Source organism: Winogradskyella luteola (genome assembly GCF_019203985.1).
GTDB lineage: Bacteria > Bacteroidota > Bacteroidia > Flavobacteriales > Flavobacteriaceae > Winogradskyella > Winogradskyella luteola.
Genome location: NZ_JAGSPD010000004.1, coordinates 1 through 57,671 on the forward strand (window position 1 = coordinate 1; position 57,671 = coordinate 57,671).

General features: G+C 33.5%; 54 protein-coding genes and 1 pseudogene. 23 read left to right on the forward strand and 32 right to left on the reverse strand.

The features are described from left to right. Positions 1 to 53: 53 nt before the first annotated feature. The gene (locus KCG49_RS05700; RefSeq protein ID WP_218545243.1) at positions 54 to 503 is read right to left on the reverse strand and encodes a hypothetical protein; all 450 of its coding nucleotides are present in this window, start codon (positions 501 to 503) and stop codon (positions 54 to 56) included. 355 nt (positions 504 to 858) lie between these two features. Between KCG49_RS05700 and KCG49_RS05705 the strand changes: the two genes are divergently transcribed. Both KCG49_RS05705 and KCG49_RS05710 read left to right on the forward strand, forming a co-directional pair. Continuing rightward, a complete protein-coding gene (locus KCG49_RS05705; RefSeq protein WP_218545244.1) occupies positions 859 to 1,680 on the forward strand; it encodes a DUF3800 domain-containing protein in 822 nt (273 codons plus the stop codon). 101 nt (positions 1,681 to 1,781) lie between these two features. Next, on the forward strand, positions 1,782 to 2,843 hold the full coding sequence (locus tag KCG49_RS05710; protein ID WP_218545245.1) for a beta family protein: 1,062 nt from the start codon (positions 1,782 to 1,784) through the stop codon (positions 2,841 to 2,843). On the opposite strand, the gene KCG49_RS05715 is transcribed toward KCG49_RS05710, so the two are convergent. Further along, positions 2,824 to 3,399: a sce7726 family protein gene (locus KCG49_RS05715; protein WP_218545246.1), complete on the reverse strand. Its 576-nt coding sequence runs from the start codon at positions 3,397 to 3,399 to the stop codon at positions 2,824 to 2,826. The two genes, KCG49_RS05710 and KCG49_RS05715, sit on opposite strands and share 20 nt — an antisense overlap. A 157-nt stretch (positions 3,400 to 3,556) precedes the next feature. Next, positions 3,557 to 3,763: a hypothetical protein gene (locus KCG49_RS05720; RefSeq protein ID WP_218545247.1), complete on the reverse strand. Its 207-nt coding sequence runs from the start codon at positions 3,761 to 3,763 to the stop codon at positions 3,557 to 3,559. A 95-nt stretch (positions 3,764 to 3,858) separates the two neighbouring features. Here KCG49_RS05720 and KCG49_RS05725 point away from each other — a divergent pair, with 95 nt between their 5' ends. From KCG49_RS05725 to KCG49_RS05755, 7 genes and pseudogenes are all read left to right on the forward strand, one after another. After that, entirely contained in the window at positions 3,859 to 4,791 is a 933-nt protein-coding gene (locus KCG49_RS05725; RefSeq protein WP_218545248.1) for an IS1595 family transposase, read from the forward strand. A gap of 762 nt (positions 4,792 to 5,553) precedes the next feature. After that, a complete protein-coding gene (locus KCG49_RS05730; protein ID WP_218545249.1) occupies positions 5,554 to 5,886 on the forward strand; it encodes a single-stranded DNA-binding protein in 333 nt (110 codons plus the stop codon). Between the two features lie 449 nt (positions 5,887 to 6,335). Next, a complete protein-coding gene (locus KCG49_RS05735; RefSeq protein ID WP_218545250.1) occupies positions 6,336 to 7,727 on the forward strand; it encodes a pyridoxal phosphate-dependent decarboxylase family protein in 1,392 nt (463 codons plus the stop codon). A 150-nt stretch (positions 7,728 to 7,877) separates the two neighbouring features. Further along, the gene (locus KCG49_RS05740) at positions 7,878 to 8,279 is read left to right on the forward strand and encodes a winged helix-turn-helix domain-containing protein (RefSeq protein WP_218545251.1); all 402 of its coding nucleotides are present in this window, start codon (positions 7,878 to 7,880) and stop codon (positions 8,277 to 8,279) included. A 29-nt stretch (positions 8,280 to 8,308) separates the two neighbouring features. After that, complete coding sequence (locus tag KCG49_RS05745) at positions 8,309 to 9,613, forward strand: alpha/beta hydrolase family protein (RefSeq protein ID WP_218545252.1); 1,305 nt, start codon at positions 8,309 to 8,311, stop codon at positions 9,611 to 9,613. 40 nt (positions 9,614 to 9,653) lie between these two features. After that, entirely contained in the window at positions 9,654 to 11,528 is a 1,875-nt protein-coding gene (locus KCG49_RS05750) for a serine hydrolase domain-containing protein (RefSeq protein WP_218545253.1), read from the forward strand. A gap of 13 nt (positions 11,529 to 11,541) precedes the next feature. Beyond that, positions 11,542 to 11,736, forward strand: a pseudogene (locus tag KCG49_RS05755) (single-stranded DNA-binding protein); the annotation flags it as partial. A gap of 75 nt (positions 11,737 to 11,811) precedes the next feature. Here the strand turns inward: KCG49_RS05755 and KCG49_RS05760 are convergent. The 6 genes from KCG49_RS05760 to KCG49_RS05785 form a co-directional block, all read right to left on the reverse strand. Further along, positions 11,812 to 12,204, reverse strand: coding sequence for a cupredoxin domain-containing protein (locus KCG49_RS05760; protein WP_218545254.1), 393 nt, complete (start codon positions 12,202 to 12,204; stop codon positions 11,812 to 11,814). 31 nt (positions 12,205 to 12,235) lie between these two features. After that, a complete protein-coding gene (locus KCG49_RS05765) occupies positions 12,236 to 12,784 on the reverse strand; it encodes a carboxymuconolactone decarboxylase family protein (protein WP_218545255.1) in 549 nt (182 codons plus the stop codon). Between the two features lie 158 nt (positions 12,785 to 12,942). Further along, positions 12,943 to 13,095 carry a hypothetical protein gene (locus KCG49_RS05770; RefSeq protein WP_218545256.1) on the reverse strand — a complete coding sequence of 51 codons (153 nt, stop codon included), beginning with the start codon at positions 13,093 to 13,095 and terminating at the stop codon, positions 12,943 to 12,945. 89 nt (positions 13,096 to 13,184) lie between these two features. Next, positions 13,185 to 14,027, reverse strand: a complete 843-nt coding sequence (locus KCG49_RS05775; protein WP_218545257.1) for a helix-turn-helix domain-containing protein — start codon at positions 14,025 to 14,027, stop codon at positions 13,185 to 13,187. A 51-nt stretch (positions 14,028 to 14,078) separates the two neighbouring features. Further along, positions 14,079 to 14,255 (reverse strand): hypothetical protein, encoded by a 177-nt coding sequence (locus tag KCG49_RS05780; protein WP_218545258.1) that lies wholly within the window; start codon positions 14,253 to 14,255, stop codon positions 14,079 to 14,081. A gap of 142 nt (positions 14,256 to 14,397) precedes the next feature. After that, positions 14,398 to 14,916: a ferritin gene (locus KCG49_RS05785; protein WP_218545259.1), complete on the reverse strand. Its 519-nt coding sequence runs from the start codon at positions 14,914 to 14,916 to the stop codon at positions 14,398 to 14,400. A 137-nt stretch (positions 14,917 to 15,053) separates the two neighbouring features. Between KCG49_RS05785 and KCG49_RS05790 the strand changes: the two genes are divergently transcribed. From KCG49_RS05790 to KCG49_RS05805, 4 genes are all read left to right on the forward strand, one after another. Next, the gene (locus KCG49_RS05790; RefSeq protein ID WP_218545260.1) at positions 15,054 to 17,633 is read left to right on the forward strand and encodes a phosphoenolpyruvate carboxylase; all 2,580 of its coding nucleotides are present in this window, start codon (positions 15,054 to 15,056) and stop codon (positions 17,631 to 17,633) included. Between the two features lie 18 nt (positions 17,634 to 17,651). Next, a complete protein-coding gene (locus tag KCG49_RS05795; protein WP_218545261.1) occupies positions 17,652 to 18,560 on the forward strand; it encodes a helix-turn-helix domain-containing protein in 909 nt (302 codons plus the stop codon). Positions 18,561 to 18,707: 147 nt separating this feature from the next. Next, entirely contained in the window at positions 18,708 to 19,685 is a 978-nt protein-coding gene (locus KCG49_RS05800; RefSeq protein WP_218545262.1) for an alpha/beta hydrolase, read from the forward strand. 59 nt (positions 19,686 to 19,744) lie between these two features. Next, positions 19,745 to 20,584 carry an oxidoreductase gene (locus tag KCG49_RS05805; protein WP_218545263.1) on the forward strand — a complete coding sequence of 280 codons (840 nt, stop codon included), beginning with the start codon at positions 19,745 to 19,747 and terminating at the stop codon, positions 20,582 to 20,584. 22 nt (positions 20,585 to 20,606) lie between these two features. On the opposite strand, the gene KCG49_RS05810 is transcribed toward KCG49_RS05805, so the two are convergent. Genes KCG49_RS05810 through metG form a run of 3 tightly spaced genes read right to left on the reverse strand, consistent with a single transcriptional unit; the run spans position 20,607 to position 26,048 of the window. Next, positions 20,607 to 21,509, reverse strand: a complete 903-nt coding sequence (locus tag KCG49_RS05810) for a histone deacetylase family protein (RefSeq protein ID WP_218545264.1) — start codon at positions 21,507 to 21,509, stop codon at positions 20,607 to 20,609. Continuing rightward, on the reverse strand, positions 21,510 to 23,900 hold the full coding sequence (locus tag KCG49_RS05815) for a hypothetical protein (RefSeq protein ID WP_218545265.1): 2,391 nt from the start codon (positions 23,898 to 23,900) through the stop codon (positions 21,510 to 21,512). A 57-nt stretch (positions 23,901 to 23,957) separates the two neighbouring features. After that, positions 23,958 to 26,048: a methionine--tRNA ligase gene (metG, locus tag KCG49_RS05820; RefSeq protein ID WP_218545266.1), complete on the reverse strand. Its 2,091-nt coding sequence runs from the start codon at positions 26,046 to 26,048 to the stop codon at positions 23,958 to 23,960. 84 nt (positions 26,049 to 26,132) lie between these two features. Between metG and KCG49_RS05825 the strand changes: the two genes are divergently transcribed. Continuing rightward, positions 26,133 to 27,158, forward strand: a complete 1,026-nt coding sequence (locus KCG49_RS05825; RefSeq protein WP_218545496.1) for a S66 peptidase family protein — start codon at positions 26,133 to 26,135, stop codon at positions 27,156 to 27,158. A gap of 193 nt (positions 27,159 to 27,351) precedes the next feature. Here the strand turns inward: KCG49_RS05825 and KCG49_RS05830 are convergent, their stop codons facing one another. Beyond that, positions 27,352 to 29,472: a serine hydrolase domain-containing protein gene (locus tag KCG49_RS05830; protein ID WP_218545267.1), complete on the reverse strand. Its 2,121-nt coding sequence runs from the start codon at positions 29,470 to 29,472 to the stop codon at positions 27,352 to 27,354. A gap of 73 nt (positions 29,473 to 29,545) precedes the next feature. Then, positions 29,546 to 30,490, reverse strand: coding sequence for a helix-turn-helix domain-containing protein (locus KCG49_RS05835; RefSeq protein WP_256259891.1), 945 nt, complete (start codon positions 30,488 to 30,490; stop codon positions 29,546 to 29,548). Positions 30,491 to 30,797: 307 nt separating this feature from the next. Here KCG49_RS05835 and KCG49_RS05840 point away from each other — a divergent pair, with 307 nt between their 5' ends. Continuing rightward, on the forward strand, positions 30,798 to 31,157 hold the full coding sequence (locus KCG49_RS05840; protein WP_218545268.1) for a YraN family protein: 360 nt from the start codon (positions 30,798 to 30,800) through the stop codon (positions 31,155 to 31,157). On the opposite strand, the gene KCG49_RS05845 is transcribed toward KCG49_RS05840, so the two are convergent. From KCG49_RS05845 to KCG49_RS05860, 4 genes are all read right to left on the reverse strand, one after another. Then, complete coding sequence (locus KCG49_RS05845; protein ID WP_218545269.1) at positions 31,154 to 31,492, reverse strand: hypothetical protein; 339 nt, start codon at positions 31,490 to 31,492, stop codon at positions 31,154 to 31,156. The two genes, KCG49_RS05840 and KCG49_RS05845, sit on opposite strands and share 4 nt — an antisense overlap. A gap of 81 nt (positions 31,493 to 31,573) precedes the next feature. Then, entirely contained in the window at positions 31,574 to 32,152 is a 579-nt protein-coding gene (gene nadD / locus KCG49_RS05850) for a nicotinate (nicotinamide) nucleotide adenylyltransferase (protein ID WP_218545270.1), read from the reverse strand. Positions 32,153 to 32,154: 2 nt separating this feature from the next. Further along, on the reverse strand, positions 32,155 to 32,727 hold the full coding sequence (gene gmk / locus KCG49_RS05855) for a guanylate kinase (protein ID WP_218545271.1): 573 nt from the start codon (positions 32,725 to 32,727) through the stop codon (positions 32,155 to 32,157). Between the two features lie 84 nt (positions 32,728 to 32,811). Next, the gene (locus tag KCG49_RS05860; protein WP_218545272.1) at positions 32,812 to 33,669 is read right to left on the reverse strand and encodes a YicC/YloC family endoribonuclease; all 858 of its coding nucleotides are present in this window, start codon (positions 33,667 to 33,669) and stop codon (positions 32,812 to 32,814) included. Positions 33,670 to 33,800: 131 nt separating this feature from the next. Between KCG49_RS05860 and KCG49_RS05865 the strand changes: the two genes are divergently transcribed. After that, complete coding sequence (locus tag KCG49_RS05865; RefSeq protein ID WP_218545273.1) at positions 33,801 to 34,280, forward strand: acyl-CoA thioesterase; 480 nt, start codon at positions 33,801 to 33,803, stop codon at positions 34,278 to 34,280. A gap of 3 nt (positions 34,281 to 34,283) precedes the next feature. Here KCG49_RS05865 and KCG49_RS05870 read toward each other — a convergent pair whose 3' ends face one another. The 3 genes from KCG49_RS05870 to KCG49_RS05880 are packed head-to-tail and all read right to left on the reverse strand — an operon-like array spanning position 34,284 to position 36,658. Continuing rightward, positions 34,284 to 35,414, reverse strand: a complete 1,131-nt coding sequence (locus tag KCG49_RS05870) for a peptidogalycan biosysnthesis protein (protein ID WP_218545274.1) — start codon at positions 35,412 to 35,414, stop codon at positions 34,284 to 34,286. 1 nt (position 35,415) lies between these two features. Next, the gene (locus tag KCG49_RS05875; RefSeq protein WP_218545275.1) at positions 35,416 to 36,312 is read right to left on the reverse strand and encodes a DMT family transporter; all 897 of its coding nucleotides are present in this window, start codon (positions 36,310 to 36,312) and stop codon (positions 35,416 to 35,418) included. Continuing rightward, positions 36,305 to 36,658 (reverse strand): arsenate reductase family protein, encoded by a 354-nt coding sequence (locus KCG49_RS05880; protein WP_218545276.1) that lies wholly within the window; start codon positions 36,656 to 36,658, stop codon positions 36,305 to 36,307. Before KCG49_RS05880 ends, KCG49_RS05875 begins: the two co-directional genes overlap by 8 nt. An 83-nt stretch (positions 36,659 to 36,741) precedes the next feature. On the opposite strand from KCG49_RS05880, the gene KCG49_RS05885 reads away from it, so the two are divergent. Further along, the gene (locus KCG49_RS05885; protein ID WP_218545277.1) at positions 36,742 to 37,989 is read left to right on the forward strand and encodes a cation:proton antiporter; all 1,248 of its coding nucleotides are present in this window, start codon (positions 36,742 to 36,744) and stop codon (positions 37,987 to 37,989) included. Here the strand turns inward: KCG49_RS05885 and KCG49_RS05890 are convergent. Then, positions 37,986 to 38,666 (reverse strand): DUF3298 and DUF4163 domain-containing protein, encoded by a 681-nt coding sequence (locus KCG49_RS05890; RefSeq protein ID WP_218545278.1) that lies wholly within the window; start codon positions 38,664 to 38,666, stop codon positions 37,986 to 37,988. The two genes, KCG49_RS05885 and KCG49_RS05890, sit on opposite strands and share 4 nt — an antisense overlap. Before the next feature lie 167 nt (positions 38,667 to 38,833). On the opposite strand from KCG49_RS05890, the gene KCG49_RS05895 reads away from it, so the two are divergent. Next, positions 38,834 to 39,973 carry a cystathionine gamma-synthase gene (locus KCG49_RS05895; protein ID WP_218545279.1) on the forward strand — a complete coding sequence of 380 codons (1,140 nt, stop codon included), beginning with the start codon at positions 38,834 to 38,836 and terminating at the stop codon, positions 39,971 to 39,973. Positions 39,974 to 40,260: 287 nt separating this feature from the next. On the opposite strand, the gene KCG49_RS05900 is transcribed toward KCG49_RS05895, so the two are convergent. The 3 genes from KCG49_RS05900 to KCG49_RS05910 all read right to left on the reverse strand — a co-directional run bounded on the left by KCG49_RS05900 (position 40,261) and on the right by KCG49_RS05910 (position 43,912). Then, the gene (locus tag KCG49_RS05900; RefSeq protein ID WP_218545280.1) at positions 40,261 to 42,534 is read right to left on the reverse strand and encodes an inorganic phosphate transporter; all 2,274 of its coding nucleotides are present in this window, start codon (positions 42,532 to 42,534) and stop codon (positions 40,261 to 40,263) included. A 123-nt stretch (positions 42,535 to 42,657) separates the two neighbouring features. Beyond that, positions 42,658 to 43,338: a DUF2490 domain-containing protein gene (locus KCG49_RS05905; RefSeq protein ID WP_256259892.1), complete on the reverse strand. Its 681-nt coding sequence runs from the start codon at positions 43,336 to 43,338 to the stop codon at positions 42,658 to 42,660. Continuing rightward, positions 43,325 to 43,912, reverse strand: coding sequence for a hypothetical protein (locus KCG49_RS05910; RefSeq protein ID WP_218545282.1), 588 nt, complete (start codon positions 43,910 to 43,912; stop codon positions 43,325 to 43,327). Before KCG49_RS05910 ends, KCG49_RS05905 begins: the two co-directional genes overlap by 14 nt. Before the next feature lie 271 nt (positions 43,913 to 44,183). Here KCG49_RS05910 and KCG49_RS05915 point away from each other — a divergent pair, with 271 nt between their 5' ends. Further along, positions 44,184 to 44,543, forward strand: coding sequence for a toxin-antitoxin system YwqK family antitoxin (locus KCG49_RS05915; protein ID WP_218545283.1), 360 nt, complete (start codon positions 44,184 to 44,186; stop codon positions 44,541 to 44,543). 102 nt (positions 44,544 to 44,645) lie between these two features. On the opposite strand, the gene KCG49_RS05920 is transcribed toward KCG49_RS05915, so the two are convergent. Both KCG49_RS05920 and KCG49_RS05925 read right to left on the reverse strand, forming a co-directional pair. Further along, on the reverse strand, positions 44,646 to 45,818 hold the full coding sequence (locus tag KCG49_RS05920; RefSeq protein WP_218545284.1) for a beta-helix domain-containing protein: 1,173 nt from the start codon (positions 45,816 to 45,818) through the stop codon (positions 44,646 to 44,648). A gap of 36 nt (positions 45,819 to 45,854) precedes the next feature. Continuing rightward, the gene (locus KCG49_RS05925; protein WP_218545285.1) at positions 45,855 to 48,677 is read right to left on the reverse strand and encodes a TonB-dependent receptor; all 2,823 of its coding nucleotides are present in this window, start codon (positions 48,675 to 48,677) and stop codon (positions 45,855 to 45,857) included. A gap of 310 nt (positions 48,678 to 48,987) precedes the next feature. Here KCG49_RS05925 and KCG49_RS05930 point away from each other — a divergent pair, with 310 nt between their 5' ends. Continuing rightward, a complete protein-coding gene (locus tag KCG49_RS05930; protein ID WP_218545286.1) occupies positions 48,988 to 50,328 on the forward strand; it encodes a deoxyguanosinetriphosphate triphosphohydrolase in 1,341 nt (446 codons plus the stop codon). Between the two features lie 87 nt (positions 50,329 to 50,415). Next, on the forward strand, positions 50,416 to 50,586 hold the full coding sequence (locus KCG49_RS05935) for a hypothetical protein (protein ID WP_218545287.1): 171 nt from the start codon (positions 50,416 to 50,418) through the stop codon (positions 50,584 to 50,586). On the opposite strand, the gene dxs is transcribed toward KCG49_RS05935, so the two are convergent. Next, positions 50,560 to 52,344: a 1-deoxy-D-xylulose-5-phosphate synthase gene (dxs, locus tag KCG49_RS05940; protein WP_218545288.1), complete on the reverse strand. Its 1,785-nt coding sequence runs from the start codon at positions 52,342 to 52,344 to the stop codon at positions 50,560 to 50,562. The two genes, KCG49_RS05935 and dxs, sit on opposite strands and share 27 nt — an antisense overlap. 65 nt (positions 52,345 to 52,409) lie before the next feature. On the opposite strand from dxs, the gene KCG49_RS05945 reads away from it, so the two are divergent. Together KCG49_RS05945 and KCG49_RS05950 are read left to right on the forward strand one after the other, a co-directional pair. Then, a complete protein-coding gene (locus tag KCG49_RS05945) occupies positions 52,410 to 52,859 on the forward strand; it encodes a nucleoside deaminase (RefSeq protein ID WP_218545289.1) in 450 nt (149 codons plus the stop codon). 11 nt (positions 52,860 to 52,870) lie between these two features. Beyond that, positions 52,871 to 53,323: a hypothetical protein gene (locus KCG49_RS05950; protein WP_218545290.1), complete on the forward strand. Its 453-nt coding sequence runs from the start codon at positions 52,871 to 52,873 to the stop codon at positions 53,321 to 53,323. Between the two features lie 75 nt (positions 53,324 to 53,398). Here KCG49_RS05950 and KCG49_RS05955 read toward each other — a convergent pair whose 3' ends face one another. From KCG49_RS05955 to aspS, 4 genes are all read right to left on the reverse strand, one after another. Further along, a complete protein-coding gene (locus tag KCG49_RS05955; protein WP_008269621.1) occupies positions 53,399 to 53,590 on the reverse strand; it encodes a cold-shock protein in 192 nt (63 codons plus the stop codon). A gap of 176 nt (positions 53,591 to 53,766) precedes the next feature. Continuing rightward, the gene (locus KCG49_RS05960) at positions 53,767 to 54,012 is read right to left on the reverse strand and encodes a hypothetical protein (protein ID WP_218545291.1); all 246 of its coding nucleotides are present in this window, start codon (positions 54,010 to 54,012) and stop codon (positions 53,767 to 53,769) included. 43 nt (positions 54,013 to 54,055) lie between these two features. Further along, positions 54,056 to 55,837, reverse strand: coding sequence for a chloride channel protein (locus KCG49_RS05965; RefSeq protein ID WP_218545292.1), 1,782 nt, complete (start codon positions 55,835 to 55,837; stop codon positions 54,056 to 54,058). A 42-nt stretch (positions 55,838 to 55,879) separates the two neighbouring features. Beyond that, positions 55,880 to 57,634 carry an aspartate--tRNA ligase gene (gene aspS / locus KCG49_RS05970; RefSeq protein ID WP_218545293.1) on the reverse strand — a complete coding sequence of 585 codons (1,755 nt, stop codon included), beginning with the start codon at positions 57,632 to 57,634 and terminating at the stop codon, positions 55,880 to 55,882. Positions 57,635 to 57,671 lie beyond the last annotated feature (37 nt).

Below are 57,671 nucleotides of genomic sequence, written 5' to 3' on the forward strand. Positions count from 1 at the left end.
GATAAACTAAAATTCTCTTGCATTTTAGCTTAGTTCATTGTTGTAGCACGTTTTTATTTATATTTTTCGAATGTTTTTTCAAGACCTTCAATCAAAACTTTCATTGATTTAGGGTGACAATTTCTTATCCCTTTCAATTCTATCTTAGTATTTTTATCATTCTCAGATATTAGTATTGTAATAGGTGCCATATAGTCACAATAATTGATTTCGTTAATCTCATTTTCATAAGCAAGTAATTCTTTAGTTGATTTACGATAAATTTTTCTGATAAACGTTTCGTCTAATAAATCAATTGTTTCAGTAGGATTGAATTTTTCACTATTTAAGTCGTAACATCTATCAATATTTATTTTACGATTAGACACTCGAAATGCCACATATTCACATTTTTCTCCGTGATACTTTGTACTAATCAAAAGCATACTTTTGTCATTTCCATCTTGACAAAATACTTGTATTGAAATTATAAATGAGAATAAAATTCCGAAAATTAGTTTCATATCGTTATTGGGTCAAATGTGCTACAACACGTATATATACGCATATTCATTAATTACCACTAAAATATAACAAACCTCAATGATAAGGCATCTATATACAATTTACCACAAGATAAACAAAAAAACAAAAAGCCTTTGCGTGAATTTATTATTTTTCCTACATTAGCACATGAAAGTAATTTAGGGTTTACTTTTAGTTAATACCTAAGTAACTGGCTCAATTTTTACCCTTACCGATAACTAACTAAAAGCACTTCCCTCAAGAGGTGCTTTTTTATTTAGTGGTCGTTTCTTATTAGGTATAAGGTAGAGTTTAGTTGTCACTTTGAACTGATAAAGGGTTAATTCATCAATTATGTATTATGGAATCACAATTAATTTAGGCACTCTTAACCCTTACTTTTTAACATGTGATAAATTTGAACTTCTAGTTCGTTACATGAGATACTACGTTTTTATTGATGAATCAGGAGAGGCTAATGTTATAAATGTTGACCCAAGATTCAACATTTTTGTTTTATGTGGTGTAATCTTTAGAGAAGATCATTATAAAGTATTTGATGAGAATTTAAAGAAGTTGAAAATAAAACATTTTGGAGATGAAAATATCATTTTACATTCTTACGAAATGAGAAAAAACATTGGTGCTTTTAAAATTTTTCAAGACAATAATGTATTATCTGCGTTTTATAAAGATATAGAATTAATATTTACTAAACATTCATATAAAGTAATAGCTAGTATAGTACACAAAGAAGAATATAAAAAGCGTTATCCAGATGAAAATTTTGCATATGAGCAGTCTTTAAAGTTTTTATGTGAACGTTCAATGTCTTTAATTGGAAAAGGTCATAAGAACAACACTTTACACTTTTGTTTAGAGAAGCGTGGTGAAAGAAAAGATAGAAGTTTAAAAAAATCTTATACTAGAATACATAGGTTCGGAACGGATTATAAATCTACAAGCGATTTTCAAGTATGTCACCCTACATTATTTTTTAGAGGAAAAACTCAAAACATTAATGGGCTACAATTAGCGGATCTTTGTGCCTATCCAATTGCTAGAAGAATATTATCACCTGAAAAAAACCAACCTACATATGAATTGTTTAAAAATAAACTATACCGAAATAGATTTGGAATAGTAAAAGGCTATGGATTAAAACATTTTCCATAAAAACGGTGAAGCTGTAAATCATTAAATAATTTACAGCCTCCCAGCGGCGGGACATACGTCCAACTCACTATAATATAAATGTACAAAAATAATGCCAAATTATGAAGAAATATTATCCAATTTTAGTTTCAAAAAAAGGGGAGATAGTAGCATTACAGCATCTCGAACAAAAGGTTAAAGATGAAGTGTCTCCAATCATAGAGGTTATCGAAAATTCTATAATAAAGCCTAAAAAAGAAGGAGGTGGTTTTATATATAAAGAAGATCTAGAGCGATTTTTTGTAACACATTGGAGTTTTTTCAATAATCAAATAATTATGGACTTTTCTTTATTCAAAAAATGGGATATACATAAAGATAAGATAAGAACTATGCTTATTTTCTTAATAAAATCAGGTGTAAACATCGTTCTTTCCGTTCAAAAAGGGAGTTCGAGTATTTATAAAGAAATTGTCAAAGACTTAGTTAAAAATTACAATTGTAAGATATGTTTAAGAGCATCAGTTACTATTGATGGATTTTACGATTACAATAATGAAATTAAAAAGATTAGTAATGAATACAACTTAACTTACCGAGATATTGTTTTGTTATTGGATTTAGAAGAAATAAGGTTTGACAATTATAAAAGTTCAACCGAAAAAGCTATATCAGCAATTAGGGGTTTAAGTCATTCTATTGAAAGTTGGGTTGATATAGTAGTTTCATCTAGTTCTTTTCCAGAGAATTTGAGTGATTTTGAGGTTTCTCCTCCTGAACGAAGAATAAAACGATACGAATTAGACTCTTGGAACTTAATTTTAAAAGATAAAGAATTGCAAAACGTTAAGTACGGTGATTATGGGTTGAAATCTGCTTTGTTTTTAGATGTGTCTTTTGCAGGTACAATAAGCCTAAAATATTCTTGTAATGATGAGTATATAATATATAGAGGGGTTTTAACTGGAAACCACGAGTTAGGGCATAGACAGTATATTAAGCATTGTCAAAATTTGGTTTCTAACCCTAGCTATTCAGGTAGGGATTTTAGCTGGGGGGATTTAAAATATTATGAAATAAGTTTGCAAGATTATGAGGACGAAAAGTCTAAATCAGGAAATACTACAAATTGGGTACAGTTCAGTCAAAATCATCATATAACACTTATGCATAGTATCCTTTAATTTTCCAATTTTCTCGTTTTTTTAGGGTTTCACTGATTATCTTGCTTAATTTGGTTATAGGTATATTATTTCCAAGGGTTTCACTTAATTTCCAAACATTATTTCTTTTACTATAAGATATGTTGTTGTTCTTGAGTATATTCTCTATTTCTTCTCTCCATAGTAATTTTGCAAGAAAAAAGCCGTCTTTATTACGGTTGTAATAGGATTTACGAACAGTCTTTATCTTGTAACCGCTTGATGTTTTTACACAAATATCTAATCCTACCCAATCAGGTAATATTTCTAATATTTTTTCGTAATGTTTATTTTCGGTTACAACAGTTAAATAATCAAATACTTTTGTGTAGCCTTCTATTTGATGAGGAAGTCTATTAAGCGTATCTCTTGAGCTTTTAATCTCATAACCATGTAAATGTCCATTTACAACGGCGATATCAATTCTAGATTGAGTTACAGGCAAATTAAGTTCATCAACTACTTTAGAATCTGAATCTAAAATAAATTTTTTAAGTGTAGTATCACGAAGTATTCTTCTTATATCTGAATCTCTCATTTGGTTTTTGGGTTAAGACAAAAAACGCTATATTTGCGTTATTGTTACATAAGCAAAAAAATTATCATATATAAGAAATTCTAGGGATGGGTGGTGCTATCCCTTTATTTTTGCAAATATAATAAAAATACCGCAAAAATATTCGATATTATTTGTATCAATAATGTTTTACCTTATGTATTTTGTAATCTTCAATTACTAAAGGATTTTCTTTTTTTCTAACAAGCGTCCAATAACTGGGAAAGTCTTTACCCTCCATAAAATCACAAACCTTTCTAAGGTTGCCGAAAGTACCCAAGACCTCACAATCTTTCAATAAGACGTAGGACATTTTGTTTTCTTGCTGTTCTTTATAAGTAGTCATATCACAAAACTACAAAAAAACTCGAAAATAATTGCATAATTGTTTGTATATACAAAAATAATCGAATATATTTGTATGTATCAAACTAACAACTGATGAATTTCAAATCACTACCACAGCTTTTGGATTATTTTAAAGAAGAGAGTACTTGTAAAGAATATTATGAGCAGATCCGTTGGGGAGATGATGTTGCGTGTCCTCATTGTGGATGTGTTAAAGCATATAGAACCAAAAGAGGTTTTAGATGTAGCGATAAGGACTGTAAAAAGGATTTTACGGTTACTACTGGAACTATCTTTCACAATTCTAATATTCCGCTTAGAATATGGTTTGCGGCTATCTTTTTGGCTACTACACACAAGAAAGGTATTAGTTCGGTACAATTGGCTTTAGATTTAGGTATTACGCAAAAATCTGCATGGCATGTGCTTCACAGAATTAGAGAAATGCTAAAGGACAAAGCACCGCAAATGTTGGGCAAGAATAAAATGGTAGAAACCGATGCAACATATATCGGTGGTAAAGAACGTAATAAGCATTTGCACAAAAGACGTTCTCAAACCGATAAAAACGTAACAAACGAGGGGAAACCATATAAGCCTAAGAAAGTTGTTATAGGTATTATCGAGAGAGACGGTAAAGTAGCTTTAAGACATGTTACAGGAGAAACTACTCAAAATATGGTGGATTTTGTGACGACGCATGTACCGCAAGATGCAACAATATATTCTGATGAAGCACCAGCATACAATCAACTAAAGCGATTCTATACGCATGACAATGTTAAGCACGCACTTAATATTTATGTTGAGGGTCAAGTACATACTAATACAATAGAGAACTTTTGGTCAGTTTTAAAGCGTGGTTTATACGGTATCTACCACCAAGTAAGTGATAAGCATTTAGAGCGTTATTTAGACGAATATAGCGCACGTTTTAATACTAGAAGACTATCTAGTCAAGAGCGATTTGAAAAGTTTTTAGTCGATAGCGAAAGTACACTAAGTTATAAAGCTCTTACTAAATAGTTTGAGCTTTTAGTCACTTTCCCACATTTGAATTATTAACCCAACCAACCCTACAACAACAGCAGATATAATTAAAATATTACCTATGTGTGCTATTCTCAACCCGACAATTGCAAGAAAGTAGCATATAATAGCAGATACAAGTAACGTACCCGCAATTTTGTAAGCGATAACAGAATCTTTCATATAACCTAATTAATAAATATTGCCAAAAAATTAGCTATTAGTCTTTATGATATTAATTAAGGGTAGAGCTAATATATATTTTTTTATCAAATACATTGACTATCTTTGTTTTATGACAAAAAAACAGGACAAAAAGCCAGTCCAAGAGGACAGCTTAAAAATAAAGGGCACATTAGATGACGTTCTAAAAGTGTCTGTTCCTAAACCTAAAGAGGACAAGGACAAAAAATAGTTCATTGACTGCAATAGTTTAATTATACCTTGGATGGTAGGCAGGATGCCCAATCTCGAATTGCCGAATCGGTGGCAAGGGAAAGACGGTTAAATGAATTGCGTACTTCATGTTAAAAAAAACGAGTTTTTTCGTTTATTAGATTTTCTTTAAATACTTGTGGTAAATTGTATATAGATGCCCATGATAACAAATATTTAGACGTTTTCAAACGTTTACAAATACTTACAAACGAATGTAAACGGGTAATTACCGATTAAAATTTGCCAAGCTTACAATATTTGCCATGTCGAAACATAAGAACTCGATAGTATTAACTGTTTAATCATTAAAATTTAAAACACATGAACACATTAAGAAACAAAGTACAGTTGATTGGTAACTTAGGAAATGACCCAGAAATTATCAATTTAGAAAGTGGCAAAACCTTGGCAAAATTTTCAATCGCCACTAACGAAAGTTATAAAAATGCCCAGGGTGAAAAAGTAACCGATACACAATGGCATAATCTAGTAGCCTGGAACAAGACGGCTGAGATAGTGGAGAAGTATGTTACTAAAGGAAAAGAGATTGCTATAGAAGGGAAGTTAACTACACGAATGTGGGAAGGTAAAGATGGCATGAAACGTTACACCACAGAAGTGGTTGTTAATGAGTTGTTAATGTTAGGTAAATAATGATATTTAAGGTGAAGAGTATTAAAATGATTATTTTTCAACCTTTTTAGTATTGCGTTTAACATGTTCGTATTGATTAGTGCAGAATGTTTAGAAACATTCTGCACTAATCATATTTTAGTAAAAGCAAGATTTTCTTTTGCCTTAATCGACTTGCACAACAATTAATTATAAGCGTTGTCATGTGCTATCATTTAATTTCTCTTTAGTTTGAAAGTCTAAATGAAATAATATAATATGTCGAATAGGTTCTATAGCATCTACACTAACTTAACTTTTGTAAATCGCCATTTCCGTAATGATTTTTGAAGTGTTACAGCAAATTTTAGTATCGAATCCTATTGTAAATGTTTTTTTATTCTATTGAGTAACTAAATGGACTTGATTGATATATCTAGCATACAAATTATGATTATATTTCGTTAACTATAAAGACATTATAAAATATAATGAAATCAATTAAGGATAAGCTCTTAAAGGCTATTGATATTTTAGATATAAAAAGCACTAATTGTGAAATTACCCATAGTAAAGATCTTAATAAATTAATAAACCAGATAAATAAACAACTACCAAAAAGACCTTTGGATTATGATAGTTTGATAAATGACTTTAAGCATCAAATAATACCTTTACTAAACCAAAATACTAGCCCAAACTATGCAGCATATATAACAGGAAGTAGCACTGAGATCGGAGCTATAGCAGAATTCATTAAAGGTTACTATAATCAAAACGGCCTTAAATGGATAAATTCGCCAATTACATCAGAGTTAGAAAAATTGGTGGTTAAATGGATATCTGAGTTTATACTTCTACCGAATTTTAATCACGGTATGTTAACCACAGGTGGATCAATGTCTAATTTATTAGCAATACATTTTTCCTTAGCCAACGCATATCCCAATAGAGAATACAATGGCATTCCAAGCGATAAAATAAAAGTTTATTCCTCAGACCAGACACACTCGAGTGTTGAGAGAGCTATGGTCTTCTTAGGTTTGGGAAGAAACAGTTTAGTAAAAATAAGTACAGACAAAAGCTATAAAGTAAATACTGAAGAATTAGAAAAAAGAATTAAAAGTGATAAAGCATCTGGCTATACTCCACTGATCATTATTGGTAATGCTGGGACAACAAATACTGGTGCCATTGATAATTTATTAGAATTATCGAAGATTTCAAATAAATATAATACCTGGTTTCATATAGATGGAGCCTATGGTCTACCAGCAATACGACTTAAGAAGCTTAGGGCACGTTTTCATGGAGCCTCTTTTGCAGATTCAATTACAGTTAATCCACATAAATGGATGTATGTACCTTTTGAGGCAAGCTGTCTACTATTAAAAAAAATACCTATAGCAATAAATTTCACTCCTGATTATTTAGATGACTTTTCTAGCGAGCAAAGAATGATATCAGATCAAACCATTGAGCTCACAAAAGAATTCAGAGCTTTAAAAATATGGCTTACTTTAAAATACTATGGTGCAGATCAAATTTCTCAATTCATTGAAAATGATATTTTTTTAATTAATTATTTGTCAAAAAAACTAAAGATTTTAGATTTTGTAGAAATCCATCCAGAATCCGAGTTATCTATATTATGCTTTAGGTTTATCTCAGAAAATTTAAACGAAACTCAAACTGAGAGATTAAACATTTTATCCTTAAAACTTATAAAAGAGAATAGGTCTATATTTTTTACAGGAACTAGATTAAATAACAAAGTTTATATGAGAATATTCTTTGGCAATCCTAATCGCAAAAAAAAGGATGTAAAATTTATGCTTAAAAAAATAATAGAGGTTTACAACCATTCTATTAAGCAAATTTAGTGTCTTGAACAACCTTTATAATTTCTACGTTTTTTCTAGTAGCAATAAAAAACATAAAATAAAAAATACTTTTACATAGTGAATAACAAGATGCAATATATAATTAACAATAAATTCATTATTGATTTTTCAACTAATGAACTAAAAGATATGGCCAATAAAAAATCTGACATTATAAAGATTGAAGACAGGGTGGCCAAGGTTTTGGAAATTTTAATTAAGAAAAGTCCAAATCTAGTCACAAGGAAAGAGCTAATTGAAAAAGTCTGGCAGAATTATGGAGGTGCAGATGATGCATTAAACCAAGCAATTTCTAACTTAAGAAAGTTGTTAAATGATGATGATAAAAATAATCGCGAAATAGAAACAGTTGTAAAAAAAGGTTATAGATATAAAGCTACTATAGAACAATACGATTTGAAGCAAAATAATAAAGGAAAAAGCAAAGGGCTAACGACAATAATCCTACTAATTATTTTGTCAATAATAATATTGTTTACAATTATTGTGCTCTCTGAAAATACTTCAATTGCACCTGTGGCACCAAAATAAACATTAAGTAAATTAAATTTCTAATTAAAATGAGAGTATTTTATTTCTTACTATTCACTATCACAATATCGTATTCCCAGGGTATTGAAGGAAGATACGATGGAGCAGTAAATAGAGAAGGTTCCATACAAGTTGTAAGTTTTAATTTTTTTCTAGATAGCGGCAATCAAAAAGCTACTTATGAAATTCCTGAATGCGGACTATACGATGTACCTGTTGAAAATATTTCTATTGACAATGAAGATATCTCTTTCAAATTTTATTATGGGGATTTTGATGCCAAACTAAAAGACAATAATAAATCCATATTGGGATTAAGTGTCAAATGGAATCCGAAAATTAAAATTCATTTAAAAAAAGCCACACCAATCAAAAAAACCTATTTATCAGAATCCATAAAATTCAAGAATGAGGATATTGAGCTTTGTGGCACATTATATATACCTGATAGTAAAAAACATCCAAACCCAAAATATGTCGTTTTAGTTCATGGATCTGGTAATCAAGATAGAAATACATACTATTATATTTCTTTTGCTCACAAATTGGCAGACAATGGTATAGGTGTCCTTTTTTACGACAAACGTGGCACAGGTAAGTCTAAAGGAGTACTTGCGGGTGCTTCACTTAGCATTTTAGCTAAAGATGCCAATTCTGCTTTAAGTTATCTAAAAACGAGAAAAGATTTAAACATAGAGCGAATAGGATTATTAGGAACATCTCAAGGTGGCTGGATATCTACCATTGCGCAATCTGAGAAAGAGCTAGCAGATTTTTTAATCTTAAATGTAGGGCCAGCCGTTTCTGTTTACGAACAAGATTTGCATAGAATTAAATATAGTATGAAAATTGATGAATGGAAGCAAAAATCAATAGATTCTGCTTTAGCATACGCAAGGACTTATTTTAATTATGCAGAAAAACCAACTAAAAAAAATTGGAAAATCTTAACAAGACAAATTACAAATGTTCAAAATAAAAATTGGAAAGGCTATATTAAAATCCCTAAATCTCCTGAGAGCATGAATTGGTTTATATCTAATAATTATAATCCAAAAAATGACTTAGAGAATTTACAGATTCCTGTCTTAAGTATATTAGGTGAAATTGACCCATTAGTACCACCAAAAGAAAATGAGGCTAATATGAAAAGCTATTTAAAAAAGGCAAATGTAAATTACAAAGTAGTCGTTATCCCAGATTCTCCTCATGATATGATAACATATGCTAAATTCATAGGGGAAGACTGGCAATGGCCAAACAGCTATTGGAAATGGAAAAAACAAGATTCAAAATTTATGGATGTAATAGTAGATTTTTTGAAGCATATTTAATTAAAATGACTTTTTTGATTTTCTACTCAAATAAATGCATATGAAATTTATCTTAACGTCTTTTTTGTTGGTTTTGATAACTTGCAACCTGTTTTGTCAGCAAACAAAAAATTCTTCGAGAAGCAAAACCTCATTGTACCACACCATAGATTCCTTGTTGGCAAACGGTTATCAAAGTGATATGTATCCTGGTGCAAGTGCAGTGGTTTTTCAAAATGATTCATTGTTGTATTTCAATTATGGTAGAGCTAACATAGAAAAAGATATCTCTGTTTCTGAGAATACTTTGTTTCAACTGGGGTCTATAGGTAAGATTTTAACAGTAATAGCTGTATTACAACAAGTAGATTTAGGAGTTCTAGATCTCGATGCTGATATTTCAGAATATATAGATTTTAAAACGTTAACTAATAAAAAGGGAATTATCTCATTGCGCTGCTTGTTAACTCATACTTGTAGCTTCAATGATGTTAATATTGGGTATATGTCAAAAAACTCTAAAGATGTATTAAGTCTTCAGAAATTCGTCATAGACTATTATCCAGATATTTTTCAGCCTGTTGGTACAGAAATCATTTATTCAAATTATTCATATGCGCTTGCGGGCTTTATTATTGAAAAAACCACAGGGATAAACTTTAAAAGGTATATCAAAGATTCTATATTTAAGCCACTTGGTATGTCAAATTCATCTTTAGATTTTCCAGATAACTATAGTGAAATATCTAATTATGCTATTCCCTACAATAAGTTAGACGATAAGTTTAAGCCAACCACAATATTTCCAAGGCATGCGATACCAGCAGGAAGTTTAGTGTCTAATTCTCTAGATATGGGGAAATTTATTAGAGCTTTATTTAAGCAAGACGTTACTTTATTGAATTCAAGTTCATGGGATTTGTTGTACAGTCAGCAATTTACAAATCATAAGATACTTAATGGATATTCTTTGGGCATGGAACAGCAAAACATCAATGGAAATGAGTCTTGGGCTAAAGGTGGTATGTTACCAGGTATGTTATCTGGTATATTAATTAAATCCAATGATTTTGCAGTATTCCTTGTTGAGAATACGAATAGCGATGAGTTTGGTGAGTATTTTTTTAAATCTTTATTTGATATTCATTATCAAAATAACTCTCAGGTTAAATCGAGTATAAAAAAAACAAACGCAAAAATTTTTTCCGGTAGTTATAGAGATAAACGCTATAATCGTAAAACTATTGAAAAGGCCGCTACACTTTTTACAGGTGAAATACAGTTATACGTAAATGCAACGAAGGACTCGCTAAGTTTATTTCACAATGACAATTGGCATGATTATGCTCAAGTCCACGATGGTATTTTTCAATGTGCTGATATACCGGAATCGTATTTAGTGTTTAAGAAAGATAACTCTGGAAACTTATCTATGTACAGAAGTGTTAATATTAATGGACTTTCTGTACCAACAAGTTATGAGAAATTGGGGCCATTTAACAATTCAAGTTTTTTTAATGAGCAATACCCAATTAATGTAATGGTAATCATCTCCGGATTTTTATTTTCATTACTGGCATTTGTATTTAAGTTATTAAGACTGAAGAAAAAGAACTTTTTATTAAAATATAAACTTCCAAATTATATATACATTATAATTATTGTAATTTCTTCGAGTATCATTTTCCATTCTATTAAAGGTGTCTACTATCTTTTTCAGTATAGATCAGAGTTTTTATTTGGTGTACCAAAAACATTTGCTGTAGCTACAACATTTGCTTATTTACTCATACCTCTAATGCTATTATATTTTGGTGTTTTAATGAAAATATATAAAAATAAAACAGGAACATTCTGTACTAGAATTTTCCTTGCGGTTTATGGAACATCAATTATTTGTCACCTCGCATTTTTAAAGTATTGGAATTTTGTATAATAAACTCATATAACGTGTAACCCAAACCCACTGGCATAATCTAGTAGCCTGGAACAAGACGGCTGAGATAGTAGAGAAGTATGTTACTAAAGGAAAAGAGATTGCTATAGAGGGTAAACTGGTCACACGCTCTTGGGAAGATAAGGATGGTATTAAGCGTTACACAACCGAAGTGGTTTGCTGCGAACTTTTAATATTGGGCAAATAAACCAACATAGATATAATTGGCTCTAAAATACAGAATCGTATTTTAGAGCCAATTATATAGAATTTTATTTTGGGTCTACTCAACAATCAAGGTATATTGAGGTGTCGGATTCATAGGGCAGAAGTAGACATATTCGCCTTTAGCCAATGTCGTTACATTAGATTTTTCCTTTGAGTTATTATCTACAGCTTTTGTTACATATGCTGTTTTAATATGTGCATCTGGGTTAGATTTTGGTGCCAGGACAAATCCTACCTGATGCCCTACATTGTTGTTAGCAATTTCAAAGATGTAATTGCCTTCTTTTAAAGTGATTTCCTTTTGAGTGAACTCGCCTTTAGTCTGCTCTAAAGAAACAATGGTTGTTTTTGTGTCTTTCATCATAGCATCCTTTTTCATGCTATCTTGGGCATTACCGGTTAACGTGAAGGATAATGCGATCACCAATATTGAAATGATTCTTTTCATGATTTTAAAATTTATGGTTTGTTAATTATTATTATACAGTTTCTAATTCTAAGGGTTGCGCTATTGGGAAATCAACAGGAACTCGTGTTGTACTATGTATATAGTTAGATATGGTTTTGTCTCCTACTAAAGAAATAGTATCAATTAAATTGCCTTTGGTATAACCAGCGTTGAAGAAATTGTCTAAAACAGCTTGGTCGGTCTTTCCTCTATTTTCAGTAATGTTTTTAGCCAATTTTGCTAAAGCATCTAATTTGGTGTTCACTGAAGAGTACCCAGCTCTTAACTCCAAGATTTGTTCATCTGTAAAGCCATTGATTTTTCCTATTGCAGTATGTGCTGACAAACAATAGATACAGTGGTTTACTTCACTCACGGCTAGGTTCACCACCTCTTTTTCCTTAGCGGATAATGATGTTTTGGCATTGGCAAAGTTTAAGTAGTTTTCTAATGCGGTATCACTATGTGCATATGTTGCATATAAGTTTGGCACAAAACCTAAACCTTTGTTTAGATTATCGAAAATGGCTTGGTTGTTAGCACTTACTTTTTCTCTTGTTGGTACATTAAATGTGTTCATAATTTTTAGTTTTTATTCTGAATTTGATTTCAGAGTTTTGTTATTGTTTATTTGAATTACCGAAATGGATTCAGCATGAATTTTGTTGGTACAAAGTTGCGACCGATTGGAGTTCTATAAAATGATTATAATTCCCTAAGACTTGTCATTTTTTCCTTTTAACCGATATGAGGTTTTTCAGCATCGCAATAATAATCGTGAATATGCTTATGCTCACAATGCGTTTTCGGAATAATCGTATTTATGATACGTTTTGGACTACTTCTAAATATTTCAATAAGATTGAATATCGATTTGTTTTTTAATGTCATCTTTAATTGTTTTAGTATTACAGTGCAAAGATGGCGCGGAAGTAGATGCCGTAAAATGAAGAAATTACCCTAAGGCTTGTCAATTTTTCCTAACCGAGTGATTTTATTCCTTTTTTAAACTCAGAAGGTGACTGCGACGTATATTTTTTGAATAATCGGCTGAGGTGAGAAGCATCATCAAAACCGACTTCGTATGCAATCTCCTTAGCAGTTTTGTCTGTATAGGTTAAAAGCCGCTTAGCTTCTAGTACAATACGCTGATGGATGATTTGTAGTGGACTTCTGTTAAGCTTAGCAAAATTATTGGATAGGGTTTTAGGCGATTTAAACAATTGATCTGCGTAAAAGGAAACGCTATGTTCTTTTTTAAAATGTTGTTCCACCAAAAAATTGAAAGACCTCAATAAATCTACTTTAGAGCTTTTAGGTGTTTCAGCAACACCTTCTTTGGCTTTTAAAAGTCGTGTGCTTTTAATGATAAACCTAGCCATTAACATACGAAGCATTTCTGCTTGGATATTGTCTTGGGTTTCTAGTTCATCTATAAATACTTCGTGAAGGGTTTTAAACTTTTGTTGTTCTTTAGTATCGAGGTGTATTATGGGAATATTGGTATTTCCAAACAATAAAATACCAACACAACTTACTTCTTGATCATGGTCTTTAATACAGTAAAACTCTCTGTTAAATTGATAAACGATTGCATCTTCACCCTTTATATATTGCAAATATTGAATGGGAGTTAAAGCCAAGATACTATTAGGCTGTAGCGTTAAAGGAACACTGTCAATTATAAGTTCTATGGGTTCGGAACTCGACCAGATAAATGTGTAAAACTCGACCTGTTGAGGTTTTAAAAAAGATTTTAAATCCGTATCGTAACCAATTTTAAAAAGGGCATCAGTAGAAAATTCCTTGAAAGTGCGTGTCATGTTCAACTTAGTCTAGTTACTAAGGTAAACATTACAAATAACCTGAAAATATTAAGCTACTTTTTTTAGAAGATCAAAACATGGGCATTTCTTGCAGCGTTTATGTTCGGCCTTTTTATACTTCTTACAGCATTTAGACTTTACCTTACCTAAAGCATCAAAGCCAGAAGTTTTGAGAACTTTTATACGTTCTTTTTTAAGCTTTTTATCTTTCTTTTTTTTGCCCATCGTTTTTTAAACAATGTCGCAAAAATAATTATTTTTATTTATTCTAAATAAAATTTAACATTTAGATAAGTCCAGAAAATGAAAAAACCGGTAAATCTATTTTGAAAATACCGGTTTTTAGTTGTCTAGCTTTTAAGGATTTTTATTCGGCAGGTGTATCTGCTGCAGAACTTACCGTGAGTTGTTGTATATCGCGATCAAATAAATACAATCCGCCTTTATCGTCACCAATCATATTTACCTTGTCTAAGATGGTTCTTGCAACGGCTTCTTCTTCGATTTGCTCAGCAACATACCATTGTAAGAAATTGTGCGATGCGTAATCTTTTTCTTGTAGCGAAATGTGTACCAATTCATTAATGCTTTCGGAAACAAAAATTTCGTGCGCTAAAAGTTTTTCAAACATTTCCTTGAAAGAATTAAAGGTTACGTTTGGTGCATTAAGTTCAGATATATGTGCATGTCCACCACGTTCGTTTACAAACTTTACCAACTTTAACATATGTTCGCGCTCCTCATCAGATTGGTCGTACATAAAGTTAGAAATACCTTCTAAGCCTTTTACTTCTGCCCAGACGGCCATTGCTAAATAGGCCTGAGAAGATTCAGCTTCTATTCGTATTTGTTTGTTTAATGCAGCTTCAATTGTTTTTGATAACATAATATATCTAAATTTTTATCAAAGATAATAAGTAATTACTTCATTTTTAGGACGCTTTAACATGGTATTAAAATTTAACCATTAATTCATATTTAATCTAAGTTAGCTTTAGTATTTTTAAGCTTAAATTTTATGAAATGTCCACAAAGCCTAAATTAAAAAGATTCAACACTGAAGTTCTTCAAAAATACCAAATCTATAATGGGATTTTTATGAACCTACCTTTCGATACTATATCCAAGACCGTAGCACTATTGCCACTATTTTTTGAAACCTGTAAATATGGGTTCCAAGCTGGTAATAATCCTACTGAAATAGTAGATACATTCTTTAAGAAATACCAAGCAAGGCGCTCGCCCCAAAGTCAAATTAATTTGTTATTTCGTTTCATTCAGTATATAGAACGTCAAGTAGTTTTATTCGATGCTGTTGAAGATGCTTCCTTTTCTACGGTTAATAATATGGACGGAATAGGCTCTTTGAGAAGCTTAAAGGAAAATGCCCAAGCCGAAAATAAAAAAGAGTTACTTCAAGAATATCTCGAGCATTTTAAAGTTAGAATAGTACTCACTGCGCACCCAACGCAGTTTTATCCTGGCGCAGTACTCGGTATAATTACAGATTTGGCTGAAGCGGTAAAAGTCGATAATCTACAAGAAATCAACAGTTTACTTGCCCAGTTGGGGAAGACACCATTTTTTAAGGACAGAAAGCCTACACCTTATGACGAAGCAATAAACTTGGTATGGTATCTAAAGAATGTGTTCTATCATTCGTTTGGTAACATTTACGATTACGCTCAGCAAAATATTTTCGATGATCGCGAAATAGAAAACCCAATACTTAATATCGGATTTTGGCCTGGTGGTGACCGTGATGGTAATCCCTTTGTAACACCAGAAATTACAAGTAGTGTAGCAAAAAAGCTCAAGGAATCCATTGTAAAAAAGTACATTAAGGATGTTAAATATCTTCGTAGACGTTTAACATTTAAAGGGATTAGAGAACGCATTATAGATCTAAACCATAGATTACACAACATTTTATTAAAAGTGGACAACCAACTACCATTAGAAGAATTTATTCAAGAATTAAAAACTATTAGGACGCTTCTTATTGCAAATCATCAATCGCTTTACGTGGATAAGGTAACGAGCTTAATTAATAAAACGACTTTGTTTGGCTATCATTTTGCGAGTTTAGATATAAGACAAGACAGTCGTGTACACGATGCTATGTTTAGAGCTTTGGTAGGAGAACTGATAGCAAATGGTAGCGACCTATTTCCAGAAAATTTCTTTGATCTAAACTTAGAGGCACAACTTCAGTATTTATCCGAAGTTAAAGGGCCGATAAGTGATATTGAACTTAAAGATGAATTGGCTATAGATATTGTAAACACTATAAAGGTGATGAAATCCATACAAGACGAAAATGGTGAAATTGCTTGTAACCGCTACATTATAAGCAATAACCAAACGACATTAAACGTGCTACAGTTGTTTGCTATGCTTAGGGTTGTAGCATTTCATGATGGTCTTACGGCCGATGTCGTACCCTTATTTGAAACGGTTCCAGACTTGGAGAATGCTCCACAAGTGATGGAAGACTTATACACCAACTCAAATTATCGAGACCATCTTAAAGCGCGAGGTAATAGACAAACCATTATGTTAGGCTTTAGTGACGGTACAAAAGATGGCGGTTACCTTATGGCCAATTGGGCGATTTTTAAAGCAAAAGAGGCTCTAACAACATTATCAAGACAATATGATATTGATGTCATATTCTTTGATGGACGTGGTGGCCCACCAGCACGTGGTGGTGGAAAAACGCATCAATTTTACTCTTCTTTAGGGCCAACTATTGAAGACAAGGAAATTCAACTGACCATTCAAGGACAAACCATAAGCTCTAATTTTGGAACGTTGGATTCCTCACAATATAATATGGAACAACTTATAAGTTCTGGGATTTCTAACCGCTTAAATTACAAGAATAAAGAAATGTCTGCTGAAAACAAGGTGGTTATGAATCATTTGGCAGACTTGAGTTATCAAGCTTATGTAGATTTTAAAAAGCATCCTAAGTTTCTGAGCTATCTTCAAAATATGAGTACGCTTAAGTATTATGCCAAAACGAATATTGGCAGTCGTCCATCTAAAAGAGGAAAATCTACAGAGTTGGTGTTTTCAGATTTAAGAGCAATTCCGTTTGTTGGCAGTTGGACGCAACTGAAACAAAACGTACCTGGCTTTTTCGGTGTAGGTACGGCACTTAAAGTTTACGAAGATAACGGTGAGTTTGAAAAGGTTCAAAAGCTGTATAACGAATCGAAATTTTTTAACGCATTGATTAGCAATAGTATGATGTCCCTAACCAAATCGTTCTTTGATTTAACTAAGTATATGTCCGAAGATGAAGACTATGGTGATTTTTGGAATCTTATTTTTGAAGAGTATAAAACTTCCAAGCGCTTAATTTTAAAGCTATCGGGTTTTGAAACCTTAATGGAAAACGAACCCGTAGGAAAAGCATCTATAGAGGTAAGAGAATCTATTGTATTGCCACTGTTAACAATTCAGCAATATGCGTTGAGAAAAATACAAGAGCTAGAAAAAGCCGAAATTAAAGATGAAGCACAGCTCGAAATATTTTCAAAAATGGTAACACGTGCTATGTTTGGTAATATTAACGCAAGTCGTAATTCGGCATAACCCTCTGTTTAAAAAGGGATGCAACACTTTACTACATTAAAAGACTATTGCCTAGGTATTGGAATATCCGAACCTAAATGGCAACATTTTGATGTACGTATGTTTCAAGATAACATGAAAACGGTTAGGCACAAAATGCCAACTTTTAAGCACGAGTTCTATGCCATTGCATTAAAACTTGATGGTAGTGGTTATGCAAAAACAGGTAATTTCTCTACCAAAAACTTAAAGGCAACCGTATTCTTTAATTCGCCATATCAAATTTTACAGTGGGATATTGCACCAGATTGGGAGGGGTTTTACATCATTTTTTCTGAAGAGTTTTACCGTAGCGAAAATAAAAACAAAAAGATTAGTATAGATTTTCCATTTCTACTTATTGATAATACAATTCCATTGGAATTGGATAAACAGGATGTAGAAACCTTTGTAAAGACGTTTGAATCTATTATTGCAGAGCACAGAGCAAATCATTCGGATGCTCAACAGGTTGTTTACCACCACACACAGATTTTATTGCACAAAGTAGCACGCTTATTTCAGCAGAAGGTTACCAAGACTGAACAGACTTTTCAACAACGCGACAACGACGTTGCCTTAGTAAGTCGCTTTAAAAATTTAATAGAGATAAGTTTTTATCCAGATACGTTTTTTGATAATGCCGAACCTCATAAAGTTCAGTATTATGCTAGTAAATTGGCTATTCATCCTAACCATTTAAATGCTGTTGTAAAACGTATTACAGATTATTCTGCTTCAGAGTTAATCTATAAGCATTTGCTTTCTTTGGCAAAATCAAAACTAAAAAATACGTCAGCTTCAGTAAAAGAAATCGCTTTCCAGTTACATTACAATTACCCAAATCACTTCACTAATTTTTTCAAAAAGCAAACAGAATTAACACCTAACCAGTTTAGAAATCGTTAAGATTTTGATGTCTTACTGAGCACAGTCAAAGTGTTTTATAACTAAAATTTTAAACGGTCTTTGAATTCTGTAGGTCTTGCTTTGAAATCTGTAGTTATATGGCCTTAGTGTGTGTATACTTTTGTATCAAACAAAAACAAAACAGGTATGAAAACTTTAAAAACACTAATGAGTATCGCATTACTTTTCACATTTATAGCAGTGCAATCGCAGAATATTAACTTAAAAACAGAAACTATGAAAACCATAACTTTTAATTCAGGTGGGTTAAACCTTGCAGGCAATTTGTATTTACCCAAAAACTTTGATGAGTCACAAACTTATCCAGCAGTTGTTGTTGTTGGGGGTTCGTTAACTTCTGTAAAAGAGCAAATGGCCGGTAGTTATGCAAAGCAAATGGCAGAAAACGGTATTATCGCTTTAGCTTTTGATTATAGCCATTTTGGAGAAAGTGAAGGTCAACCCAGACAATATGAAGATCCGGAAAACAAACTCAGAGATTTAAAAAGTGCGGTAAGTTATTTGTTGACTCTACCCTACATAAGTAACGTTGGCGGATTTGGGATATGCACATCAGCAGGAAATATGATGTATTTGGCATCAGAAGACAAACGTCTTAAAGCTACAGCAACTGTTGCAGGATGGTTTCCAGATGAAAAGACATTACCATTATTATATGTAAGTCAAGAAAATATAGACCACTTAATAAATAGTGGGCAAGAGGCAAAAAAGCATTATGCAGAAACGGGTGAGAATACTATTGTTTTAGCCTATAGCAATACTGATAAAACGGCATCGCATTTTGGACCAATGGAATATTACATGGACAATAAGCGCGGTGGTGGAGTAGCCGAATGGAAAAATGAATTTTCATTAATGAGTTGGGAGCCCTGGTTAAGTTTCGATCCGATTGCAAAGGCAGAAAACATTACAACGCCTACCATTATTATACATTCAGATAACAGTGCACTACCAGATAATGCTAAAAAAGTACATGAACAATTGCAAGGTGAAAAAGAATTGGTTTGGTTAGAGGGCAATCACTTTGATTTTTACGATCAAGAAAACAAAGTTGCTGAAGCCAGTGCAAAAGCGATTAATTTCTTCAAAAAGCATTTAAAATAAAGTTTAAGATTAACTAGAATATCTGCCTAAAGGCGTAATCTCAATAAATACTAAAAAAGATGAAAACACAAAACAATAAAACGGTATGGTTTATTACAGGCGCATCCTCGGGATTTGGAAAAGCATTAACTGAATATGCTGTAAGCAAAGGTTATTATGTCGCTGCGACAGCAAGACGTAAAGAGAAATTAGAGGTATTGGCAAGTCAGGCACCAGAACAGATTTTGCCTATAAAAATGGATGTCACCAATCGTAATGAAGTAAAATTAGCTATTGAAAAAACCATTTCAGAATTAGGCCAAATAAATGTATTAATCAATAATGCGGGTTACGGTATCGTAGGTGCATTTGAAGAAACACCAGAGCAAGAACTTCGCAACCAAATGGAAACCAATTTTTTTGGTGCAGTAAATGTTACTCAAGAAGCTTTGCCACATTTACGTAAACAGGGTAAAGGTGCTATAGTAAATATGAGTAGTATGGGTGGAAATATGAGTTTTGGTGGCTTTGGTGCTTATTCAGCAAGTAAATTTGCATTGGAAGGAGCTTCGGAAGCACTGGCGCAAGAAGTTGCACCTTTTGGGATTAAAACCATGATTGTAGAACCTGGGGCGTTCCGCACCGAATTTGCTGGGACAGCATTAAAACATATGCCAAAAATCGAAGCTTATGATGCTATTGTTGGTGGCACAAGAGATTTTGCTAAAGAAATGGACGGTGCACAAGAAGGTAATCCTGCTAAAGCTGCTGAGGCTATTGATATAGCTATAAATGCAGAGCATACACCTTTACGTTTACAGTTGGGTGAAGATTCTATCGAGGCTGTTAAGGCCCATGCAGAAGATTTATTAAATGAGTTAGAAACGTGGAAAGCCATTGGTTTGGATACAAAGTTTTAAGGAATGTTTGACTGTGATACATTTAAAAGAAAATCTCTTGAGCCAAACGAAATGTATTGGCATGTGCATTAACTATGGCTTTTATATTTGGTGAATAACCACCTCCCATACTGCACATAACAGGTATGCTGTTTGTTTTGCATTGCTTTAGTACAAAGCGGTCACGTTCTTTACAACCTTCTAGGGTTAGGCCTAGTTTTCCTAATTTATCGGATGCAATGACATCAACACCACAGAGGTAATAAATAAAATCGGGCTGTTGCTCGTCAATGAGTTTTGGTAATGTATTTTTTAAAATAGAGATATAAATATCATCATTGGTATTGTCTTCCAAAGCAATATCTAAATCACTTTGCTCTTTTTTAAAAGGATAGTTGCTTTTGCCATGCATGGAAAATGTAAAGACGGAGTCGTCATTTTGAAAAATTTCTGCCGTTCCGTTTCCTTGATGAACATCTAAGTCTACAATTAGAATATGTTTTGCCAACCCTCTATTTTGAAGGTAACGTGCACCAATGGCTTGGTCATTTAGCAGGCAGAAAGCTTCACCACGATTGGTATAAGCATGGTGTGTCCCACCAGCAATATTCATGGCAATACCATTATTTAAAGCATATTCACTAGATTTTATTGTGCCATCGGCAATAATTACCTCACGTTCAACCAAGACTTCACTTAGAGGAAAACCTATTTTTCTGGCAGCACGTTGATCTAAAGTAATATTCACTAAATCGTAATAATACTCTGGCTCATGAACAGCCAAAATATGTTTATCGTTTGGTTTGGCAGGTTCAAAAAAATTATTGCCATTGCAGGTACCCTCATAGAGTAGTTGCTGTGGCAGTAATTCGTATTTCTCCATCGGGAAACGATGCCCTTTTGGTAATGGGTGTTTATAAATTTTGTGATAAGCTATTTTAAGCATTTAATTAAAATCCTCGAGATTTAGAGTCTTTTTAGTTGACAAAAAACGACCATCTCCAGTAACTCCTTCAATAAATAGGGTCACATCACTGGTTAAATCGCTTAATTTGAATGTTAGATATCCATTTTCATCAATTTTACAGTTTGGCAACCAATCTATTACACCGAAGCTATAATAAAAATCACTATTGTAACTGCTGTATTTTGGGGTGTAGAACTTTTTAGATTTAGAGAAACTTAATGGAAACTTATAGGCTTTGTAACGCTTTATGGGTTTAGTCGGTTGATCCCCTATTTTTGTGTAAATTCTAATCACGGGAGATATTCCATCTAATAAACCATTGCCCATTCCATAACGATTTATGGCTATGTAGTCTACGGTTCTCATATCAAAATTAATGAGATGATCTGTTTCAGTAAAGCGAACATCGTCTACATAGAAAACAACGCCAGATGAACTAGCACCAAATGATGTAGATTGCGGGATTTGGACAACAAGTTGGCCTAGCTGTTCGTATGCTCTAAATCCTCTACTGATTAGGTAATTAGCTAATGTCAGATTCTTGTAAGGGCTATTTTCATCAAAAACATCTGTTACGTTATAAAAGGCACTATTGGTAAATCCTTGTATTTTCCTTTCTCTATCGGTTTTGGCTTTAATGACCACTTCGTCGAGCACATTTTTGGATAAATTGGGCTTGTCTAGCGTTAGGTATGTGTTTAGGGTAAATTCTGTTATTAAAGGTTCTTTTGGATTTAAGACGTCATAATTATTTCTGAAATCAGGTATCTCGGAAGGTGCATATTGCACATAAACATTAGGCACTTTAAGCTTACCATTGTTACCCAAGGCAGAAATGGTTAAATTTTCGGTTTCAGTTGGGAAAAATCCTTGTTGTATAAAGCTGTTGTTGTCTTTGTCAACACTAGCGACAAAGCCATCATCTTCTCCCATTGAATGTATTAAGAAATTGGAATCTTTGGGATTGTTATTGTTTACTTGTACTACTATACCATCTTCAAATACATGATTTGTTTTCATTTCATTGTTGGTAATGGCATTCCAATCGTAGCTGCTCCAGCCTTGGGTTATAAGTAGATTATCTAATTCGAAGGCTTTTTTTTCATTTGTGTCACTAAAGTAATAGGTGGCATTTTCTATATACCCATTAACATAAGGTTGAAGATACGTTTGCGAAATTATATTATGGTGTCCATTATAGGATTTTGTGCCTTTTGGCAATGCAGAGATGCTAATATTTACATTTTCCAAATTTTTTATCTGTTTGTCAATTCTCATGCTGATATGAACAGAATCTTTAATCTTGCCAATGCTTGGAGTACCCAATCTAGATAATTCCATACCTTGGTAATTAAAAACCATACGTTCTAAAATAGGTTGGTTTTGATCATCAAAAAGTGTAAAAATATTTATACCTCTGTACAGGTTTTTAGGATCAAACTGCACTAATACATCATTGTCCTCGAAATTAACATCCGTTACCTTTATAGATTTACCGTTATGTATAGATAGTTTGTAGGTTTTATTTTTAATGAGATTTAGTGTTTTGTCATTAGTGGACAGCATTAAAAAAACTTCCTTATTTCTAAAGTTGTTCACGGTTATTGAAACGCCTTGGGGTTTAATGGGGCCTAAATTAAAAGTAAAATCCCTATTGGCGTAATTTAGCTTTGCCTTAAAACTGTTGGTCATATCTGGTTTAAGCTCTAGTCTACCTATACCCATGGCGTTGGTCTTAAAATGTGTAATTACATTGTCATTTTTATCGTACACTGTGCCGTTAACATTTGGAACTCCAAAGCCTAATTCATTTTTTATAATGATACCAACATTTGTTTTAATCTGATCTATAAGATGCCCTCCTTCGGGTAAAAACTGAACATCAAGTTCGTTATCAATTCTTCGAGTTTCGTCTCGTGTTTCTTTTTCAGGGTCTATAACCCTAAAACTCTGGATGTAAGCATTTTTCTCATCAAAATTTCGCATCCAGTTAGTGTAGGTCTTAAATGTGTAATAACCTGAGGAGAAAGAACTATCAATATCAAATACATTATTTGCAAATCCATTGGTCACCTTAACTAATTTACTCTTAATAATATTGTCATTACTATCCGTAATGACGCAATATAGATTCTTGGAAGATTTAGATAAACGATGTGTATCCTTTTCTAGTACGTAACTACTGAACCCAAGCATTTCACCTTTAATATAGATGGATTTATTGGCATGTGTATACACGACTTCTCTATATGGATTAGAATAGTCTTCGAAAGCGGTAGCTACATTCTCAAATTTAGCTTCTGTTTGAGCGCTAATAACTGAGCCAGTAAAGATTAAAGTAAGTGCAAGTAATACGTAGAGGTTTTTCATTGCTGGTAATGGTTTATCTTATGAAGATACAACAAAAATTACACCAAATTCACGTAATTAACTAATCTTTAACCCATTAGAAATCTTAGTCATTTCTGCGGTCAACATAGAAGAAGTATCCGGGCTCACAAATACCAGATTGCCACTCTCATTTTCGGTCATTAAAATCATACCTTGACTTTCTACACCACGCAATGCCCTTGATGCCAGATTAACTAAAACGGTAACACGTTTGCCGACCACTTCTTCCGGGGTAAAACTTTCTGCTATACCAGATACGATAGTGCGTGTGTCAATCCCCGTATCTACTTTTAAGACTAATAGTTTTTTGGTTTTTGGCATCTTTTCAGCCTTTAAAATTGTACCAACCCTCAAGTCCAGTTTTGTGAAATCATCAAAGGTAATTTCTTCTTTTTGAGGTTCTACAGTTTTTTTTGCAGCCGCATTGGCCTTTTTGCTGGCTTCGAGTTTATCTAGTTGTTTTTGTATTTCTATATCTTCAATTTTAGAGAATAGGAGCTCAGGTTTTCCCTTTTGGATTGAATGGTTAGCCGGTAGTAAAACTGCTTTGTTTGAAACATTGTCCCATTCTAATTCTGAGTCAAGTTCAGCATAACATAGAATTTGTTTTAACTTTTTTGACGTAAAAGGCAAAAAAGGTTCGCATAGAACGGCTAGGGCAGATGCTATTTGCAATGCAATAAACATTACGGTTTTAGTGCGCTCTTCGTCAGTTTTAATAGTTTTCCAAGGCTCTTCGTCTGCTAAGTATTTGTTGCCTAAACGCGCTAAATTCATCAATTCTTGGCTTCCTTCTCTAAAACGGTAACGCTCAATAGAACTTGCAATCACATCTGGATATGCTCTTAGTGCAGCTAGAGTATCTTCATCAATCTTTTTAAATACTGATGGTTGTGGGACTACTCCATCATAATACTTGTTGGTTAACACCGTAACACGATTTATAAAGTTTCCAAATATGGCAACTAACTCATTATTGTTTCTCGCTTGAAAATCTTTCCAAGTAAAATCATTATCCTTAGTTTCTGGGGCGTTGGCAGTTAAAGCATAACGCAACACATCTTGCTGATTAGGAAAGTCCTCTAAATAATCTGGTAGCCAAACTGCCCAATTTTTTGAGGTTGATAGTTTATTGCCCTCTAGATTTAAAAACTCATTAGCTGGTACATTTTCTGGTAAGATATAGGAGCCTTCAGCTTTTAGCATACAAGGAAAAATAATACAATGAAATACAATATTGTCCTTACCAATAAAGTGTACCAAAGTCGTATTATCGTCTTTCCAATAGTCTTCCCAATTTTTACCGTGGCGTTCTGCCCATTCCTTTGTTGCTGAAATATAACCTATTGGCGCATCAAACCATACGTAGAGCACTTTGCCCTCTCCACCTTCTACGGGAACGGGAATTCCCCAATCTAAATCACGCGTTACGGCTCTAGGTCGTAATCCGTCATCCACCCAAGACTTCACCTGCCCATACACATTAGGTTTCCAGTCTTTTTTATGGCCTTTAAGTATCCAATCCGTTAAAAAGGTTTCGTATTTATTTAAAGGTAAAAACCAATGTTTGGTTTCCTTTAACGAGGGCTTGTTTCCTGTAATGGCAGATTTTGGATTAATTAAATCTGTAGCATTGAGGCTACTTCCACAGTTTTCGCATTGGTCGCCATAAGCTTCTTCATAACCACATTTTGGGCAAGTGCCCACAACAAATCTGTCTGCTAAAAACTGGTTGGCTTCGGCATCGTAAAGTTGCTCAGAAGTTTCCTCTACAAATTCGTTTTTTTCATATAAGGTTTTAAAAAATTCTGAAGCCGTATCATGATGAATCTTCGCTGAGGTGCGCGAGTAATTATCAAAAGAAATACCAAAATCTTCAAATGAAGTTTTAATTATGGCGTGGTATTTATCTACAATATCTTGAGGTGTTACCCCTTCTTTTTTTGCTTTAATGGTAATTGGCACTCCATGCTCATCACTACCGCAAATAAAGGCAACATCATTACCAGTTAGTCTTAAGTATCTTGAATATATATCAGCAGGAACATACACACCAGCCAAGTGACCAATATGTATTGGTCCATTGGTGTAAGGTAATGCTGCTGTAATGGTATATCTTTTTGACATAATTTCAATATTGTGAAAGCCACAAAAGTACATAATATAAAGGCGAGTAAGAAAAAAAATGTACATTTACAAAAAGCAGTTTTTATGATTTTGAGACAAGTTATCATAGTATCTTTTTTTGCCATTGTTTTGGTTTTTAACGAAGCGATATATGCTCAAAATGAAACTGATAATTCCATAGAGATGACATCAGAATTAATAAGACCCCCATATCTAAAAGCGGGGGATACAGTTGCTATTGTAGCGCCTTCGGGAATTTTAAAAAATCGAGAACGCGAAGTGCAACAGGCTTTCGATTTATTAAAAAGTTGGGGATTGCATGTAGTTATAGGTAAGCATGTATTTAGTAAAGCCAATCATTTTGCCGGTACTGATGATGAACGCTGTGAGGATTTACAAAAAGCTATGGATGATTCAAAAATAAGTGCTATATGGTGTGCCAGAGGCGGTTACGGAACCGTGCGTATTTTAGATAAGTTAGATTATACCAAGTTTAAGAAAAACCCTAAGTGGATTATAGGCTATAGTGATATAACTGCATTGCATAATCAATTGCACAACAATGGCTTTATGTCTATACATGCATTAATGTGTGTAAGTCTTACTAAAGATTTGAGCGAGATTGCATATACTATTGAAACGTTTAAAATGGCTTTATTTGGTAACCCGACCAACTTTGATTTAGAGCCTACCCAATATAATAGAATAGGTGAGGCTTCTGGTGAATTAGTTGGTGGAAACCTTACGATGTTACATACTATGTTGGGCTCTAAAGAGAGTATAGATACGTCTGGAAAGATTTTGTTTATAGAGGAAATAGGTGAATACAAATATCACATAGACCGTATGTTGCAAAGTATGAAACGTGCTGGCTATTTTGACAATTTACAAGGACTTATTGTCGGCGATATGTCTAGGTTAAGGAAAAATACAACGCTTTGGGGAACTTCTGTAGAACAATTGATTTTAGATGCTCTAGCGGATTACGATTTTCCAATCGCATTTGGTATGCCAGCTGGGCACGAAAAGAAAAATTTGGCTATGACTTTAGGTATGACCGTTGAGCTGCAGGTTGAAAGCGATAAGACTTTGATTAGTTTTAAAAAATGATGAAAAATGGGTTTTTACGATCTTAAGTAAAGAAGAACGAAATTAAATTGTTGAGAGAATTAACCGAGAAATAGACCAAGACTTATCTGAAGCTAAAAAACAAGGGAAAGGCACTAGATAATTGTAGACATCCATGACCGTTACAAAAAGTTTGCAACCTTATCGCAAGATGAAGCTATTGCTTTTATCGATGTTAATCATAAGCTTCATTAATCTCCTCTAAAATTTCACTTGATAATTCATTTCCATTTCTGTCAATAGAAACAAACCAAACATTGGTTGTACATATTCTATTAAAAACATCCGAGTTTGAAGAGCATTTCTGAATAGTCCCTTTAATTAAATATCCTTTATCTGTTATCTCAGCAGTATAACCATATTCATTATAAAAATCTCCATAAGAGTTTTGCCAAATTTTATTTCCTTGCTTATCTGTTTTAATTACAAAGATATCATAGTTACCCTTGCCATAAGAACTTGTGGAACCAACGATAAGATATCCATCATTTGTTGCTAATATAGAACTTGCCTTATCGTAGCTTTTACCACCAAATTGTTTTGACCAAATTTCGTTACCATTAGGATAATTTTTTGTCAATAGGATTTGAGATGAATTTCCGTCTCCTGAACCAATTGTTGTTACGTTAATAGATCCGTTGTTCGTTTCAATTTTTGGTTGAAATTTTAAGTTCGTTTTTTTGATGAATTTATTGTTTAACACTCGGTTAGTAGTTAAAAGAATACCAGTAACTCTGTTAAATTGATCGCGCTCGATTTTTAATATATAGTCAAAAACTAAAAGCTCATTTCTGTTTAATACTTCTAGATCCTGAGCTTCATCCCAGCCATGTAAAGAAATAGATAACTTCTCGCTTTTATAATTTATAGAAAATTCAACATCTAATTCTCTACTATAATATTGACCAACATAACTCTCTAAATCCGCAAGTGTTACATCCTGCTTAGGGATTTTACTATAAACTCTTAGTTTACCAGATGGATAGAATAAGATTAATTCGTTTTTATAAAATCCTATCTTAATTTTAGAGTCATATGATATACTGTATAGGTTTTGTTCTTCTTTTTTAAGTTCTATTGGGTTATTATTACCATTTCTCCATGTTATTTTTTTGGCTTTCTCTTCAATACGAATCAAATAATTTCCGGGTGAAAGGTATTGCCCCAAAATTTCAGGTGTAGCAATGTCATTAGAGACTTCTTTCAAACGCTTATTGTAAGCAATAACTGCTTCTTTTTTTGGTAGAAAAAGCTTTGCAATTTCATCAGCAATACCTCCACTCCAAATCCTACTATTGTTACTCATCACAAAAACGGATAATTTCTCTTCTGGAAAGCGAATGGTTTGGGAATGGTAAGAGCCTGTTCCTCCAGAATGATGTACGGACCTAAAGTTTAATCTATCTCCTAATTCTAACCCAAATCCATAAGTTGTAATCTCGCTATTAGGTATTGGCTGCTGGCTTTCAATGAGCAGTCTATTATTATTAAATTTTGCATTTTGTACAGCCTGCTCAAAAATTAACTGATCTTTTAAAGTTGTAAACAAAAACCCATCTCCATAAAGATTTGTTATCATAGGATATTGTTGCCAAACACCATCTCCCCAATCAGAATATGGTAAAGCTTGATTTGTAATAACGGCCATATAGTTTTTGAGAAAAGTAGTGTTATCCATACCAAGATTTTTAAAGAATTTTTCAGAATAGTCATGAAACTTTTCACCTGAAGCAACTTCAATAATACTAGTTAATAACGTATAACCAGAATTACTATACATGTATCTTGAGCCTGGCTTAAATGCTAAATCTTCTTGTTTTTCTAGTAGTTCAATGGCATCATTATTATCTAGGCCTTCTCTTCTCCACCATGGTTCTTGCTGTATGCTCATTAAATCGTAAAAGTCGCGAACACCGCTTGTATGGTTTAGTAGATGTCTAACCTTAATTTTTTCTTTTACATTAGGGTATAGTTTTGGTAAATATTTTCTAATATCGTCTTCTAAGCTTAGCTTTTCTTTTAGTGCAAGGTCTAGCACCATTAATGCTGTAAACTGTTTTGCAGTTGAGGCAATGTTTGAACGCGATTCTTCATTAACTTTAGTACTATGTTGAAGACTCGCTAAACCCTTATAGTTTTCGTAAATAATTTTTCCATCTTTTACAACACCAACAAATAACCCAGGGTCTGTATCAGATAATTTTGAATTAACAATAGAATCAATTTGCTTTACTTGCTTTTGAGCAACTAGTGATACAGAAATAAAAAAAACGAATAAAGAGATTAATTTTTTCATGACTTAGAATTTTAATATGATACAAAAGTCATGGTAAATACAATGCTAAGCGTTTCAAATCTTGATTTGAGACTTATTTTTCTGTTAATCTTTCTAAATAATCTTTAGGTGAAAGTGATGTACTTTTTTTAAAAGCTCTGTTAAATGTAGCTTTACTGTTAAAACCACAATCCAGAGCTATCCCTAGAAGGGTAGATTTAGTTTGTTCTCCTTTGCTCAATTTCTCTTTTAAAGCTTCAATTCTGTAATGGTTTACGAAGTCATTAAAATTCATGTTAAAACCCGAATTAACGACTGAAGAAATCATTTTGGTTGTTGTATTTAATTCTTTAGCTACATCCGAAAGTGTTAGGCGTGGATTTTCAAATATGCGTTTTTCTATCATCAAATTAGAAAGTCGATCTTTCCAGAGTGTAATATCTTTTTCATTATAGTTGGTATTAGCAGTGTTTTTTAAAACAGAAATGTCATCATCAAAAACATTGACCACTTTTAATTTTTCACTAGATAGAGTAATTTGTTTTATAATGTTACTATAGCCAGTAATGGTGATATAATAAAAGATAAAAGAAAAGGCAATGTAATGCCAAAACTGATTTCCAAATTCGCCCCAATCCGGATTAAGTATAAAGAATAACACTCTTAATACTAGAATGCTTAAAAAGGCTATCATAAAATTACGAATCCATTTAAACAATAGCATATCGGCGTAACTTACTTTGTCAAAAAGTAATTTTTTGTAATCAAAATAATAGCGAAGACTTAAGACTAAATAGAAACTCATGGAAACTAAACCAGCAGCTTGGTACCAATTGGCTAAATCCTTATCTCTACCATCTGCATAGAAATAAAATTTATCTAAAATCAGTTTATCAGTAATAAAAACAATTAAGCTATATGTAGCATAAAGTATTGCTGGCGTAAAATGAATATAGTCTTTTCTTAAAAGTCTAAAACCTGTGTTTAATAGGCTTTTTGTGTAAAAATAGACTACTGGTCCAATTAATAATACTTGCATAAATGGTACAAAGAATAAAATCTCTCTAGTTATTTTTTTTGAATACCAATTCGCGTAACCCAACATATAGGGCACTATATACATCGCATACAAAAATAATAATAAGCTTAACCATTTACTTGCTTTATTATTATAGACAAGCCCTTTTCTTAGAAGTAAAAATGAAAATACTATTCCATGAAAAAAGAATATTAACAGCAAAGAGCTTTTTTGACCAAAACTAAAAGGGAAGTCAAATATTGAATTGATAGATTTAAGTATTTAGTTTATAGTCTAAAAGTAATACTAATTTTTCTATTTTAGTGACATGGCACAACACAATGAACTGGGAAAAAAAGGGGAAGCACTAGCTGTAGATTTTTTGATTAAAAATAATTATGATATTCTTGAGCGCAATTATAGATTTGAGAAAGCTGAAGTTGATATCATTGCCAAAAAAAATGATATTCTTGCTATTGTTGAGGTGAAAACCCGTTCTACTATAGATTTTGGAAACCCACAAGATTTTGTAAAACCAAAACAAATAAAAAACTTAGTGAAAGCTGTTGATGCTTATATTGTAGAAAACGATCTAAATATTGAAGTAAGATTCGATATTGTTGCGATTGTGAAAGTAAAAAACGGCTATGATATAGAGCATTTAGAAAATGCATTTTACCATTTCTAGATATATATATTTGTAACTACAATTAAAAGACTGTAAAATAATACGTTAACGACTTTCTCTTTTGTTTTCAGGGCAAGAAATCGCTTCAGCTCAATTTTAACAACACTATAGGATAGGATAATGCTTGTAAAGGTAACTCCTAGTCCCAAGAACCAATACAATGATTCTGGATAAGGTAAGGTTGCACTTGTAATTAAAAAAAGTACCACTAAAACACCTGTAGTTAAGATACGCTTTTCGTTTTTTGCATCTAAATTATTTCTAAGCACAATAGTCCTGATTTTTGATGTAATTAATGTAATGATAGCTGTTAAAAAAACTATGGTAAAAATCATTCTTTTTTAATTTAGTACGGTGATTATAAAAATATATATTCTATTTAAAAAGAAAAAAACTTGAAAGCAATAACTTTAAAATTATCTATAAAAATTCATTTCGTCTATATAATGCCACACATTATCGGATAGCATTGGCCTAACATTCCTTCCGGCTTTAATCTCTTTTCTTATAAACGTAGAAGATAGCTCCATTATTGGCGCAGAAATGTTAAAAATTTTTGGATGATTGCTAAATTGTGTTTCAACATTACCTTTCGATAGTCTTGGATAGACGTAAATGCTATGATTTTCTAAAATGAGTTCATAATTTTTCCATTTATGAAAGCTCTTTAAATTATCCTCTCCCATAATCAATGCAAATTCGTGTTCTGGGAATTTTTCAAAAAGATATGTGAGTGTATCTATAGTGTAGTTGGGTTGTTTTAATCCAAATTCTATATCACTGGGTCTCAGTTTAACGTAATCTTTTGTAGCACGATATACCATCTCTAACCGTTGGTGGTCATCTAACAATGTGCTTTTCTTTTTAAAAGGACTCTGTGGTGTAACTATAAACCAAACCTGATCTAAATCACTGTGTTCAGCCAAATGGTTGGCAATAGTTAAATGCCCAACATGTATGGGGTTAAATGTTCCGAAGTAGAGGCCTATTTTCATGATTACCCATTTACAAATCCAGAAACCAAATCATAAGCATTTTTTAATGCGGTTTCCAAACTTTCATTTACAACGATTTCATCAAAAAGTGGAGCTGTTGCCAATTCTGCCGGTGCTTTTGCCACACGCATACTTATTTTTTCTTCGCTTTCCTCTCCTCGGTCTTTGAGACGCCTTACCAGCTCATTTAAGTCGGGTGGTTTTACAAAAATAGCTAAGGTCTGTTCAGGGAATTTTCGTTTAATACGCAAGCCTCCAGACACATCAATATCAAAAATCACATGCTTTCCTTTTGCCCAGATACGCTCTATTTCGGTTTTTAATGTACCGTAGAAATTATCTCTGTAGACTTCTTCCCATTCTAAGAATTCTTCATTTTTTATCTTGTTTTTAAATTCTTTGAGTGATAGATAATAGTAATCTTTACCATGTACTTCATTACCGCGTTTTTCTCTAGATGTAGCAGAAATTGAGAACTCTAAATTAAGTTCTTCTTGCCTTAATAAATGGCGTACAATAGTTGTTTTTCCCGAACCTGATGGTGCTGAAAATACGATAAGCTTACCTTGTTTCATGTTTAAAATTCCAAATTTAAAACCCCAAATTCCAGTAATTTCTTTTTTAGAATTTAGTGTTTTGAATATTCTGATTTAAGCGTTCTATAGAACGTTTAATAGTTGCTCCTTAATTTTTTCGAGCTCATCTTTCATTTGTACCACAAGTTTCTGCATTGGTGCGTGATTGGATTTAGAACCTATGGTATTGATTTCACGACCAATTTCTTGTGAAATAAAACCGAGTTTTTTCCCGTTAGAATCGTCAGAATTTAAGGTCTTTATAAAATAATCTAAGTGATTGTCCAACCTTACTTTTTCTTCAGTAATGTCAAACTTCTCGATGTAGTAAAGTAATTCTTGCTCAAAGCGATTTTCGTCTACCTTTTCTTTAATGTCAGCAATGCCCTTTTCCAATCGCGCTCTTACACCATTAATACGGTCTGGATCCATTGTAATAACCTTTTCAAGTAATTGTCTTAAAGTAGAAATTCTATCGATAAAATCTTGTTTTAAAATAGCCCCTTCATCTTTTCTGTAAGCTACAATTTTAGAGACAGCTTCATTGATTCCATTGGCAATTTGTGTCCATTCTTCTTCGTCTATATCGTCACGTTCTGTAGTTACGGCATCTGGTAATCGAATGGCCATTTTTAACAATTCGGTAGCATCACCATCTACAACATCCTTAAGTTGTTTTATGTATTGGTTAACTACGGTTTTGTTGATTTTAGAACTCGTATCTTCACCTGTAATCTCTACGTATAGCGAGAAGTCAACTTTTCCTCTAACGAGATGTTTGGAGATAAGTTTTCTGATACCTAGCTCTTTAGCGCGATACATGGAAGGCATCCGGGCATTAACATCCAAGTTCTTGCTGTTCAGTGATTTTAACTCTATAGATATTTTTTTGGTAGGAAGCTGAAGTACAGATTTCCCATAACCAGTCATAGATTGTATCATTAATATGATGCGATTAAAGTTGCGCAAAGGTACAAAAATGAATGGTTAACGCTCTATTTAAATACTTTGAAAAGTATTAAGGCAACATAAGAGACTTTTATAACTTTGTATTTTTTATCTGAAATAAAATTATGTACAAAAAACAATTTGAAATTCGTTGGAGTGATGTTGATGCTAATGGTCATTTAGCAAATTCTGCATATACTAATTTTATGAGTCATGCTAGGATGTCTTTCTTTAGTAATAGAGGATTTTCAATGCCAGAAATACAAAAGTATAATGTTGGTCCTGTGGTGTTTTACGAACATATGTATTATTTTAAGGAGTCGTTTATAGGTGCGCCAATTACTGTCACCATTGAAGTTTCTGGTCTAAGTGATGATGGTATGCTTTTTATGTTTGAGCATAATTTTTACAACGATAAAGGTGATAATCTGGCTTATTGCGAAATGCAAGGCGCATGGATAGATTTAAAATCTAGAAAATTAACCAGTTTACCAAAAGAACTCATGAGTTTAGCACAAAAATTTCCAAAATCTAAAAACTTTAAGGTGTTGACCAAAGCAGATACAAGGAAATATGGGGTAAGACCAAAACCGATGGAAATTTAAACTCTATTTAAATGGCTGATGCTGCTTAAACGATTTTATCTGTACATTCTCAATAAAAGGCTTTAGGATTTGATTGGGTAGATAGCGCTTATGTCTGCAATAACATGTCAGAGTTTCGGGTTGTGCACCAAGTGTACTTTTAATTTCTGAAGCGGTTCTTCCTAGATTTATTTGGTCAGATTGAGTCTCGATACCAAGTCTCACATAATCGTTTAATATTCTTGGATAGATGGAATAGTCTTTGTTTTTTGAGTAATCAATACCTATAAAGTGTGCATCCAAATATGATCTATTTTGCATAGCAGAAAGAAAACCGACGAGCTTGCCTTCTAGAAAGTAACCTTTTACAATGAACTTGTCTTTAAATGTATCTTTAAGATGAATGTAAGTGTCTAGGTTTAAAATTTGAGCATTAAAGTCGGCATTATCAATAGTGTTTTGGTACAACTCTTGAAGCTCATTTCTATAGGTTTTAATGTCATTTTGAGAAAACAGCTTGGCTTCTAAAGCTTCACTTTTTGCATCCGCTCTGTTGGCTTTTACTCTATACTTAGATTTCAAAGCCTTTTTATAATCATCAAACGATTGCCATTCGGGTTTGAGATAGATAAACATATTTGGTTCTACATGCATGGATGCATAGCCAAAAGACTTTAAATGGTCTGTAATATATAGCGATTCCTCTTCAAAATCCTTAACAAAAATTGCGTTGAGCCGCTTACATTTATAGAGATTTCTAACGGTTTTAGCAATCGCTTTAAAAGTTTCAACTTTTGGTTCCCCATCTTTCAAAAACGTACCATATTCTCCACTTAAAAACACATTGCCACAAAACAATACACGAATCTGATTTTTACAGAACATATTATTCACCGCACGTCTAATCTTATCAAACATTTTAATGTTCTTGGTGATTGTTTCAATACCAATAGTAACTAATTGCGTATTTGCAAAAGCAATAGGTTTACCATTTTTTAGAATGAAAATATAATTGAATTCTATGTCTGTATTTGCAATTTCAAAAGCGCTTAAAAACTCTGGGGAATAGTATATATTAGATGTGCAATCCAAACTTTCCCAATAGGTTTTGGGAATATGCTCTACAGTTTTAAATATTTCTGAAGTTAGCGACAAATCAACGAGCCTTTTTTTTAGGTTTAATAGATACAAGGTAAACGCCAGAAAATATCAATACCATAGCAATAATTTTGATAACATCAACAGCATCAACCCCCATAATAATAGCAAATAAACCAGCAATTACAGGTTGCAGATAAATAAATACCCCAACGGTTGAAGCTTTTAATTTACTTAACGCATACGGATTTAAGAGATAGGTTGCAAAAGTAGCGCCGACAATTACAAAGCCTACAGAAAAAGATACGTACGGAGTAAAAGTTTCCCATTTCACTTCTAAAAATTGATTATAACCAAATGGCAGTACCATAAAAAAACCAAATAAAAATAGCCATTTTATGAATGCAAAGGGGTGGTATTTTGCTGTAAGCTGCTTTATAAGAATAATATAGATGCTGTAAGAAATCGCATTAATAAATATAAAAGCATTACCTAAAACAACGTTATCTGCAATTCGGGTAGATTTACCATAGATAGTAAGTACCAATGCGCCACAAAGCGCTAAGACAATGCCAATAACCTTTAATGCTGTAACTTTTTCTTTTAAAATTATTGCGGACAGAATGAGTATAATAACTGGAGTAATCGTTACAATTGCTGAAGCATGTATAGGCGTTGTTAATTCTAGACCTTTTAAGAATAACAACATGTTTATCACAACCCCAAAGACCGCAGCAGCAAATAGCCTTATGTAATCTCTGCGTTTAATTTTTTCTTTAGGCAAAAACAAACTAATAAGCCAAAACAGAACCGCAGCACCACCAACTCTTAAAACTACAAAAGCGAAGGGCTTAACGTAATTTTCGTTCATTACCACCTTGGCGAAAGTGTAGTTGAGTCCATATAATAACTGAACCATGAATAATGCAAAAATGGCAAAGGCTCTACTATTCATGTATAGCTTGTTTTGCTGTTTCTACCGTTTTTTTAGAGTTGCCAATAAAAATCTGATTATTAAAAAGTATTACAGGGCGCTTTAAAAATGTATAATGTTCTAAAATGTAGTTTTTGTAGTCGTCTTCAGTAAGTGATTTATTTTTTAAGTCGAGTTCCTTGTAGAGTCTGGCACGTTTACTAAATAAGCTTTCATAACTATCGGTAAGGTTTCTCATTTCGCTTAGCTGTGCTTCGGTAATAGCTTCTGTCTTTATATCCTGAAACTCAAAATCATTTGGTAAACTAATTTCGTCAATAATTCTCATGCACGTATTGCAAGTGCTTAAATAGTATATTTTTTTCATCTTGATATTCTAATTAATTTTGACATTGCAAAGTAACCTTATTTGAATTGAAAAATAGTTACATTTAAGAAAAATATAATGACATGGAGTACTACTCAATCGCAACAATTTTAATTGTTTTATCAGCTGTTTTTGGATACATAAATGTCCGTTTTTTAAAACTGCCCATTACAATCGGTTTAATGCTGATAACTATTGTTTTTACTGTGGTTTTAGTTGGTGTTGCACAATTTGATGATACTATGTTGTTAAGAGAAAAAGCATTTATAAATAGTATTGATTTTAAAACTGTTCTGCTAGATATAATGCTGAGTTTTTTACTGTTTGCTGGTGCTTTGCATACTAATTTCAATCAGTTAAAAGTACAGAGAGGTCCCATATTGGCTTTTGCAACGTTGGGTGTTTTGGTATCAACTTTTCTAGTCGGAATTATTATGTTTTATGTTTTGCACTGGATAGGAATAGAAGTTACGTTTATAAATTGTTTGTTATTTGGGGCTTTAATCTCACCTACTGATCCAATTGCTGTTTTAGGTATTTTGAAAAAAGCTGGTGCACCCAAAAAACTAGAAACCAAGATTGTTGGCGAGTCACTTTTTAATGATGGTGTTGGTGTTGTTGTATTCTTAACCATTTTTGCGATAGCAGCAAAGCCTGAAGCTGCTATAGCATTTTCTGATATAGCAACATTATTTGGACAAGAGGTCATAGGAGGTGTAGCTTTAGGTCTGTTTTTAGGTTGGATTACATATCGCTTAATGAAATCCATAGACAATTATGAAGTTGAGGTGATATTAACCATTTCTACGGTAATGGGCGGAACCATGCTAGCACATAAGTTTCATTTATCGGCACCATTGGCGATGGTTACAGCTGGTTTAATAGTTGGTAACGATACAGTAAGAAATTCTGCAATGTCTGAAACAACAGAAGCTTATGTTGACAAATTCTGGGAGCTTATAGATGTACTTTTAAATACAATACTGTTTATAATGATTGGAATGGAAATGCTAGTGCTTACTTTAGATGGGAAGTATATTTATGCAGGTTTATTAGCGATTCCTATTATACTAATGTGCCGTTACATGTCGTTATGGTTGCCTATAAAATTTTTCTCCAAACGCTTGGACTTTGTGCCGAAGACCAACTTAATTATGACATGGGGAGGTTTGCGAGGAGGTATTTCAATTGCTTTGGCTTTAAGTCTTACCCAAGACATGCACAGAGAACTGTTTTTGGTCATCACCTATATCGTGGTCATTGTATCTATAGTTGGACAAGGCTTAACCGTAGAGCCAATTATAAAACGATTGACTAGAAAATCAGATTAATTAAATTTAAGTAAAGACGACACTTCGTCAAACGGAATAACAAACTCTGTATAACCTTGGTTGTACGATGCGATTTCGTATACATTATAAAGCAATACAAAACCACCATCACTAAAACCAATATTTTTTGGTAGTTGAAATGCTTTTCCGAAGAAAAAATCTTCCATCTCAAGTTCTTTCTGTTCTTTGCTTAAAGACTTTTCAAAATGTGTTTTGGCTAAGGTTTTAAATGCGTTTATATCTTTAATAAGATCATCTTTAGTTAAGACATCTCCTGTTTTAGCATTAAGATTTAAGAACTTTATCTTATCATTACCGTGAGCTCCTCCCTTAAATTCATAAGTGTTTATGGCTAATGTGATAATATCTTCAGATTGATAGGTTTTTTCGGTTTCAATATAAAGCTCCCACTTTGGTTCTGAAGCATCAGGAAAATCATTTTTAAAGTTGATGTACTCTGAGTTAAAATCTTTCAAAATGGACTCTAAACTTGTTTTTTTCGTAGGATCACTTAACGTAGAAATTATAGCTTCCTCAATTTTAAAATTGATGGTTTTGCTAAGCTCATCATTTCCTGTAGCTTTATCAAAAGTTACAGATACATCAGCTTCGTAAGCATTATCAATTGAGGTGGTTTTAAAAGTTACAGGTTTAAATTCTGATTCGCAGGAATTCAAAATGCATAATAAAACAAAAAAAGACAGTAGACGTTTCAAAGGGTTTTAAAGTTTTAGTTAAACATACTATAAAGGTATTGTATAGAATTGAATACAACGAATTATAAATTAAATTTGTTGTTTTCCCATGATGTTAATTTTTGAACCATTTAATAACCTTACCATATATGAAATTTAACACAAAAACAATACATGGCGGACAGCAACATGATCCTGCCTACGGTTCGGTAATGCCACCAATTTACCAAACCACCACCTATGCGCAATCCACACCGGGAGGCCATAAAGGCTATGAGTATTCCAGAACTCACAATCCGACAAGGCATGCTTTGGAAAATGCTTTCGCCAGCATAGAAAACGGAAATCATGGTTTGGCTTTTGGTTCGGGTTTAGCTGCAGTAGATGCCGTTTTAAAGTTGTTGCAACCAGGCGATGAGGTTGTTTCCACTAATGATTTGTACGGTGGAACCTACAGGCTTTTTACAAAGATTTATGAAGACTTTGGGATAAAGTTTCATTTTATAGGTATGGATAATTCGGATAGAATTGAATCGTACATAACACCAGATACCAAACTGATTTGGGCAGAGACACCAACCAATCCTATGATGAACATTATAGATATTGTATCGGTTTCAAAAATTGCAAAAAAGCACAATGTACTTTTAGCGGTTGACAACACGTTTGCAACACCTTACTTACAACGTCCATTAGATTTGGGAGCAGATATCGTAATGCATTCGGCCACAAAATATTTGGGTGGTCATAGCGATGTGGTTATGGGTGCATTGGTGGTTAAGAACAGGGATTTGGCAGAGCGACTTTATTTTATTCAAAATGCAAGCGGAGCCATTTGTGGGCCACAGGATGCATTTTTGGTATTGAGAGGCATAAAAACCTTGCACATTCGTATGCAACGCCATTGCGAAAATGGAAAAGTTGTTGCTGAGTACTTGGCCAATCATCCTAAAATTGAAAATGTATATTGGCCAGGTTTTGAAAGCCATCCTAAACACGATATTGCGAAATCTCAAATGAGCGATTTTGGTGGCATGGTATCTTTTACGACCAAAGGTAATGATTACAAAGAGGCTATTAAGATTGTAGAAAACCTCAAAATTTTTACACTTGCAGAATCTCTTGGTGGAGTAGAGTCTTTGGCTGGTCACCCAGCGAGTATGACGCATGCGAGTATTCCAAAGGAAGAACGTGAAAAAACGGGAGTTGTAGATTCTTTAATTAGACTAAGTGTAGGTATTGAAGATAAGGATGATTTAATAGCAGATTTAAAACAAGCCATTGGATAATCCAATAATCTGAGTTAGGTGAATGTTTGTATACTCATTGGCTATCACTATGTATGTTTCGAATATGCTTCAATACCTACAAGACGTCAAAAACCATACAGGTTTAGTATGAGTTATTTAAGATTAGCTTGCTTCGGAATGTTTTCTCTGAATTTATTGAAGTGAGTGATAAAAAACCGTAAGGTTCAATGTGGTAAAATCTTATGCTGATGACATTCCTTTTCGTATCTCATTTGGAATGATAAGTAAGCTTTAAAAAATAATTTCATTCTTTAATTTAAAACAAACTATTCTTCTTGTTCTGAGTTTGGTTGGGCAGGATCAACCGAACTATCGTGAGAATGATAATATTCTTCCAATAGATTCATTGTAGCCGTTAAGAGATCTTTCGTTTCAAGTAACAAGCTAAAGTAAAGCGTTGTGTTTTTTGGGCTAGATTCTTCGCTTCGCGTGCGCTCTACCTGTTTTTGAATTTTCTCTCTAACCAAATCAAAAACCTTTTGCTTTTCTGCTAAAACTTCACTGATCATTTCAAATGAACGCGACTCAAACGCTGTCTGAGTTGTTGTAAACAGTTTTTCTAGATTTTCGTCTAAACTCTTAAGCTCTTTAACTTGGCTGAATTTTAATTTTTTGTGGTTATTATTAATGTGTTTATGACTTGCTTTAGAGATATACTCCAGCGATTGCGTCATATCCTGCAAGTGCCCTAAAATATTAATGTAAAAATTACTGGCAGCAACACTTGGCTCTTCCAAATTACGTATAAAGTAGAAAATATTGTCTTTAAGTTCATCTACCTCGTCAGAAAGCTTTGCAATTTGCCTGCGATTCTTTTTAAGAAGTTTTAAGTCTTGTACAGCCAGTCCATTTATGGCTGAGGTATAGATTCTATTACCTCTTTTTACCACATTGGCGATATTAGAAGCACTCTCGTGTATTACACCTTGGGTAGAACTGCTTTCTGCTTTTTCGAGATGATCTTCTTCTCGCATTATCTTGTTGCTCTTTCGGTGCGATAGATAACTTCTTATTAGTAAAACAGTTGCTAGTAGCAAGAGACCTGCAAGAGCATAACCTTTTCCGTGATATAAAATATATGCCATTATCGCTGCGGCAACGAATGCACTAAATGCAGTAAAAAACCAACCTCCTATGACATTAAGCACACCAGCAACTCTATATACTGCACTTTCAGTTCCCCAGGCTCTGTCAGCAAGTGATGTCCCCATAGCGACCATAAACGTAACATAAGTGGTTGATAATGGTAATTTCATTGACGTAGCAATGGAAATTAAGACACTAGCTACCATTAAATTTACAGCTGCCCTTACCAAATCGAACGCAGGTTTGTCTTGTGCCCTAACAATAACTTTGGGCTCCACAAATTGTTCGTTGGACCAATTTTTGAAAGATTGAGGGAGAATTTTATTGATACTCTGATTGAGACCAATGGTCAATCTTACAATATTTCTAGATAAAAAATTAGGTTCAAAACGTTCCTTTACTTCATCTTGTCTAGATAAATCCACAGAGGTTTTTACCACTGATTTTGCTTTACTCGAAAACCAAAGTGTTAGCACCATTATTAATCCTGCAATAAGAAGCAAATAAGGTTCGGTTTGTACAGGTTCTCCAAGTGCCGTCATTACATAGTCTGAAGGATTGGCACCACTGAGAGACCAAGCTTCATAAGAATTATATGCAGCAATCGGTACACCAATAAAATTGACCAAATCATTACCGGCAAAGGCGACAGCCAATGCAAAAGTGCCGACAATGATAATTAAGGTATAAATTTTAGCATTAAAAAACTTAACAGCGATAAAGGACATTAAAGTAAATAAGACAAAGCTTCCCTCAATGAAATACACGGGGTGGTCATTTAAAAAGTCCAGTATAGATTGGTGCATAAATGTTGCATTCTTTAGACCTTTTACAATAATGAAATACATAATTGAGGTAATCGCAAAACCGCTAAAAATGGCACTATACCAAACAGGCTTTTCTTCAAATTTAAATGATAAAAGCAAACGTGACACATATTGAATAATGGCTCCCACAGTAAAAGCCACAACAACAGATAAAAGTATACCAAGTATAATCTCTATTGCTTTTTCGTTATTGATGTAGTTGGTCAAATCCCCTATGGATAGCGAATTGTCAGCATATATCTTAATTATTGCTACAGCAACTGAAGCTCCTAATAGCTCAAAAACAATGGAAACGGTTGTGGATGTTGGTAAACCAAGCGTGTTAAAAAAGTCGAGAAGGAGTATATCGGTAAGCATTACGGCCATAAAAATCACCATGATTTCATCAAACATAAATTCACCAGGGTTAAAGATGCCCTTACGTGCTACTTCCATCATACCGCTCGATGTCATTGCACCAACAGCTACACCAATACTGGCAACAATCATTATGGTCTTAAAGGAAACTGCTTTAGAACCAATTGCAGAGTTTAAAAAATTAACAGCATCGTTACTTACACCAACAACAAGATCCGCAATAGCTAAAAAAGTTAAAGCGGCAAGCATATAGATATAAAGATTTTCCATGTATTTGGTTAGCTAAAATTGAACGCAAAATACTTTATTTATTTTTAAAGTTACGTTATCTAAACGTTATTTTTAATAGGCTTGCAACTATGTTGGGCAACAAATTTTACTGGCTTCAAAATTTTAAACTTTTAGTATTAGAGACGTGAGTATAAACAGCTTTTCTTCGGTTTTGACATTAAAGGCTTCAAAGCGGTATTCCAAACCGAATTGAAACTTTAGCTTTTCCGAAAAAAGCCAACCCATTTGTGCCGTGGTTCTATGGTCTAATTCTGGTTTTATTTTTTTGTTCTTGCTGAGTAAGGCTTCCATTGAGGTTATCAAATAACTTTCACCAACATCTAACTTTTCACCATTTAGAGGAAAATCTAAAGCAAAGCGATATCGCGATCGCAAAATGGTTAAGGTTTCTAAGATGCGCTGTTCAAAACGTATACGATGCCCAAAACGCAATGCCAGATTTTTTTTGGTATAGTTGTATTGTTGAGTTAAACGCAGCTCATTACTACCACCATCAATAGACGCTCTAATGCGATATTGAACACCTAAACTTAAACTGTTGTTGTAATTTAAACTTAAAGTTGAAAAATGAACGGCATCTATTTGCCTGTTTTCAAAATTAAGATTTTCATCTTGATATAGATAATAACGAGAACGCACGGCAAAGTTAACTTTATAACCACTATTAACTTTATGGTTTAAAGCTAAACCAGTTTCACCTAAGCCTTCAAAATTATTTTGAGAAAAGAGATGTAAACCCATAAAGTAGCCTATAAAGACTAAAATAATTTTAGTATAATACATGCTCATATGACGTTGGATTCAAAACTCTAAAACTTAAAAACATACCCACGTTATTAAAAGTAAACTCTCTAATGTTACGTTTCTTTTCGGTTGTTACTTCGGCAATAATTTCAAAGTTGGTAGGTGTTCTGGGGTTTTGTGACAGCACATTATCTATAAATTTAGAGGCATTTATCTTAGATGAATACACAAACTGCTTTTGAATCTTTATAAATTTATGTTTAGTAAATGTATTCTTAAAATAGTTCTTTATTTTTTCTCTGGGGAATGTGTCAATATCCTTAAGTTTAATAACAACCTCTATATCTTCAATGTTTCCTTTTGTTGAAAATTCTAGGCTATAGCGCTGCTTTTTGTATTTAAACTTGGCTTCAAAGCTTTGCTTTTCTCCATCAGTTTCTTTATAAAATTTAATGCGTTTACACTTTTTTGGTAAACCCTCAACGAGCTTTTGTGCCATTTCCGGAAAATCGGAAAGTTTTACACGTTCTTCTTTTTCATTTTTAGTTTGGCAAAATGTCAACTGTGTAAAAGCGAATATAATTGAGACTATTAAAAGAAAACGTAATTGCATTATTGAAATTTGATTTTAATTCATTTTAAAGTTAGGACATTTAACAGCATAATATCCTATTTAATATTACAAATTTAAAGGTTAGTTTTTTTATTCTCAGACTATATTCTCCTTAAAAATAGGTGTCCAATATAAATTTGGATAACATTATAAGTGTTTGAAAATAAGCAATTTAAATTTCTAATGTTAATTTAATGTTACGTAATTGTTGTTTAAATGTAAAAATAATGTTATGTTTGTAAAGTAATTATTAATTAAAACCCAGATAGACATGAAAAAGATAGTTGTTTTACTTGTAATGATAAGCGTAGGTTTTACATATGCTCAAGAAGAAAGAACATTAAAATTAAATAAAGAGAAAGATTTAATTGAAGTGACATATTACCACGATAACGGTGAGGTTAGTCAAACAGGCTATTATACAGTTGATGGTAAGTTACACGGTGAATGGTTGAGCTTTTGCCAAGAGGGAAACAAAATGGTTTCTGCAAAATACTACAATGGTAAAAAAGTAGGGAAATGGTTTTATTGGAGTGGTAATATCTTAAAAGAAGTTGATTACTCTAATAATGCTATAGCTAGTGTAAACGAATGGACAAGTAATAAAACTTCAGTGGCTTCAAATGAATAGAGTATACTGAAGCGATATTCCAATAAAAAAAGCATCCTAATCATTAGGATGCTTTTTTGTTTATAATTTGTGTGTTTTTAACTAAAAAACTCAATTAAGTTATTAGTTCGCTGTCCAGTTTGCGCCCCAAGTTGCAAAATCAGTTCCAGTTGCATTTGCTGCATCTCCAAAAATTACATCAGCTTCGGTAAGTACGTTTTCTAAATCAGTAAGAACTACTGGAGTGTCCACACCAGTAAATGATATGTCAGTAACAGAAGTGTCACCGTCTAAAACTCCTTCGCTAGTTGCCTGACCTGGTTCGTCGTCTTGTATTACAAAACCACGTCCAAAATTACTTACCATAACATTAGAGAATATTCCTCTAGAACCAGCACGTAGTCTAAATGCACGACCAGAATCGTTATCACCTATAACAGTAACATTAGTTACGTTTGGTGCAGAGAAATAACCACCTTCGTTAGAGAAATCTGTGTTAAATCCATCCATTTCAAACCCACTGTCATGACCTATACCTTCGTTTTGTATAACATATACATCTGTTAAAGAACCTGTATAGCCTTCTGTCCAGTCAATAGAATCATCTTCTGCATCTGTAACTACTAAGTGACTTGCATTTACAGTACCACCAAAGAATTCGAAACCATCATCAGATCCTTTGAAGATTTGCACATAATCGATTATTGTTTCGCTACCTACAGCATAAAGTGATAATCCATTAAGCTCAGCATTACCATCAATAGCACCACCAACATATTCTAAACGTACGTACTCTAGACGACCAGAGTTGTCGTTTGGTGTATTTCCACCATAAGATAAACCACCAACCTCTGTTGTTGCAGTATCCTCTGATCCATCAGCAGTAGAATTGATAGGCGCTTTTCCGCATATTACAATTCCTCCCCAATCACCTGAACTTGGAGTGCCAGCGTTAGATGTAAATACTATTGGGTTTGAAGAAGTCCCCGCAGCATTAATTTGAGCACCAGGTAAAATAGCGATATAAGCATTAACACCAACTGGCGCAACTTTTATTTCTGCTCCAGCAGGAACTGTAAGCGTTGTGTTTTCAGCCATTAATAATGGGCCTGTGATTAAGTATTCTTCACTATTGCTTAAAGTTAAGTCTTCAGTAAATACACCACTAAGTTCAATTACACCATCAGAAGTACTAGGATTGTTTGTAATGTTAATCACAATATCTGAAGTATCATCTCTCTCACATCCCATGAATGTCAATGCAAAAGAAAGTAGAATTAATAAATTACGTTTCATTTTTTTTAGAATTTAAATATTGAGTTATTGTTTTTATTAAAATTTATATTTTAGAGAGAGTCCCATGTTTACACCTGCTTTGAATTCAGAAATAGTAATATCTCCACTACCGGTATCTTCTCTTACGAATGATATATTAGGATTTAATAAGTTTGAAGCAGAAACCGTGAGGTCTAATTTTTCTGATATTGGGCTATTCCATACAAAATTTAAAGCCGTAACACTTTTCTCTACGATGTTACCTAATTGTCCAGAACCTATAGAGTATATTCTGTCTGAGAAATAAGAGCTTACAAGTGTTAGTCTTGGCTCATAATTCCCAAACTTTGGTTTATAAGTAAAATCAGCATTGAACACCCACTTTGAAGCTCCTTCAAGTTCTTCAGTGCTGCGGTCGAAAGACGTTGTAAATGTTCCTGATATATCTTTTAAATCTTGTTCTGTGAATAGGTAAGATCCGTTAAAACCAAAACTTAACAAGGTGTTTTCTTCATCGCGTAGAAGTAAATTTTTACGTAGTTCTACTTCTAATCCAAACACGTCTGCATTATTACCAGTTCTAAAATAACGCTGTGTACCAGTGGCATCAGCTGCAACAACTCTGTTTACAGGATCGTCAATACGTTTTGCAAATGCTGCTAGAGATAAAATTTCGTCAGAAGATACAAACCATTCATATTTTAAATCGAAATTATATATTTCTGAGTAGGTTGGGCCATTACCATCAGGACCACCTAATAAATCTGGATTACCACCGTATCTTAGTGTTACATCCTCATAAACAAATGGTGCAACCTCCTTAAATTCTGGTATAGATGCAGTTTTACTGAATGAAAATCTTAAATTAGAATCATCATTTAAGGCATACTTAATATTAAAACTTGGTAATATAATAGTTTCTGATACTGATCTAACACCAGGGTCATTAGGAGGAATGTTAATTACATCATATTCAATTTCCTGCTCAAAATACTCTAAACGAACACCAGGAACCAACAACCATTTTTCACCTAAATTAATTTCGGCATTAGCATAACCTGCATTAACGGTCAATAAACCATTGTAAGTGTTTTCTGGTAAACCAGGAACATTGGTATTGCCTATTTCGTTACTAATAGGATTAAGTACAATAGTGCTAAAAAGACCTTGACCTTCTTCGGTACTTATATTATTGACATTGAATATTGAATTAAGATCATTAACATCTAATACAGGGTTGTTCTCTTTGTCTATAATTTGGTAACCATATCTAATACTATTAAATATTCTCTTTTTTCTACGACCATTGTAACCAATATTGAACGTAAAGTTTTCTGAAACCTCCTTTTCAAAATTTAAGAAACTACTATACTCGTTGTCCTCAATAGTTTGAAAAAATCGTTGATTATCAAATGGAATATTATCGTAGAATATAGGATTTGTAGTTTGGTCATTGTCTAAAGCAAACTGATAGTTTTCAAAAGAAAAACGTTTTCTGTCTGGTTCATCAGATAAAACTTTGTTGTAACCAAAGCCCCAAGTTACTTCTATACCATCGTCATCAGACGATTTATGTGTTCCCAATAATTGGTTTACAAAAACCATATCTTGGTTAAATCTACCGTTAATGGTAAAGAACCCTAGTCCATTTGGGTCTACACTTGCAATATCGTCACGATTAAACCCACGACCTTGAGTACCATAATAGCCTACTTCATCACTTGAACTATTTATAAATAATGAGCTATACTTTAATGAATTTTGATTATCAATTTTAAAATCCAAATTCAGCATACCCGTGGTATTGGTACTATAATTGTACTCCTCTACATTTGGATAATCTACCTTTAGTACATTGGTAAAATCTCTTGCGATGCCTTCTCTGTATTCAAAGCCATTAGAGAACCCTAAAGTAGCAAATACACTCAATCGCATATCATTTTCAAAGTCAAAAGAATAACCTCCAGATATAGAGCCATTAAGGTTAATTGGTGATTCACCTTGCTGAGGATCGACAGGGTGCGACAATACTACAGCAAATGGATTGTTGTTGTAACGGTTATAATATCCAAAGAAACTTGCTCCATCATTTCTAACAAATGTTTCTCCAGCAGCATTAGAGTTCACACCACTACCTAGTGATATGTTTAAAAAACCACTACCATTATATTCCTTAGAGTTGATATTCACATTACCTGCTGCGAAATCTCCATAAAAATTAGGAGTATAAGCTTTACTTACCGAAATATTCTCAATAATATCTGTTGAAAATAAGTCTAAGTCGATATTCTTTTTGTTTACATCAGTAGAAGGTAACGATAGTCCATTCATAGTTGTGTTTTGGTATCTGTCACCTAGACCTCTAACGTATACTTCACTTGAACTTTCTTGTTTAGAGATCCCCGAAATTTTAGATACAGCTGCTGCTGCATCACCAATACCTTTTCTAGATAACTCAACAGCACCAATACTTTGCTTTATTTCCACAGCTTTCTTTTGGTCCAATAGTAATGCCGCTTCACTTTCTTTACGAGTAGTCGTTGTAATAACTACTTCCTCTAGACTAGCTGCACTAGCTCCCATGGGCACATTGATTGTTGTAACTTTACCAGCAACAACATCAGCTTTAATTTCTTGTGTTTCGTAACCTACAAAACTAAATATCAAGGTGTAAGTACCTGGCGCTAGTTCAGCGAATTGGTATAAACCATCTATATCACTGGTCGTACCTGTTGTGGTGCCTTTAATAAGGATGTTTGCGAACGGTAAAGGCTCGTTATTATATTCCTTATCTGTTAGCTTACCAACGATAGAACCTGTATTTTGAGCAAAGGTTATCGCCGTAGTTAATAGTATGAGTATGAATTGTAAATTTCTCATCAGTTTTTTAAAATTGCTGCTGCAAAGAAACAGCGATATCATTTGTTTCAGGTTATACAAAAATTAAAGATTTGTAACTAAAATGTTAGCTTACTGTTAGTTTAGTATTAACTGAATTTATGGTAAGGAAACAATTTGTTAACATTGGTTTTTTAATAATGTACCTAATCTTTTTGCAACCAACTCTATAGCAAATTATCTATCTTGCATACTTTAAACATTTGGACTATGCCTCTAGTGACAGGTATTTTGTTCTAACTGTAAAAAACAACAACAACAAATTATATCTAACAGATAAAAATTAATATAGATGAATTGGGAGCAATTACTATCCTTAAAACGCTATGGAGACACTAATAAAAGACTAAGAAAAGAGCAGGACGAAAGCCGTTTGGGTTTTGAGGTAGATTATGACCGAATTATATTTTCCTCAGAGTTTAGAGGGCTTCAAGACAAAACTCAGGTTGTACCTTTGTCTAAAACCGATTTTGTACACACGCGTCTAACCCACAGTTTAGAAGTAAGTGTTGTCGGTAGGTCTTTAGGGAGAAAGGTCGGGCGACTTTTATTAGAAAAGCATCCACATTTAGAAAGCATTCACGGCTACAAAATGAATGATTTTGGTGCCATAGTAGCTGCGGCAGCTTTAGCACACGATATTGGTAATCCACCCTTTGGGCATTCTGGTGAGAAATCGATTGGAGCTTATTTTAAAGATGGAAATGGAGCAAAGTTCAAAAGTTATTTGTCTGATAAGGAATATCAAGATTTGTGTGATTTTGAAGGCAATGCCAATGGATTTAAAATTCTTACTGAAAGTCGTGAGGGTAGAGAAGGTGGGCTCCGCTTAAGCTATGCTACTTTGGGTGCTTTTATAAAATACCCAAAAGAATCGCTTCCTAAAAGGCCAACACAGCATATTATAGACAAGAAATATGGCTTCTTTCAAAGTGAAAAAGACATGTTTTCTAATGTCGCTTTAGAACTAGGTTTAACGAAACGAAGTGATGATTATTTAAGTTTTCATAGGCATCCTTTGGCATTTTTGGTTGAAGCTGCCGATGATATATGCTACACAATTATCGATTTTGAAGATGGTATTAACTTAGGGCTTATCCAAGAAGAATATGCCTTAGAGTATCTTACCAATTTAGTGAGACCTAGAATTAAAACCGAAAACTATAACGCATTAAGAACTACTGAAGATCGCATTAGTTATTTGCGAGCATTGGCGATTGGAACTTTGATAGATGAATCTGCCTCGCTTTTTATGAAGCACGAAGAAGCCATTTTAGCAGGTAGATTTGAAACCGCTTTGTTAGATGTTAGCCAATATAAAGCACAGATTAAGGACATTATAGATTTAAGCGTAAAGAATGTGTATCGCTCAAAAGATGTTATTGATAAAGAAATTTCTGGTTATGAGATTTTAAATCAGTTGTTAAACACCTATGGTAAAATGGCTTATAATTATACGAAGGGAAATATGTCTAGTTACGATAAGCTATTGTTTAACGCACTGCCAAAAACATTAAAGTTTACAAATGATTCACTTTATCAAAATCTATTGGCGGTTTGTCTTTATATTTCCAAATTATCAGATACCAATGCGATGTTGTTGCACCAAAAACTAAAAGGCAATATTTTTTAAATTGCATTTCATCGAATAATTTTGTTTTTTAACGGATAATTGTTTTTATTTACTTTATAATCAGCCCTCAACCAAAATACCCTACTTATGAGAAATAATATACTTGGAGGCTTAGTCATTTTTATGGTTGTATTGACTTGCCTATTAATGCTAGACGACATTTCTAACACTCAAAAGCAACCTTCTGTTGAAGATACTGCTCAAGTAGAGCAAATTGAAAATAAAGCTGATTTAGCTATTGTTGAGACTGAAGATTAAGTTTTCAACTTTCTTTTTTATAGATTCTGTATCCAATTTTTGAAGTTGCTTTAATTGGTCTGTGGCACCATGCTCTATAAACTGATCTTCAATGCCCAAGGTATGGATTTTATGACTGTAGTTGTTGGCGTTTGCAAAAGCAATAATAGAACTGCCAAAGCCCCCAATAATTGCGCCGTCCTCAATGGTTACTATAGCTTCGTAATGTTTAAAAATTTGATGTAGCAAATCTTCATCCAAAGGTTTTACAAATTGCATATCGTAATGCCCAATAACATCCTTAGGTTCTATAGAAGCAATTACATCTTCAGCAGTTTTTGCCATTGTTCCTAATGAAAGTATGGCGAGTCTGTTCCCTTTTTTTAAACAGATGCCTTTTCCAATTTCAATACTCTCAAAAGGTAGTTTCCAATCTAAAAGATGACCTCTTCCTCTGGGATAACGAATGGCAATAGGAAAATCAATACCTTGTTGAGCGGTGTACATAATATTGCGAAGTGCAATGGCATCCCTTGGCGCAAAAATTACCATATTAGGAATACAGTTTAAGTATGCTAAGTCAAACACTCCATGATGCGTTGCGCCATCTTCACCTACCAAACCAGCTCTGTCCAAACAGAAAATAACAGGAAGATTTTGCAAAGCCACATCATGTATCACTTGATCATAAGCACGCTGCAAAAATGTAGAATAGATATTACAAAACGGAATCATACCTTGTGTAGCCATTCCTGCTGCCAGTGTAACAGCATGTTGCTCGGCTATGCCAACATCAAAAGCACGTTCAGGAATTTCTTCCATCATATATTTTAAAGAACTACCTGTTGGCATCGCTGGTGTAATGCCAATAATTTTTTTGTTTTTAAGAGCAAGCTCAACAATAGTTTCTCCAAAAACATCTTGATACTTTGGTGCTTGTTGGCTAGAACCTGATTTGGCATGAAGTTCACCGGTTTTAGCATCAAACTTTCCTGGAGCATGGTACTTGATTTGATTTTCTTCAGCTTGCTTTAAACCTTTGCCCTTTATGGTAATGACGTGCAGAAACTTTGGCCCCTTTACCGATTTTAAACGTTCTAATTCTGAAATTAACAATGGCAAATCATGACCATCAATAGGGCCAGAGTAATCAAAATTTAAGGCTTCAAAAATATTATCTTGTTTTTCGGTGCCTTTTTTTACATTGGTTAAATATTGTTTTAAAGCACCAACACTTGGGTCGATACCAATGGCATTATCATTTAAAATCACCAATAAGTTGGCATCTGTAACCCCAGCATGATTTAAACCTTCAAACGCCATTCCGCTGGCAATCGAAGCATCACCGATTATGGCGACATGATGTTTGTCTTCGCCCTTTAGCTGCGAGGCTATAGCCATACCTAAAGCAGCTGAAATTGAAGTAGATGAATGTCCAACACCAAAAGTGTCATAGTCGCTTTCGCTACGTTTAGGAAAACCACTAATACCATTAAGTTGTCTATTGGTTTCAAAAATGGCTTTACGACCAGTTAATATTTTATGCCCGTAAGCTTGGTGGCCAACATCCCAAATCAATAAATCTTCGGGTGTATTAAACACATAATGCAAGGCAATAGTTAGCTCCACAACACCGAGACTGGCACCCAAATGCCCTTCTTTTGTAGCAACAATATTGATAATGAACTCCCGAAGTTCTTTAGCAAGATGAGGTAAATCTTCTGGCTTAAGTTGGCGAAGCTCTTTGGGTAGGTTGATATGTTTTAGAATTTTTTTCATCCAAATACAAATGTACCATTTTGCAATTGTATTTTTTATTCAAATAGAATCGTATTTTTACAACAATGATTAACCCATTTGACGATATCTATTTTATGCGAAAAGCACTTCAGGAAGCTGAGTTGGCTTTTGAAAAAGGTGAAATACCAGTCGGCGCTATTATTGTTGTTAAAGACAGGATCATCGCGAGAACACATAACCTTACGGAGCTTTTAAATGATGTTACGGCACATGCAGAAATGCAGGCCATTACATCGGCAGCTAATTTTTTGGGAGGTAAATATCTAACGAGCTGTACGCTTTACGTAACTTTAGAACCTTGCCAAATGTGTGCTGGTGCTTTGTATTGGAGCCAAATTGCCAAAATTGTCTATGCGGCTTCAGATGAGCAGCGTGGGTTCAAAACTTTAGGGACTAAATTACATCCTAAAACAGAAGTGGTGAGTGGAGTTTTAGCAGAAGAAGCTTCTGCACTAATGAAACGTTTTTTTATTGAAAGGCGTAATTTGAATTAAAATTATAATAGATGAACAAACTTTTTGCAATATTAATTTTCCTATTTGTACTAAACTGTAAATCAACAGAAAATCAAGCGAAAATGATGAAAGAAGATGTAGTTTTAATTGGTAAGGGTAATCTATATGGATCTGGTGCCGAAGGTGTGGAAAAACAAAATTTAGTTATTTCTAACCCGCAAGAATGGAAAACGTTACTAGAAAAATTAAATTCAGTAAATAATGTTTCTAACGGTTTCTCTGAAACTAAAATAGATTTTTCAAAGTATGATATTATTGCTGTTTTTGATGCCGTGAAAACAACTGGTGGCCACACTTTAGATATAGATGTTAAAATCAATTCTGAAAATACAGTGGTTGAGGTGCTGCGAAAATCTCCCGTGGGTATGGCTACAACTGCAATGACGCAGCCTTATTATATTGCTAAAATCCCAAAACGTAAGTTGCCAATAGTATTTGAGTGAAATGGCTTTCCGTTTTCATAGAAATAAAAAACGCCCAACCAAAGGTTGAGCGTTGAAACTTTGTAAGATATATACTTATAGTACCTGCACATTTGCAGCTACCATTCCTTTTCGTCCTTCTTCTTCTGTGTACTCTACATTGTCACCTTCGCGTAATTCTACGCCATTAAGGTTTGATACGTGTACGAAGATGTCTTTTCCTGTTTCTTCGTTGGTAATGAATCCAAATCCTTTTGAATCATTGAAAAATTTAACTGTTCCAGTCATTATAAAATAAATAAAAATTAAAGTGCAAAGATATAATATATATTAACGCTAATGTTAATAAATCGTTTTATTTTAAATTATTGAAAATTAATAAGTTAAAATTCATCTATGGTATTGAATGAGAAGTACTGTTAACAAAGGGCTGACTCCCTTTTTTTAGAAACTTTGAGAGAACATTATATCTTATTTTGCTTTTGGTTCTCTCTCATTTTATCCAGATTTTCTTTAGTGATCATGTAATCTTTTACGTCTTTATCTTTCCATCTGTAGTAAGAAAATAGAGGAAAGACAATTAAAAATAAACCTAAAACACCAAAACCAACAAGTTTTTTGGCATATTCAACATCTAAAATTAAACCACAAATAATACTTCCTAATGAGGTAATAAACGCTATAAGTGTTATGATGTGTATGGGTTTCAAGGTGTATGTGTTAATTGTGAGCCACCTGACAGTTAATGCCAATTTAAGACGTAAAATTAATCAATTCGCGACGGTAAGCCGTTAATAGTTTTGATTTTGATACAAAGCCGTAATATTTATGGTCTTTTATAACAGGTAAATTCCAAGCTTTTGAAGTATGGAATTTCTTCATCACTTTTTCCATAGAATCATGTTCATAATAAATCACTTCGGGTGGTTTTTGCATAAAGGTTTCAACAGTTGTTGAATTGTATAAACTTTGATCAAACATTACAGAACGAATATTGTCTAGCAAAATGATGCCTATAAAATTTTGCTTATCATCAGTAACAGGAAATAGATTTCTATTGGATTTTGAAACTCCATTTTTAAGCATTTCCCCTAGGGTCATTTCGGGGTGCAACTCTACAAAATTTTGCTCTATGACAGTATCTAGTTTCATTAATGTTAATACACTTTTATCTTTATTTTGGGTTAAAAGCGCACCTTTTTCAATGAGTTCTTTGGTGTAGATTGTATGATCTAGTCCGTTTTTATTAATAATGAAAGACATTGAAGCTGTAATCATTAAGGGAACAAACAATTCATAACCGCCTGTAATTTCAGCAATTAAGAAAATTGCAGTCAAAGGTGCATGAAGTACACCAGCAATAAGACCAGCCATTCCGATCAATGTAAAGTTAGCTTCTGAAACCGAAAAGCCCAAGCCACAATTATTAATAACTTTCGCAACGACATTTCCTAAAGCGCTTCCCATGACTAATGTGGGGATGATGATTCCACCAGTTCCGCCTGCGGCAAAAGTAGTGGTCATGGCTATGGCTTTAAAAACTGTAATACCAAACAACAAAGCTATAACGACCCAGATATTATCTAAATGTGCATCAAACGGCGTTTTTCCTAAAGCTTCAATATCATTGCCAAGCATAAGATTGTTGATAAAACCAAAGCCTTCACCATAGAGAGGTGGAATAAAAAAGAGCATAATACCTATAGCTAAACCACCAATGATAAGCTTATGCTTTGAAGATTTAAACCGATTAAAAAATGAGGTAATTCCAAAATATATTTTTGAAAAATAAATTGATGCCACGCCAGTTCCGATACCCAAAAGGATATAGAACAAAGTGTCTTTAATGGCAAATTTGTCCGTAACATTAAAATCGAAAAGCACACTATCCCCCAAGAAAAAGTAAGAGGTTATTACAGATGAAACAGACGCTATTAAAAGTGGCAATAACGATGCAAACGTGAGATCTAGACTAAAAACTTCAATGGCGAAGATGATAGCTGCAATGGGTGATTTAAAAATTGAAGCGATAGCTCCTGCCGCTGCACAAGCAATCAATAAACTTCTGGTTTTACGATCTATGTGCAATACCCTACTAAAGTTAGAACTCAAAGCTGAAGCAGACGCAATTGCGGGACCTAACAGTCCTACAGAGCCACCAAAGCCAACGGTCAGTGGTGCGGTAATTAGTGGTAAATAAATATTGCGTTTACTGATAACACCATCACGTTTAGATAATGCATATAAAATTGAAGGAATGGCATGCTCGCTAGGTTGTTTCGAAATATATTTTACAAATAAATAGACCAAAAACAATCCTATGATCGGTAAAATAAAATAGATGCTGTTTTCAGAGAGAATAATACCTTCTTCAAAAATAGTTTCAATAGCAAAAGTAATATTCTTAATAAACACAGATATTAAACCAGCCAATAACCCAATGACTAAACTTAATAAAAACACAAAGTTTTTTTCAGAGATATGTTTATATCTCCAGATGAGTAAACGCTTAAAAAAGTTGGTTTTTGTTGGCATAACACAGATCTGCTAGGTTTTAAAAACCTAATAGGTCTAAAGTTAAGACTTTAAATTCAACTTTAAATTTAATTCTTCAAGTTGTTCCTTATCAATTGGTGCGGGTGCATCAATCATTACATCGCGACCTGAGTTGTTTTTAGGAAAGGCGATAAAGTCTCTAATGGTTTCTTGTCCTCCTAAAATGGCAACTAATCTATCTAATCCAAAAGCAATACCTCCATGTGGTGGCGCACCATATTCAAAGGCATCCATTAAGAATCCAAATTGTGCTCTGGCTTCTTCGTCTGAAAAACCTAAGTGTTTCAACATAATGGCTTGTGTCGCCTTATCGTGAATACGAATAGAACCACCACCGATTTCGTTTCCATTTAAAACTAAATCGTAAGCATTGGCTTTTACTTCACATGGTTTGGTATCTAATAGTTCTAGTTGTCCAGGTTTTGGCGATGTAAATGGGTGATGCATGGCATGGTAGCGCTCTGTCTCTTCATCCCATTCCAATAATGGAAAGTCCATTACCCAAAGTGGTGCAAATTCATCTGGATTGCGTAAACCTAAACGCTCTGCCAACTCCATACGTAACGCACTCAGCTGTGCTCTTACTTTACTGGTTTCGCCAGAAAGCACACAGATTAAATCTCCTGCTTTTGCTCCTGTTACTTCTGCCCATTTTGCTAAATCGTCTTGATTGTAGAATTTGTCAACAGAAGATTTATAAGAACCATCGTCATTACAGCGGCAATAAACCATACCCAAAGCTCCAACTTGTGGGCGTTTTACCCAGTCGATGAGTTTGTCAATGTCTTTTCTTGTATAAGAATTTCCGCCTGGTACTGCGATACCGACAACTAATTCAGCAGAATTAAATACATTAAAATCTTTGTGTTGTGCTACAGCATTTAATTCACCGAACTCCATTCCAAAACGAATGTCTGGTTTGTCATTTCCGTATAAACGCATCGCGTCATCGTAAAGCAGTCGCGGAAATTTCTCTACGTCAACACCATTGATTTCTTTTAATAAATGGCGCGTTAGACCTTCAAATGTGTTTAAGATATCTTCTTGCTCTACAAATGCCATTTCGCAATCTATTTGCGTGAACTCAGGCTGTCTGTCTGCACGTAAATCTTCGTCTCTAAAACACTTTACTATTTGAAAGTATTTGTCCATGCCACCAACCATAAGTAACTGTTTAAAAGTTTGTGGTGACTGTGGGAGTGCGTAAAATTGACCTTCGTTCATGCGGGAAGGCACAACAAAGTCACGAGCACCTTCTGGTGTAGATTTTATTAAGTAAGGTGTTTCGACTTCTATAAAACCATTGTTAGATAAATAATTTCTAACGGCCTGGGCTACTTTATGTCTAAAGATTAGATTTCCTTTTACAGGATTGCGACGAATATCCAAATAGCGATACTTCATACGTAAATCATCACCGCCATCGGTTTGGTCTTCTATGGTAAAAGGAGGAACAATAGAACTATTGAGAACCGTTAATTCTGATACTAAAACCTCAATGTCACCTGTTGGGATATTAGGATTTTTAGAAGCACGTTCCTGTACTTTACCCTTAACCTGAATCACAAATTCTCGACCCAGTCTTTGGGCTTGCTCCATTAAGTCTTTTGAAGTTTGATCTTCATCAAAATAGAGTTGCGTAATACCATAGCGGTCGCGTACATCTACATACACCATAAATCCTTTATCCCTAACACCTTGTACCCAACCTGCAAGTGTAACTTCTGTATTGTTGTGTGTAGTTCTTAACTCCCCACAATTATGACTTCTATACATATTGAAATTTTAATCGTGCAAATTTAATCAACTTATA

What these genes read in the sequence shown, in the direction of transcription:
- KCG49_RS05700 (WP_218545243.1), bottom strand. Translation starts at nt 503, where the DNA reads ATGAAACTAATTTTCGGAATTTTATTCTCATTTATAATTTCAATACAA.
- KCG49_RS05705 (WP_218545244.1), top strand. Translation starts at nt 859, where the DNA reads ATGTATTATGGAATCACAATTAATTTAGGCACTCTTAACCCTTACTTT.
- KCG49_RS05710 (WP_218545245.1), top strand. Translation starts at nt 1,782, where the DNA reads ATGAAGAAATATTATCCAATTTTAGTTTCAAAAAAAGGGGAGATAGTA.
- KCG49_RS05715 (WP_218545246.1), bottom strand. Translation starts at nt 3,399, where the DNA reads ATGAGAGATTCAGATATAAGAAGAATACTTCGTGATACTACACTTAAA.
- KCG49_RS05720 (WP_218545247.1), bottom strand. Translation starts at nt 3,763, where the DNA reads ATGACTACTTATAAAGAACAGCAAGAAAACAAAATGTCCTACGTCTTA.
- KCG49_RS05725 (WP_218545248.1), top strand. Translation starts at nt 3,859, where the DNA reads ATGAATTTCAAATCACTACCACAGCTTTTGGATTATTTTAAAGAAGAG.
- KCG49_RS05730 (WP_218545249.1), top strand. Translation starts at nt 5,554, where the DNA reads ATGAACACATTAAGAAACAAAGTACAGTTGATTGGTAACTTAGGAAAT.
- KCG49_RS05735 (WP_218545250.1), top strand. Translation starts at nt 6,336, where the DNA reads ATGAAATCAATTAAGGATAAGCTCTTAAAGGCTATTGATATTTTAGAT.
- KCG49_RS05740 (WP_218545251.1), top strand. Translation starts at nt 7,878, where the DNA reads ATGGCCAATAAAAAATCTGACATTATAAAGATTGAAGACAGGGTGGCC.
- KCG49_RS05745 (WP_218545252.1), top strand. Translation starts at nt 8,309, where the DNA reads ATGAGAGTATTTTATTTCTTACTATTCACTATCACAATATCGTATTCC.
- KCG49_RS05750 (WP_218545253.1), top strand. Translation starts at nt 9,654, where the DNA reads ATGAAATTTATCTTAACGTCTTTTTTGTTGGTTTTGATAACTTGCAAC.
- KCG49_RS05760 (WP_218545254.1), bottom strand. Translation starts at nt 12,204, where the DNA reads ATGAAAAGAATCATTTCAATATTGGTGATCGCATTATCCTTCACGTTA.
- KCG49_RS05765 (WP_218545255.1), bottom strand. Translation starts at nt 12,784, where the DNA reads ATGAACACATTTAATGTACCAACAAGAGAAAAAGTAAGTGCTAACAAC.
- KCG49_RS05770 (WP_218545256.1), bottom strand. Translation starts at nt 13,095, where the DNA reads ATGACATTAAAAAACAAATCGATATTCAATCTTATTGAAATATTTAGA.
- KCG49_RS05775 (WP_218545257.1), bottom strand. Translation starts at nt 14,027, where the DNA reads ATGACACGCACTTTCAAGGAATTTTCTACTGATGCCCTTTTTAAAATT.
- KCG49_RS05780 (WP_218545258.1), bottom strand. Translation starts at nt 14,255, where the DNA reads ATGGGCAAAAAAAAGAAAGATAAAAAGCTTAAAAAAGAACGTATAAAA.
- KCG49_RS05785 (WP_218545259.1), bottom strand. Translation starts at nt 14,916, where the DNA reads ATGTTATCAAAAACAATTGAAGCTGCATTAAACAAACAAATACGAATA.
- KCG49_RS05790 (WP_218545260.1), top strand. Translation starts at nt 15,054, where the DNA reads ATGTCCACAAAGCCTAAATTAAAAAGATTCAACACTGAAGTTCTTCAA.
- KCG49_RS05795 (WP_218545261.1), top strand. Translation starts at nt 17,652, where the DNA reads ATGCAACACTTTACTACATTAAAAGACTATTGCCTAGGTATTGGAATA.
- KCG49_RS05800 (WP_218545262.1), top strand. Translation starts at nt 18,708, where the DNA reads ATGAAAACTTTAAAAACACTAATGAGTATCGCATTACTTTTCACATTT.
- KCG49_RS05805 (WP_218545263.1), top strand. Translation starts at nt 19,745, where the DNA reads ATGAAAACACAAAACAATAAAACGGTATGGTTTATTACAGGCGCATCC.
- KCG49_RS05810 (WP_218545264.1), bottom strand. Translation starts at nt 21,509, where the DNA reads ATGCTTAAAATAGCTTATCACAAAATTTATAAACACCCATTACCAAAA.
- KCG49_RS05815 (WP_218545265.1), bottom strand. Translation starts at nt 23,900, where the DNA reads ATGAAAAACCTCTACGTATTACTTGCACTTACTTTAATCTTTACTGGC.
- metG (WP_218545266.1), bottom strand. Translation starts at nt 26,048, where the DNA reads ATGTCAAAAAGATATACCATTACAGCAGCATTACCTTACACCAATGGA.
- KCG49_RS05825 (WP_218545496.1), top strand. Translation starts at nt 26,133, where the DNA reads ATGATTTTGAGACAAGTTATCATAGTATCTTTTTTTGCCATTGTTTTG.
- KCG49_RS05830 (WP_218545267.1), bottom strand. Translation starts at nt 29,472, where the DNA reads ATGAAAAAATTAATCTCTTTATTCGTTTTTTTTATTTCTGTATCACTA.
- KCG49_RS05835 (WP_256259891.1), bottom strand. Translation starts at nt 30,490, where the DNA reads ATGCAAGTATTATTAATTGGACCAGTAGTCTATTTTTACACAAAAAGC.
- KCG49_RS05840 (WP_218545268.1), top strand. Translation starts at nt 30,798, where the DNA reads ATGGCACAACACAATGAACTGGGAAAAAAAGGGGAAGCACTAGCTGTA.
- KCG49_RS05845 (WP_218545269.1), bottom strand. Translation starts at nt 31,492, where the DNA reads ATGATTTTTACCATAGTTTTTTTAACAGCTATCATTACATTAATTACA.
- nadD (WP_218545270.1), bottom strand. Translation starts at nt 32,152, where the DNA reads ATGAAAATAGGCCTCTACTTCGGAACATTTAACCCCATACATGTTGGG.
- gmk (WP_218545271.1), bottom strand. Translation starts at nt 32,727, where the DNA reads ATGAAACAAGGTAAGCTTATCGTATTTTCAGCACCATCAGGTTCGGGA.
- KCG49_RS05860 (WP_218545272.1), bottom strand. Translation starts at nt 33,669, where the DNA reads ATGATACAATCTATGACTGGTTATGGGAAATCTGTACTTCAGCTTCCT.
- KCG49_RS05865 (WP_218545273.1), top strand. Translation starts at nt 33,801, where the DNA reads ATGTACAAAAAACAATTTGAAATTCGTTGGAGTGATGTTGATGCTAAT.
- KCG49_RS05875 (WP_218545275.1), bottom strand. Translation starts at nt 36,312, where the DNA reads ATGAATAGTAGAGCCTTTGCCATTTTTGCATTATTCATGGTTCAGTTA.
- KCG49_RS05880 (WP_218545276.1), bottom strand. Translation starts at nt 36,658, where the DNA reads ATGAAAAAAATATACTATTTAAGCACTTGCAATACGTGCATGAGAATT.
- KCG49_RS05885 (WP_218545277.1), top strand. Translation starts at nt 36,742, where the DNA reads ATGGAGTACTACTCAATCGCAACAATTTTAATTGTTTTATCAGCTGTT.
- KCG49_RS05895 (WP_218545279.1), top strand. Translation starts at nt 38,834, where the DNA reads ATGAAATTTAACACAAAAACAATACATGGCGGACAGCAACATGATCCT.
- KCG49_RS05900 (WP_218545280.1), bottom strand. Translation starts at nt 42,534, where the DNA reads ATGGAAAATCTTTATATCTATATGCTTGCCGCTTTAACTTTTTTAGCT.
- KCG49_RS05905 (WP_256259892.1), bottom strand. Translation starts at nt 43,338, where the DNA reads ATGTATTATACTAAAATTATTTTAGTCTTTATAGGCTACTTTATGGGT.
- KCG49_RS05910 (WP_218545282.1), bottom strand. Translation starts at nt 43,912, where the DNA reads ATGCAATTACGTTTTCTTTTAATAGTCTCAATTATATTCGCTTTTACA.
- KCG49_RS05915 (WP_218545283.1), top strand. Translation starts at nt 44,184, where the DNA reads ATGAAAAAGATAGTTGTTTTACTTGTAATGATAAGCGTAGGTTTTACA.
- KCG49_RS05920 (WP_218545284.1), bottom strand. Translation starts at nt 45,818, where the DNA reads ATGAAACGTAATTTATTAATTCTACTTTCTTTTGCATTGACATTCATG.
- KCG49_RS05925 (WP_218545285.1), bottom strand. Translation starts at nt 48,677, where the DNA reads ATGAGAAATTTACAATTCATACTCATACTATTAACTACGGCGATAACC.
- KCG49_RS05930 (WP_218545286.1), top strand. Translation starts at nt 48,988, where the DNA reads ATGAATTGGGAGCAATTACTATCCTTAAAACGCTATGGAGACACTAAT.
- KCG49_RS05935 (WP_218545287.1), top strand. Translation starts at nt 50,416, where the DNA reads ATGAGAAATAATATACTTGGAGGCTTAGTCATTTTTATGGTTGTATTG.
- dxs (WP_218545288.1), bottom strand. Translation starts at nt 52,344, where the DNA reads ATGAAAAAAATTCTAAAACATATCAACCTACCCAAAGAGCTTCGCCAA.
- KCG49_RS05945 (WP_218545289.1), top strand. Translation starts at nt 52,410, where the DNA reads ATGATTAACCCATTTGACGATATCTATTTTATGCGAAAAGCACTTCAG.
- KCG49_RS05950 (WP_218545290.1), top strand. Translation starts at nt 52,871, where the DNA reads ATGAACAAACTTTTTGCAATATTAATTTTCCTATTTGTACTAAACTGT.
- KCG49_RS05955 (WP_008269621.1), bottom strand. Translation starts at nt 53,590, where the DNA reads ATGACTGGAACAGTTAAATTTTTCAATGATTCAAAAGGATTTGGATTC.
- KCG49_RS05965 (WP_218545292.1), bottom strand. Translation starts at nt 55,837, where the DNA reads ATGCCAACAAAAACCAACTTTTTTAAGCGTTTACTCATCTGGAGATAT.
- aspS (WP_218545293.1), bottom strand. Translation starts at nt 57,634, where the DNA reads ATGTATAGAAGTCATAATTGTGGGGAGTTAAGAACTACACACAACAAT.